The organism is Paenibacillus sp. V4I3 (assembly GCF_030817215.1).
Classification (GTDB): domain Bacteria; phylum Bacillota; class Bacilli; order Paenibacillales; family NBRC-103111; genus Paenibacillus_E.
Genome location: NZ_JAUSZA010000001.1, coordinates 836,886 through 894,556 on the forward strand (window position 1 = coordinate 836,886; position 57,671 = coordinate 894,556).

Here is a 57,671-nt window from a genome sequence, read left to right on the forward strand (position 1 = left end):
CTATCAATTGCTTCGCATCATTCAATTCTTCCTCAAACACGAGGATGTTGAAGGTAAGAAAGCCCTTTACCCCATATAGATGAAGAAACGACATAATATCCGGCAGTTCAGCCATCGTAAAGTTATGCGCACGTGCTCTAGCATTAAATTTCTCCACACCAAAAAACACGGCATCCGCCCCATTGGCAACAGCCGCTCTCATACAATCCCAATCCCCCGCAGGGGCCAACAATTCTATATCTTCTCTGCGTATCGTACGCATGGCAGCAAATCCTTTCAATAATAGATCCTCGGGTAACCTCAAAGTCTTCTCTTTAGTGTAACAGAAAGGATAGGTAGGAATCTAGGGCGGGGGGGTAATTACAAACTTAGCCAATATCCGACAGTCGCAACCATGTTGCCAAACGTTTCCTCCCCAAACAGAAACCCTTTAGAAGTTAACAAAGCTTCCTATGAATGCTATAATGGCAAGGATAGTGACCTTTTTAGTAATTGAGGGATACCTTTGGTTTTGTCGAAAATTCGTGTTCTTAAGTTATTGATCGGACTAGGCGTCATCAGTAGCCTATTACTCATTGTCCTTCTTTTATTTTTGCCAAAAGTAGATGAAACCAAGCTTCTCTATGCGACGAGCGGGGATCTTTATGATGCGGCAGCCTATGGAAATTTCCAGCAAACCTTGCAAGCAGGCGTTCACATTGACAAACAAAACCTGCCTTCCTTATCCACGAACCAGCTTCGTAAGTACGATGCAATCTATCTGGATCCTGCCCTTTCGCAAGATGCCGGGTGGGTGGAACAAGTTCCGAAACTCGTAGCATTCGTGAAGCAGGGCGGACATTTATTAGTGGAAAATGGGTTCTCAACCAGCTTTGCACCGGAATTTCTAGGTGCTACAGAGGTTGTGGATTTAAAAAAAGTGCCGCTTACGAGCTTGGGTGGACCCCAATTGGCAGCATCAACACAGAGTCTGAGCTACCCGCAGGTGCCTGTTAATCTGCAAGGTATACAGCAAACTTTTCAATTGTTTAGCCAGAGCTACCTCAAACATAATTCACTGGAAGACTTGCCCGGCTTTAACTTGGGATATGGCTTCGTTCCTTCTACTGGTCAAACGATAGTTGCCATGAACATGGCTGGAAAGCCTGTTTCGCTTGTTATGCAGAACCGCGTTGGAAAAGGCACCGTGCTGATCAGCAGTAACTTTCTGCCTAACCGGTATTTCCTAACAGGCTACGACATGATGAGCGGCATGGATCCGATGCTAGGCTTCTCTCAGCTGGCTGCAAAGTACCAAGCAGAAATGAAACGAGTTCCGGGAACGACTTATTTCAATAGAAAAACGCTGCCGATTGAGCCTTACTTTAACTTTGCTTTTGCTGCAGCGAACATGCAGTATCGCAGTGAGCTGCTCGCTTATGTATCGAAAGAAACACTTGGTTATAGTGTGAAAAAAATCCTTGGCCCTTACGGAAGGCCTGCGATGGCCTTTCAGAATCATTTTGAGGCGATGCCGGCAATTGGGCAAAAGGACGGCATTGCTTGGGCGGAGAAGCTGAAGGAATATAACGAGATTCCCTCGTTTACACTCGTGCGGAACGCCTTCTACTGGGGGCAATGGCGCGAGAGCGTGACGGTGCAACTTAACACGGGGACGAGCGCGCAGCCGATGTTCGTCGGAGAGCTGCCTGGCTCGGGTTACGCGAGCGGGCTGCACGTGATGGCTGCCGGCAAGCCCCTGCGGCAGGCTTTGTTTCCACAATATCGCGATCTGTCGAGCGCGATTGAGCTGCCTTACCGCGCGTACCCGACGGCCGCGGATATGAACGGCGACGGCCGCACGGACCTCGTCGTCGGCAGCAGTGACGGATTCGTGTATGTGTACACGAATCAAGGCGTGGACGCGGCGGCCTACGCGAGTGAGCCGCTGCCAGAGGGCTTGGCGCTGCCCGACACGTTTGGCGCGCCGGTGAAGCTGTTGCTGGAGTCCGGCGAGCCGCTCCAGCTTGTCCCTTACAGTGCCGTTCACGCCTCAGACGTGAACGGGGATGGCCGCACGGACCTCGTCGTCGCAGACGAGTCCGGGGCGGTACGGCTTCTGCCGCAGCTCGCTAGCGGCAGGTTCGCGAAGCCCGCGGCGCTGCTCGCGGGCGGGAAGCCGCTGCAGCTGCCCGGAGGGCCTGCAGCCCCGAGCGTCGCCGACGTCGATGGCGACGGCAAGCTCGACCTTGTCCTAGGCGGAGCCGATGGACAAGTGTGGCTCTACAAGGGCCGTAGCGCAGCGGCCCTCACACTCGAGCAGGGCAGCGCACTATTCCCGCTGCCGCAGCATGCCACGCACGCCGCACCATCCGTGCGTGACATGGGCGGCGACGGCCGACTCGATATCGTGGTCGGCAGCAGCGACGGGGACCTGCAAGTGTATCTTCAAGGCGCTGATGGCGCTTGGGCGGATGCGGGTCCCCTACAGGGCACATCCCTGAACCAAGTCGGCGATCACGCCTTGGTAGCTGGCCACTACTCCGTCCCGCTTTGGATAGATCTTAATCACGACGGTAAAGACGACCTGGTCGTCGGCGGTATCGAATTCGGGTCCCCCGTTTCGATCGACGACCCGCAGTTTCCTTATCAAGCGGAGCTCCAGGAGTTCATCCAATACGCGCGTGACAATCATTTACAAATCGATCCCCACGTGTTCGTGCATAGTTTCAAAAGTGCTGAACAGGAGCGCACCGAGCTTTCCCTTCACAAGAAAGCATTCGAAAAGCTCGGCATCCCTTGGCTGCACCTTGGAACAAACCAACACACGTGGCGCATCAATAACATAGACCACCATCAAACACTGGAAAATGAACAGCAGCAAGGATTATGGTACAATTTCGGATTCTTATCGCCCGATTCGCCTGTTATTCCGCGTCCGGAAGAGATTTGGTCGCTTCCCTTCCTATTACAGGATAAACAAGGGAATACCGATCAAACGATGTTGATTCATACACCGACGCCGGTGCTGCGAACAGGAGACTATGCGACGACAGATGTTTTCGAATCGATGGTTAAATTGGATATGCCGATTGATTATTTCGAGCACATCGAGTACCATTTTCCCGTACCATCCAAAGTTGCTGATTTAACCGAATTCGCTGACTACTTTGACAAGCTTCGTACAAAGCATAATTATAACTTTATGACCGAAACACAGATGGCCAAGTCATTCTTAACTGCTTTGAAAAGCGAGGTTCGTATCAGTCATTCATGGGCCTCTTATTTATGGGACAAGCTGAAAGATCGTTTATCAGGCGGCAGTCCTCATTTTCATGCCACTTTGACACCGAATACCGACAAGGTGCCAAACCTGGCTGGTGAGTACGCTACGACACTGGGTGTCGTCATCGAAAAAGGCGAAAAACTTGCCCTATACTCCCTACAAGGTGATTCGGATATTTATACGACAATTGACAATCGATTCTATCTAGGTTTGGCTAAGCCATCCTCCATCGGTATTGGAGCGACCAAGGAAAAGTTCCACGTCGTGCGTTCTAATGTCCCTTTTGAGCTGACACAGCAAGGAAACACTCATCAATTAGTCCTGAAATCAGCAGGTCTGCAGCAAGTGAAGGTATTCAGTCCTACGGAGCTACTCTTTGACGGATCCGATGCCAAGATCGAGTATGACGCCCAAACACATATGTACACCATCACCCGATACGGTGATTTGACGACACTTTCTTTTACCGCAAAGTGAACTAACGTTCCTTTATCTTATTACCACTTTTATGTTAACCAGGAGGCTTTCCAACATGTCTAATGAAGAATTATTAGCGCAGCTTGAACAGCATATTCGCGAGCGTTATGAAATTGCTGAGGATGACGATGATTTTGACGTTGATGTTCATCTGTTTGATTATGGGTTCATTGACTCCATTGGCGCCACAGCGCTTATCGCCCATATCGAAAAAACATACAGCATCCAAGTGACGAATCAAGATTTAATGCTGTACTCCATGAACACGGTGAGCGAAATTGCCGATTTTATTTCCAAGAAGACTGCGAGGTAACCCACTCATGATGACATGTAAAATTTCTTTAGAAGGCCTGGCTGAAAGTCAGCATGGACAAGTCAAATACGCGTCCGCCTTTGCCGATGAGCATATTCAGGATATTGCCCTTGTGGATGGTCACATCATCATTACGCATAACTCTCCGAATGGAAACGAAGGTATTACCGAGCGGGTTCAGCGTCTCATTGAACGTTTCTCCCATGGCGATTTCGGCTTCAAGGAAAATATTCTATTCGAGCATAAAGTCGATACCCCTTACGAAGGCGATATTATCGCTGAGCTTGTAGAACGTAAAGCAATTAAAGTGTTGGAGCCCGGCCTTTTTATTTTCCGCGAGCCTTTCTCCAGCTTAATGCGTTTCTTCGATTATTCCTTTGTAACGAAGATAGCTAAGCGCTTCGAAGGCATGCAGGAAGAGTCTTATCCAGCTGTCATTCATAGTCACACTTTGAATAAAACGAATCACTTCACTTCATTTCCTGAGCATATCCACTTCGTGACTCATTTGCGTGAAGATTTGGATGTCATCGAATCCTTCTCTCAATCGATCCGCGAAGCTGGCGGTTGGAGCCAAGAGCAGCCTCTCGCGCTTGATAACAACATGGTGAAGCCGAACTTTATGATGAATCCTTCTACATGTTATCACTGCTATGAAGGCCTAGAGAATGAAACGCTTGAGGGTGACGGCATCGTCGTTACAGCCATTGCGAAATGTCACCGCTTCGAGTCCAAAAACCACACCGATTTCGGTCGTCTGCTCGACTTCTCGATGCGCGAAATTATTTTCGTCGGTAAACCAGACTTCGTCAAAGAAAATCGCCTAAAGTCGATCGAATATCTGAAAGAGCTTGCCGTTGAATGGAACGTGGACAGCATGATGGAGATCGCCAACGACCCGTTCTTCACGAACGATTTCCAAGTGAAAGCATCTTTCCAACGCAATCAAGAGATGAAATATGAGCTGCGCTTAAGCATTCCTCATGTGAAGAAATCAATCGCCTGCTCCTCTGTAAACTTTCATAGCAACACGTTTGGGAATGCTTTTAATATTAAAATGGGCAAGCGCAACGCCGTTACAGGCTGTGTAGGCTTTGGTATCGAACGCTGGGCGTTCGCGTTCTTGGCGCAGTACGGACTCGACGAGCAGCAGTGGCCTGCCACATTCCGTGAGCAGTACCATGCTTGGCAGGAGAAGGCGCTGTAAGATCTTTGTCTCTTCTCTCTAACTATTTTTTGTCTTGCGGGCCTACAGCAGCTCCCGTTGTTGGGTGTCGATGAGTGATTCCTCGATGGTCTAAGTTGTATTTTGTGCAACAATATCTCGTTAAAGTGGTCTTTACCAGCAGCAAAGTTGCATTTCGTAAACAATTCTAGTCCAAAACGACTAATATGATGAAAATCTCTCTAAATTGTTGTATTTTATACAACATATAGCCAATATGCTGAAGGAATTGAAAGTATTGTTGCACAAAATGCAACTTCACCCCCAGTTGGGGGCGTTGAGCTCGCTGGATTCGTCGGATACGCGGAGTCTTATACTCGTTGAACTCATTCGGTACATTGGGCTCGTTCTGGGTGCGTTGGGCTCCCCTCAGAACCCAGCCATATCCGCCATTCACCTGCACGTTTACATCAAAGTAACATCACAATGGCCCATACGCCGACATTAGCTGTACGATTACAGTTCCTTGTCAGCTGTGGGCCAACTAACTTATGCTTCATGCGTTCTCTATGGCAAACCAGACGTTGAAGCGTCCATCCTATACAAAGATAATGAGTGATACCGTTGAAAGTAGCTGCATTTCTCAAAAAAAATAGCTTCGTACTCGGCCTGCTGCTGGCATTCGTCGTCTCCGACCTGCTCATTTCCTGGTGGAACCCGATGGATAGCTCGCGCCGTTTTTACAAAAACGACTTTACCAAAACGCTCTACCACCACGGCTGGTCCCAATCGGGTCCGGTTTTCTTCGGTAATTCGTCCGTTACGGGTGCGTATATCGAAGAGAAATCCGAAGCTCATTTAGTCGAGATGGGACTATCCTATGGAAAGCTAACCGACCTGAAAGCCATCCTATCGAATAACCTTTACCAGGTAAAGGATGAGCTTGTGATTGGCATCGATGTTCACACCATGCTGGACTCACTTGAAACCGATCCAACCTACCAATGGTTCAAACCCTGGTATCAGCCTTATGTTTACACGTACCGCGACTATTTTCGAGACTCCGGTGAAGAGTTTGCTCGTAATTTGCGCAAAGGCAGCCTTGCCTACGAGCCCCGCTGGATTGATAAAGAGCTTTACCCCGGTCGCAAAGACGATGCTTTCCTAAAGACGAAATGGACCGATTATGATAAACGCTTTGGTTCCATGACACTAAAGGATTTTCAGGCTAATTTGGATGCTCTGCAGTGGGTTATCCAGTATGCGAATAAACATCAACTTCCTCTGCGAGTGATTTGGATGCCGTGGAACAAAGACTATGCGGATCCGCCTTACGTCGCCTCCTTGATGCAAGAGGCAAACCGCCAGCTGCAAGCTGCGAATGTGCCTACGCTGGATTTGCTGCACAAATACGATCCACGCTATTTCCATGACCTTGTCCACTTGAACCGCGAAGAGGGCGCGCCGCTATTTACGAAGGAGGTAGACACATGGTTAAAATCCTTAGGAAAACCATCGAAGTCCTGATCTATCTCGTGATGCTGTATTTGGTTTTCATCTATTTTACTGGCAAGGGCTTGTTTATCTACGAGAAATTCTAATATTTCTAAATTTTCTAGAAGTCTAAGATGAGACTGATCAAGCTTTCGAAGCGAGGAGTTCTATAGCTATGTTTTATATGCACATGAACGCAATTATCGCTATGATTGGCATGGTTGCCGTTCTGATGCTCACCCGCAAGTGGGCTAATAACAAACGCATTCTGATGATTATTTTCAGCCTCTGCTTCCTGCTGCTGTTCAGCCAGAAGCTGCTCATTTTCTATGCTGTTTTTACGGTCATTAATTATGCTGGCTTTGTCTATCTATGCCGAACGACGTTATGGCGTAAAGCGACCTTTATTTTCGCGATTGCCGCTAATGTTGTCGGTGTGTTTATCGGTGTCCGGCTTTTCGTCATGGACATTTTTCACAATCCGTTGTTCGATGCTATCATCTATTTAGGCCTCATTTATAACGTGCTTAAAGTAATCGATGCTTACTATTTCGCTTATTTCTTCGGTAAAGAAGGTCAAGTTCCAGCCATAGATTACGCGAATTACCTGCTTTTCATTCCAACTTTTACATCGGGGCCAATTTTAAAATTCCGTGATTTCATGGCCGACAGCAAAAAGCCTTACAACGTAGACGCTGCGCTCTTCGAAGACAGTGTGAAACGGATCATTTTAGGATTGTTTAAGAAAATTGTTGTGGTCACCTGGATGACCAGCGTTTTCGATCAAGTGTTGAAGCAGGATCTGCACACCCATCAGTCGTTATTTCTATTGGTCTGGTTCTATGCACTTATTTACTTCGATTTCTCCGGTTATTCCGATATGGCGATCGGCTTTGGGCGATTGATGGGCTATACGATGCCTGAGAACTTCAAGCGTCCACTCTTCTCGCCTTCCATGACGCAGTTTTGGCGAAATTGGCACGCGACGCTAGGCGATTTTTTCCGTGATCATATCTTCATGTTCTTCTCCCGTACTGCTCCATCCCGCTGGGTAGCCTCCAGCTTGTCCGTTCTGATTATGGTCTTGATTGGTCTGTGGCATGGCTTTACATGGCTTTATTTCTTCTACGGGCTCTACCATGGGATCATTCTGGCCATCGAAAATATATTCAAAATCACTACCGTTAATAAAAAGAAAGTATCCAAAACTTATTTCTACTTCCGTTGTTTCGTGACACAAGCGTTGGTTACGTTCTCGGTTATTATTTACAGCTCCAATTATGAGACGGTACTTCGGATCTATAAAGGCTTGCTTCATTTTACTGGATGATAGTGGTATAATTTGTGTGATTGTTTACCATTTATGGAGGTGTACCTAATGAAGTTAGGCGTTTTTATGGTTCTGTTCGGTGGAAAACCTTTCGAGGAAGCGTTGGATTACATTGCTGCGAAAGGCTTAGATGCTGTTGAAATCGGTACAGGGGGCTATCCCGGTACAGCGCATTGCAACCCAAGCGAACTTCTCGCAGACGCAGGGAAACTAAAAGCATTTAAACATGCGGTTGAATCCCGCGGTTTGACAATCAGCGCACTTAGCGCCCACGGTAACCCGCTGCACCCGCAAAAACACATTGCTAAAGAGTTTCACGATGCTATCATACAAACGATTGATCTTGCTGAGCGCCTAGAGGTACCTGTAATTAATACGTTCTCTGGCTGTCCTGGTGACCAAGAGGATGCGAAGTATCCGAACTGGCCGGTAGCGCCTTGGCCGAATGATTTCCAAGAAATTCTGGACTGGCAGTGGGGGAATAAAATTATTCCTTACTGGACAGAAACAGGTAAGTACGCTTCCGACCGTAATATTAAAATTGGTCTGGAATTACACGGTGGTTTCTCCGTACATACGCCAGCAACTCTCCTTCGTCTGCGTGAAGCAGCAGGCGATGCGATCGGAGCGAATCTTGACCCGAGTCATATGTGGTGGCAAGGAATCGACCCTGTTCAAGCCGTTCAAATTCTTGGCCGTGCCGGAGCGATTCACCATTTCCACGCCAAAGATACATCTCTTGATGTTAACAATGTGAACCGCTATGGTGTAACAGACATGCAATCCTATGCTAACATGCTTGACCGCGCTTGGCAGTTCCGTTCCGTTGGTTATGGTCACGATATGAAAGTTTGGGCTGACATCATTAGCGCTCTGCGCCTTGTTGGTTATGACTATGTCGTGAGCATCGAGCACGAAGACGGTTTGATGTCCGTTGAAGAAGGATTCTCCAAAGCGGTGCAAAATCTCCAACAAGTGCTCATCAAGGAACCTCTTGGTGAAATGTGGTGGGTATAAGCATTTGCTTTAAATAAAACAAAAAAGCCCGCAGGCGCCGTTGATCTTACGATCTTGGTCCTGTGGGCTTTTATCTTGTTTTGCTCGGAATTACCAGCCTCTGATCATAACGACATCCATGAAGCCGAATACGAGCAAGGAAACCCCCGCAAATCCTAGGGCAAACAAATTTCTTCTAGGGTTGATCAGCTCTCTGATGAAAGCAATGGCGATGACCACCGTGAAGATCAAAACATAAATATCAAAGCTTGTATACGTACTTGTTGTTGCTGCTGCTTCCGCTAATAACATGGTGAAACCTCCTTATAGTAACTCGGTGCAAGGCACACGTCCTGCTATTTTAATTCTATGTTAGCTTGATTGGGCACTAGATGCAAGTGATTACACTGATGTGTAACAAGTTTGTCACCTTTTGCAGGGCTTGACCACATCACAACGCCGTGAATGGATGGGTTCATCGGAGCTCATACATCAAACTATTGATTTCTTCTTGATGTTTCGCGATTTCTCAAACCTGCCTCGTAAGTATAAAATGTCCATCTCTTCGAATATTTATAACTCTGTGCATGCTGTGATTCAATGCTTAACTTATACACAAGCTACAAAAAAAATAAACCCGAAATCCCTATCAAGGGACGTTGCGGGTTCTATGTTTCATAGAGTTGCACTTCTTAAACGACTAGTCCGTACCCGGGGTCGAATTCTTTATACTCCTCGATGTATGCGTTTTGTAGTTTTTCTGCTAATTCTTTCTCCTGCCAAGCTAAGAATCGAAAAGGATCAATACCTAAAGCAGAAACAATCTGTTGTAACTCTAACGTCGGTTTCATAACAAGCCTCCATAAAGTAGATAGATTAGAACTGCTTATAAGTAAGAGGGATATTTTCGTATGCAACTTATAACCTAATTATAGGTCTATTCTCCTTCATTGCGATAGAGGGTTAAATTGTCGAAGCTTGTATCATTCAATTAAGTCTTAACAAAATTCAAGGTATGTTAGTCGGAATTATGACAAAAGAACAAAATAAGCTTGGCGATACGATCTCTTGTATCGCGAGCCAAGCTTATTCCGGTAACTTATTAGCCGACTGATTCTTCTAGCACTTCAAGTCGATTTGCGTAGTTCTCAGAGCGCTCCTGATCCCGTTCAAGGATCGGTTTCAAGTACTGGCCGGTGTAGGACCCGGCCACCTTCACGACATCCTCCGGCGTACCGGCAGCCACGATCAGCCCACCGCGGGTACCACCCTCGGGGCCTAGATCGATGACGTGGTCCGCCGTCTTGATCACATCGAGGTTATGCTCGATGACAAGTACGGTTTCACCGTTCTCGACGAGACGGTGAAGCACCTTCAGCAGACGATCGATATCGTGGATGTGGAGCCCCGTAGTGGGCTCATCCAGGATGTAGATCGTCTTGCCTGTGCTGCGGCGGTACAGCTCAGCCGCGAGCTTCACACGCTGGGCTTCGCCGCCGGACAGCGTAGTCGCTGGCTGGCCGAGGGTCATGTAGCCCAGCCCCACATCCAGAAGTGTCGTCAGCTTACGATGAATACGCGGCAAGTTCTTGAAGAACTCGCAGCCGTCCTCAATCGTCATCTCTAACACTTCAGAAATGCTCTTGCCTTTGTACTTCACTTCCATGGTCTCGCGGTTGTATCGTTTGCCTTTACAGACTTCACAAGGCACGTACACGTCCGGTAAGAAGTGCATCTCGATCTTGATGATGCCGTCTCCACGACAAGCCTCACAACGGCCGCCCTTCACGTTAAAGCTGAAGCGGCCTTTCTTGTAACCGCGAACCTTAGCTTCGTTCGTATTCGCATACACATCACGGATATCATCAAAAACACCGGTATACGTCGCTGGATTCGAGCGTGGCGTACGACCAATCGGTGATTGGTCAATATCGATGACTTTATCAATGTGTTCAAGGCCCACAATTTCCTTGTGCTCACCAGGGCGCACCTTAGCTCCGTTTAAGTCACGCGACAAGGTTTTGAACAAAATCTCATTAATCAACGTACTTTTGCCTGAACCGGATACCCCTGTTACACAGGTGAATACACCGAGTGGCACTTTAGCTGATACGTTGCGTAAATTATTTTCTTTGGCACCTTTGATCTCGATCCATTTCCCATTCGGCTTGCGTCGCGCTGCTGGAATAGGAATGAAACGTTTGCCGCTAAGGTATTGTCCTGTAAGAGAATTATCGTCTTTCATTAACTCTTTAGGCGTACCTTGCGCAATGACTTGTCCGCCATGAATACCGGCACCAGGACCGATATCGATAATGTAATCCGCGGCCATCATCGTGTCTTCATCATGTTCCACGACGATTAATGTATTACCGAGATCACGCATATGTTCGAGCGTCTGAATCAGACGCGTATTATCTCTCTGATGCAGTCCAATGCTGGGCTCATCCAAAATATATAGGACACCCATCAAACTTGAACCGATCTGAGTAGCCAAGCGTATCCGCTGTGCTTCTCCACCCGATAACGTACCTGCAGCACGATGCATCGTTAAGTAATCAAGACCTACGTTGACTAGGAACCCTAGGCGAGATCTGATTTCCTTGAGAATCAAATTGGAAATCGTTAGCTCCCGTTCATTCAAGTCCAACCCTTTGAACCATTCCTCAGCGTCACCAATCGAGAGGGAAGTTGCATGAGCAATGTTTTTGCCATTGATCGTCACAGCTAACGTTTCGGGCTTCAAACGCTGTCCTTTACACTTCGGACAAGGCTTCGTGCTCATATACGTCTGAATGTGCTCCCTGATCCCCTCAGAGAACGTATCTTTGAATCTGCGTTCTAAGTTGCGAATGATTCCCTCGAAAGGAACTAACGCTTCCTTGCTCGCTCCCATATCATTCTCGTATCGGAAGCGAATCTTCTCCCCGCCTGTTCCATAAAGGATAACCTTCATCTGATCACTGTTTATCTCAGAAACAGGTATATTGCGCGGAATGGAATAATGTTCACAAACCGCCGCAAGAAACTGCGGATAATAGTTGGAAGTGCTGCCGGCCCAAGCTTCGAACGCTCCCTCTTCAATCGTTAACTTCGCATCAGGAACAAGTAGATCAGGATCAACGATCATCTGACTGCCTAGTCCATCACAATCGGGACAAGCACCGAAGGGACTGTTAAACGAAAACATTCTTGGCGCTAATTCTTCAACGCTGAAGCCGCACTCTGGACAGGCTAAGTTTTGGCTAAAGAGCAGCTCTTCTTTGTCAATGATATCGACGATTACCCTACCATTTGCCAACTTGAGCGCTGTCTCCAGGGAATCCGCAAGACGAGTTTGAACATCCTCTTTGATCACGATACGGTCAACAACGACCTCGATCGTGTGCTTTTTATTTTTGTCGAGTTCAATCTTCTCAGCGAGATCGACCGTTTCACCATTGACACGCACCCTGACGAATCCCTGCTTTTGAATATCAGCAAGCAGCTTTGTATGTTCGCCTTTGCGTCCTGAAATAAGGGGAGCTAGAATCTGGAGCTTCGTTCGTTCCGGATACTCCATAATGCGATCCACCATTTGTTCCACGGTTTGCGATGTAATCTCAATACCATGGGTCGGACAATGCGGACGTCCAATTCGAGCATATAGCAAGCGTAAATAGTCGTAAATCTCCGTTACGGTCCCAACCGTGGAACGCGGATTACGGCTTGTTGTCTTCTGATCAATGGAAATAGCCGGCGATAGACCTTCAATCGAATCTACATCCGGCTTATCCATTTGCCCTAGAAATTGTCTGGCATAGGCAGATAGAGATTCAACGTATCTGCGCTGCCCCTCCGCATAAATCGTATCAAAGGCAAGCGACGATTTCCCTGATCCACTTAAGCCTGTGAGAACAACAAACTTATCACGTGGAATCGTGACATCGATATTTTTCAGATTATGAGCTCTAGCTCCTTTAATGACGATTTGATCTCTAGACACAGTACCCTTCCTCTCCTATGTGAAGCTGAAGCCTCTTCTAGGCGTCAGCTTTCATTTCCATAATAGCATCACGCAGCTGCGCGGCTCGTTCGAACTGTAGGTTCTTCGCAGCCTCTTTCATCTCGCCTTCCAAACGCTCGATCAGCGATGCGCGATCCTTCTTCGACATCTTCGCACCCTTCACATCGGCCAGATAATCCGCTTTCTGTTCAGCCACCTTCGTAGCTTCAATGACATCGCGGATTTTCTTGGCAATCGTTTGCGGTGTGATCCCCAGCTTCTCATTATGCGCTTCTTGAATACTTCGACGGCGACTCGTCTCATAAATCGCTTTCTGCATGGAATCTGTTATTTTATCTCCATACATTATCACACGACCATCTGAATTTCTCGCTGCACGACCGATGGTTTGAATCAGCGATCGTTCTGAGCGTAGGAAGCCTTCTTTGTCCGCATCTAGAATAGCGACCAGCGAAACCTCAGGTAAATCAAGCCCTTCCCTAAGGAGGTTAATCCCTACAAGAACATGGAAAACACCTAACCGCAAATCTCGTAGAATCTGCATACGTTCAAATGTCTTGATATCCGAGTGCAAATAGCGCACTTTAATGCCAATTTCCTTAAAATAATCAGTTAAATCTTCTGACATTTTCTTCGTTAACGTCGTTACGAGCACACGCTCATCTTTACGAATTCGATCATGAATTTCGGCAATTAAATCATCGATTTGTCCTTTAGTAGGTCTTACTTCAATGATTGGATCCAACAGCCCCGTAGGACGTATAATTTGTTGTATCATTTCCGGGCAATGTTCCAACTCGTAGGGTCCAGGTGTAGCTGATATATATAAAACTTGACTGATTTTTTCCTCAAACTCTTCAAAGCGTAGTGGACGGTTATCGAGCGCCGACGGCAAACGGAAACCATGGTCAACTAGTACTTCTTTTCTTGCTTTGTCTCCATTATACATCGCGCGAATCTGCGGCAAAGTCGCATGGGATTCATCGACCATGAAAAGCATATCCTCTGGGAAATAGTCCATAAGCGTATACGGCGTAGCTCCCCGCTCACGGAAAGTCAGCGGTCCTGAGTAATTCTCAATCCCATTGCAGAAACCCATCTCTTGCATCATTTCCATATCATAACGCGTCCGTTGTTCCAGCCTCTGTGCTTCGAGCAGTTTTCCTTGCTCCTTCAGCACGGCAAGACGATCCTCAAGCTCACGCTCAATATTCACGAGCGCACGCTTCATCGTATCTTCGTGCGTCACAAAGTGCGACGCTGGGAAGATAGCGATATGATCGCGCTCGCCGATAATCTCGCCTGTGAGCACATTGATTTCCGTAATCCGTTCGATTTCGTCACCAAACAACTCAACTCTCACCGCTTGTTCGCCATGCGACGCTGGAAAAATCTCAACGACATCTCCGCGCACGCGAAAAGTCCCGCGCACAAAATTCAAATCATTCCGCTGATATTGAATATCCACGAGCTTGTGTAAAATCTCATTGCGCGATTTCTCCATACCTACACGTAAAGAAAGCAGCATATTGCCATATTCAATTGGCGAACCCAAGCCGTAAATACACGACACGCTCGCTACGACAATAACGTCACGGCGTTCAAATAACGAGCTTGTCGCTGAGTGACGAAGCTTATCAATCTCTTCATTGATGCTGGAATCTTTCTCGATGTAAGTGTCAGAGGAGGCAATGTAGGCTTCTGGTTGGTAGTAATCATAGTAACTAACGAAGTAGGAGACGGCATTATGAGGGAAAAATTCTTTAAATTCACTGCACAACTGTGCGGCTAACGTTTTGTTATGCGCAATAATTAGGGTAGGACGGTTCAACTTGGCAATGACTTGCGCCGCTGTGAACGTTTTTCCCGTTCCCGTCGCACCTAAGAGCGTCTGATGCTTATTACCTGCTTGTATACTTTGAACAATTTCCTCAATCGCTTTAGGCTGATCGCCTTGCGGGGAAAAATCGGATACAAGCTCAAACTTCTTAGAGCTAATGACCAGTTCACTCATCAATAATCACCTACACTTATTCGAACTTTTTAAACCCACATTTTATCGAAATAAATCGAACTTTTATCCTATTAACTTTCCTTATGCTATTTCCGATATAGAAGTTTATGGAACTTATTCGCACAAATATGAAGGATTCTCTAAATTCATCCATCATAAGAATGTTTGTTCTGGTTTTTCCATTATACTATTTTTGAATCATGGATGCAAACGGCAATATCTGTTACGGCCTGTATAAATTTTGTGGAGAGCGACTCCAACGAATTTATCTGGTTGCTTTATGGTTCCTATTCTTTTTATGCTAATTAGGAGTGGTACAGTCATGGATTTGACAACAGTTTTAGGATTAGTATTGGGTCTTGTAGGTTTAGTCGGCGGGTACATGTGGGATGGCGGTCATATTAGTTCATTGATCATCCCGAGTGCCATGCTGATCGTTTTCGGCGGAACCTTTGGTGCAGTAGCCATCAGCTTCCCGCTCTCTATTTTAGCCAAAATCCCTAAAGCTCTCGGCATTGCCTTCAAAGAAGTAAAAAGAGATCCGGGAGCAACGATTGATGAACTTGTGGAAATGGCTTCTATCGCTCGTCGAGAAGGAGTATTAGCCCTTGAGCAACGCGCACAGGAGCATACAAATCCGTTCCTTAAAGATGGTTTGCTTATGGTGGTTGATGGAACTGATCCCGAGCTGACCAGACAAATTCTAGAGCTGGAGATGGATGCTATTGAGCACCAAGTTAACAATATGTCAAAGGTGTTCGAAGCCGGAGGCGGATATGCACCAACCATGGGAATTATCGGTACCGTCATGGGACTCATACACGTTCTCGGTAATCTCGACGACCCCTCCAGTCTCGGACCTGCCATTGCCGTCGCTTTCACAGCTACCTTATACGGTGTTATGAGCGCCAACTTGGTCTATCTTCCGATCGCTAATAAAATTAAGGTTCGCGGCAAAGAAATGGTTTCCGAAATGGAACTGATGTTAGAAGGCATTCTTGCCCTTCAAGCCGGTGAGAATCCACAGTTAATTAAGAAAAAACTGAATTCCTTCCTCCACGATAAACCAACGAAGAAAGTCGTAGAGGAGGATGACGATAATGGCGCGGAGAGGTAAGAAGCACGAGGAACATGTCAATCATGAGAGATGGCTCATTACTTACGCTGATTTAATCACCCTGCTGCTCGTTTTCTTCATTATTATGTATGCAATGAGTAAAGTCGATGTTCAAAAGTATTCCGTTCTGGCTCAAGCCTTAAACATGCAATTCCAGAAAGCCGACTCGGTTTTGGATAAAGGCTTTGGCGTCAGCGGTCAAATGACCCCAAAGCAAGGCGATGCCCAGACACCGCAGAACCAGAATCAGAGCCAAGATGATCAGAAGGAAGAGAAAGATAAAACAAAGCCTGAAGAGAATGAAAAAGAGAAGCGCGAAAAGGAACTTCAAGATCTTTTAAAACAAGTCCAAGCTTATATTAAGGATCAAAATCTGGAGGCACAAGTATCCGCTAGCGATACAGAACGCGGTGTGGCTATCACTCTTAATGACTTATTCCTATTCGACCTAGGAAAAGCAGATCTGAAAGCGGCCTCCTTTCCAATTCTTCAGAAGCTTGCTTCTCTCATCCCAACTCTGAACAACAAGGTGAGCATCGAAGGTCATACCGACAACTTGCCGCTAGCTACAGGCTCTCCATTCAAAGATAACTGGGGATTATCATTCGCCCGTTCCCTTTCGGTGCTTCGCTATTTTAGTGATACGGCCAAACTGGATAACAATAAATTTATTGCTACAGCTTATGCTGATACGATGCCAAAAGTGGCCAACACAAGCGATGAGAACCGCAGCAAAAATCGCCGCGTCGAAATCATTGTACTGCGTGATGGGCTCTCTCCAACAACAACGGTTAAATAAGCAAAGACCCTTCCTCTTTCAAACGAGAGGATAGGGTCTTTTTTTAATCACATAGATTTCGTTGAATCATTGGATAACAAGCCGGTCAGTTTACTTCGCAAATAGGAAAACAGATGCAGGGGTCTTGGCTCTAGGAAGTACAATGCATCCTGATCAGGAGCTAAAATAATTCCTAATTGATGATGATCGCCAGAGTAAATCGCTCGCTGCAAGAAACGCACCTCATCCTGCTCATTCAGCACCTCCAGCCTGCAGAAGGCGGAATTCAGCCCCATGGCAACGTGCAGATCGGTTTTGGTCTTGATTTTGTGACCGTTGACCTTATGAATGAGTTCGCCCGTTTGAATACCTAGCTCGTGGGCAGGACTGTTTGGTACTACCGACAACACCATAAGACCACGCTGTGAGTGAACGTAGAACGGCACCAGCTTATCTTCCACCCATTGGTTATACCGAATCAGTCCTTCATGTAAAGCAATGCTTAATACGGCTCCTACAAGCAGAATCGGCGGCCAGAAATGAGCGGCAATCGCTGTAACTAATAGGATGATGCCATATAAGTAGAGCAAGCTTGCACTGAAACGGGCTTGTTTGCGGGGAAGCTTCGATATCGTAAGCTCCGTAAAGCCAATCATTGCCGGAAAGGCAAGAAATGTCCATCCTGATGCGAGGTTCGAACCAAACAGCGTTTCCCATGGAAGACCTTCTATACTTCCCCCTGTCATAGGAACGAGCAAGAATATGGGAACAGGCCAGAAGCCTTGCAGCTGTTGCCCGCCGATAATTTGCCCACGCCTCCCTTCGAGGAACAGCGGTGTTGCCATGCGTGCCCCTTGAAAGCCGACCAGCGTCCCTTCTAGAAGATGAAGTACAGCGACAATGACCAGCAAGGAAGGGATATCTGCGCCAACTACGATGTCCAGAACCGGAACCGCCTCCTGGAGGCTGGCTGCATTCGGTATCCACGAAAGAATCACTTGCGCGATTCCCAAAATACCTACCGCATAAGCCAAACACAAGAATCTAACGCGCATCATCACTAGAATAATCGATAGGACCCATAACAGAATGACCGTGCTCGCTTGAATATTAACACCTACGAAGAGCATAAGTACGGAGGCACTGATACCGCCTAGCCAACCCCAGAGTACGGTTCGCCACGTCTCATTCAATAAAGAATGCAAGCGCGTGTGAAACAGCTTACGCTCCATCTGAATCTGCTTCCGATAATGCAGCACGATAAATAGAATACCTATATAGTAAAAAGGATTCGCAAACAACTGCCCTACAGCCTGCAGCAGTCTGTCCAAAAGTTGAATCAATACATCCATACGAATCTGGGCTCCTTGATGAAAAAGAAATAGGAAGGCAGCCGTAGCAACCTTCCTACACTAATTCGACTATTAGAGCTTAACTCCTGCCCATCTTGACGAATTTCCAATATCTGACCCTTATTATTTCCCGATTTGCTTTTGGATTTGCCCAATTGCTGCCTTCAACTGCAAATCGTTCTTCGGCTCACGAATTTGCGCCAAAATTGATTTTTCGATTTTAGTCGCTGTTTCCGTGTCTACCTCGCCTGTCATCGGTAAACCATTAGTCCGTTGGAATGCTTTAACAGCTGTAACTGTCTTATCATTGAAATAACCGTCCGAACGTTCCGGGTTAAAACCAAGACCTGTCAGCATGAGTTGTAGATTCTTCACATCATCGCTTGTCATGTCCTGTTTAAGCACACTTTTCTTAGACAGTGGAGCTGCTTTGAAATACCCTGGCTGCTCAACTGGAATGTCAGGTTGGATCCCCGTTTTGTGAATCCAGTTTCCGTTCGGCGTTAACCATTTGTACACCGTCATTTTAATATTGCTGCCGTCGCCCATTTCCTTCTCAAAAGTAACCTGAACGGTTCCTTTCCCATAGGAAGTTTCGCCAATAATCTTGCTGCCAACCGCTTCTTGGAAGGCTCCTGCCAATATCTCCGAAGCACTTGCACTGCCCTTATTCACTAGCACCGTTACCGGATAATTCTTGCCAGAACCCGTTGAAGGTGTCGGTTCCCGCTTCCCATCCCGATTCTCGACCTGGACGATCGGTTTGCCGCTCTTGACGAAAGGATTCACGATGTCTACGACTACGTTCAACAGACCGCCCGGGTCATTACGCACGTCGATAACAAGTCCTTTCATCCCTTTGGCTTCAAGGCTTTTCAGCTCTTCAGCGAAACGGACGGCTGTATTCGAGGAGAATTGGCGAATCTCAATCTTCCCGATTTGGTCCTGCAGCATTTCGCCATAAACCGTTTCAACGTCAATATTATCCCTGACCACGATGACTTGCACCGGATCACCGGCACCTTGACGAAGTAAATCCAGCTTCGCCTGCGTGCCTTTAGGCCCGCGGATTTTCATGACTGCTTGGTTAAGCGTAAGCCCGTCCAACTTCTCTCCGTTGACCGAGACAATCACGTCTTTGGATTGAATACCGGCTTTCTCAGCAGGAGAGCCCTTGATTGGAGACACGATAACGAATTTACCTTCCTCAATCGAAACCTCTGCCCCTATGCCTTGAAAAGAGGACGTAATACTCTCATCGAACTGCTTCGCTTCCTTTTGATCCATATAAACGGTAAATGGGTCTTCCAGAGATTCCAGCATGCCATTGATTGCGCCATTAACCAGCTTATCATGATCCGGCTGCTTCAAATACTTGCTCTCGATCAATTGAAACGTTGTAGAGATTTTGCTCAAATCCTTACTCGATAGTCCGGATGAAGTGGCAGTGGATGCGGCGGTACTGCCCGCTGGCTGCTCTTTCCGCCCCCAAGAAAAGGATGAATCCACAATCGTCAATGTAACGATACTGCTTGCAAACATGGCTAACAAAACAAATACTATGACCGTGCGTCCTTTGAATTGCAAAGCGCGTTTCACCACCTTTTTCCTAAAACCCATTTGGGTTCGCCTGTTTGTAGTATATGACAAGCTATTCCAGTTTTATAACCAAGTTCCCTTATCGTAAGAACGGTTTAGGATCGGTTGGAACTTCATTCTTCCTAACTTCAAAATGCAAATGGTTCCCTGTCGATTGACCTGTCGAGCCAACACCGGCAATCTTCTGTCCGCGTTTCACCACATCGCCAACTTTGACGTAGAGCCCATCATTCATAATATGTCCATACAACGTCCATAATCCATTCCCATGATCCACGATGATGCAATTCCCGTATCCGTTCATCCATGAGGCATAGATAACTGAGCCGTTCTCAGCCGCAAGAATGTCCGTTCCTTTAGGTGCTCCCAAATCAATCCCTTTATGGCTCTCTGATCTGCCTGTAACTGGATTGATTCTATTCGTGAAATCGGATGTAAGTGGCGCTTGAACGGCCAATGGGTAACCCAGTTTCCCACCGGAATAAGTGAAAGGCGATTTCGCTTTACTAGCTGCCCTCTTCTTCGCCTGTAGGTCCGCTTCTTGCTTCGCTAATTGTGTAATCTGTTTATCGCTTTCTTCTGAAATATCCTCAAGCACCTTCTCTTGCTTCGTAAGAGAAGCAATCTTAACTTCCTTGGCCTTCTCCTTCGCTTGCAGATCGTCCCTGAGGGCGTCGGCGTCAGCGTACAGCGCTTTAACCTTCTCAAGCTGTTGTTCTGTATCTACCTTTTTCTGGGCAACCGTTTCTTTATCTTTCTTATTTGACACTAGTATCTCTTTATCTTGATTAACAATAGATTTCAAAGCTTCAATACGGTTCAAGAAATCAGAAAAACTGGTCGCGCTAAGCAGCACATCCATGTACGAAACAAAACCGTTCATATACATCAAACGCACTCGGGATTTCAGCATTTGATCACGAGTCTCCACACGCGCTTCCGCTTCATCCAATTGTTTAGCGTTATCTGCTAATGCATCCGATACTTGGTCGATTTCTTCATTCAGTTTCGTGAGCTTCTTACTAGCTTCATTCACCTGATTGACAAGTGTGTTCATATCCTTGGTCGCCTGGTCCTTCTCAGTATGGACCTTCGTTATTTGATTCTGCGCGTCATTCGCCTTCTGCTGCGCGACCGCCTTCATTTTCTTGAGCTGAGTCAACTGCTGATCGATCTTTTCCGTTGTTGAAGCGGCATACCCCGCATAAGGAACCGCCAATGAAGCCGCAATCCCAAGTGTCAACACCAAAGGTAGAATCTTCTTCTTCAAGCACGTAGCCTCCCCATCATCAAAACCTGGCACTTCTTGAATCTTTTATACTTTGAATCTCTTAAATTCTTAATCTATGAATCTTTGAAAATGAAATAATAAAAATAAAAGCTTTTAAATCGGCTTTCAGAACCGAGAAGGTTGAACGAAAATGGGAGTAGGAGGAACGGAGTGTAGCAAGCTACATGAGTACCGGACTACCCCATTTTCGTTCAAGATTCGATGCCGAGTAAGCTTCCAGTAATACATCGTTATCAAAGTCGGCTTTAAAAGCCTCCTTAAACCCTGAGGAATTTGCGTACGGAGATTAGGGACCCCCAGATGCCTATTACCATCCCAATACCTAACAACAAAGCCGTCATCGTAGGAGCAATCTCCCCGAAAGGTGTTAATTCAACCATAAGCAGATTCAAGTTCAGTGAACTCGTGTTAAGCAGCTTCCAGTACCCACCAAGAATAATAGCTGTCGGGATAACAGAGCCGATGAATCCGAGTAGAGCACCTTCTATAAAGAACGGCCAACGAATAAAGGAATTCGTCGCACCCACCAGTTTCATAATTGATATTTCTTTGCGTCTGGCCAAAATCGTAATTTTGATCGTATTCGCGATCAGGAACACGGCGGTAAATGAAAGTAAAATAACGATACCAATACCGACCCAACGAACAATTTGTGTCACCTTAAATAGGGCTTCAACTGTACCTTTGCCATAATTCACCTTGTAGATAGGCTTTGGATCTTTGCCGATATTGAGCGCGCTGATTTGATCAGCAACGACTGCCACATTGTGTGGGTCATCGACTTCGATGGTGAACGCATCGTTTAACGGGTTATTTTCCCCTTCAAATCCATCTAACAAAGCTTTACCGCTCTCACCAAGCTTTTGCCTTAAATAAACAAGCCCCTCTTCTTTCGAAACAAACTTGATGGTTTTTACCTCATGAATAGCTTGAATTTGAGATTCGAGCGCATTAATTTGACCCTGTGAAGTGTTAACCTCCAGATACACATTAATCTCAACCTGTTTCTCAATCTGACCTGCAATATCATTCACATTAAGTGTAATAAGGACGAAAATGCCTAAAATAAATAACGAAATAGCAATCGAACTAATCGACGCGAACGTCATCCAACCATTCCGAACGACATTCTTCGTACCTTCTCGCAAATGACGCGAAACCGTACTAATCTTCATAGCCGTATTCCCCCCGTACCTGGTCACGAGCAATGAGTCCATGCTCAATCGCAATAACTCGTTTACGCATCGTATTTACGATTTCCTTGTTATGCGTAGCCATGACTATGGTGGTTCCCCGGAAGTTAATTTCCTCCATCAATTTCATGATTCCCCAGGAGGTCTCAGGGTCGAGATTTCCTGTCGGTTCATCGGCGATAATGACAGCTGGGTTGTTAATTATTGCCCGGGCAATCGCTACCCGCTGCTGCTCGCCTCCAGAAAGCTGAGAGGGCAGCGAATTCGCTTTATCCTTCAACTTAACAAGCTCGAGCACTTCCATTGTGCGTTTCTTAATCTGCTTCTTAGGTGCCTCGATAACTTCCATAGCGAAAGCCACATTTTCAAAAATATTAAGCTTGGGAAGCAGTCGATAATCCTGGAAAATAACACCAATATTACGACGCACGTAAGGAATCTTACGCTGTTTCAGCTTTTCCAAATTAAAACCGTTCACGAAGATTTGCCCCTTGGTCGGCCTTTCTTCTCTATACATCAACTTCATAAATGTAGATTTACCTGCGCCGGAAGGTCCAACAACATAGACGAACTCGTTGCTGTCCACTTTTACATTAATTCCTCGCAATGCATGAGTGCCGTTGGAGTACGTTTTCCATACGTCCTGCATTTCGATCACAATATCACATCCTAATATATGGATCTTTGCGTAGCAAAGTCTCTCTGCTGTGGGATCTTTGCGTAGCAAAGTCTCTCTGCTGTGGGATCTTTGAGCTTGCTCAAAGTCTTTCTGCTGCGGGATCTTTGAACTGAGCACAAAGTCTCTCTGCTGTTATAGATAGCTTTTATCCATTCGACACAAAAGCTGAAATTCCTTCTAAAATAGCTTTGAAATTCCTGTAGATTACCGTCATTATATCATTATTTGTACACATTTAAGCCGAATAAGGATTTAGTAATAAATTGGTTGAAAGGAAGATACATATAGATAGTACAGGCCCGTAACTCATTCGTATGTAAAGGAGCCGCTGTACATGTCACGCCAAATTAGAAAAGTTATCTTCTATACGTCTATCGTCGTAGGCATGCTAAGTGCGTTTAGCATAGCTCTATATGTCTATGGTTCTCAGCCTACATTCCCTGCAGATTTCACGGTTGCTGGCTGGCGGGTTGGAGGAATGCCTTATGATAAATTTCAACAAGAATACGAACAGCGCCTTCAGCTGCTCTCATCCTATCCCGTTCAATTGCAATCTTCCCGTTCGAATATTCCCAATAAACAACTTGCGCTTGGACAACTAGGTGTTCAGTATCAAAAGGAAACCCTAGCTCGTTCACTTGAGCAGCTATTTGGAGTCTCTCCGATAGAGCGTATAAAAGCTCGCTGGACCCTACGTCACGCGGATATACCGCTCGAGGTCACTGTCAATCAAGCTCAGCTAAACACCGTTATAAAAGAAGCTTGGAAGGACCTTTATAGCCTTCAGCCGGTCGCCGCAAAACGAATCGTTACCAATGAAGATTTACTAGCTTTCGAGCCCGAACGCAAAGTGCTGAGAATTGATACGGCCCATTTGCTTGAACACTTGAAAGAAATTGCCCCATCCATTGGCTATATTCACAATGCCGCTCCTATCACACTGTCCTTGCCTTTATACGAGCAGGGCCCCGCGGTAACGATGGAAACATTGAAGCGTCAGGGCATCGATCGCAAAATCTCGGAATTTACGACCTCATTCCCCCCATCAGGTGAAGGGAGAATTCACAATATTCGCTCCACAGCCGCTTCTATTCAGGATTATTTAATGGCGCCGGGAGAGACGTTTGACTATAGCAAGATTATTGAACAAACCGAAGCCAAATTCGGCTATAAGGAAGCACCAGTCATCCTAAACGGCAAGCTCGTGCCAGGCATTGGGGGCGGCATTTGCCAAGTTTCTACAACGCTTTACAATGCCGTCTTGCGGAGTGGTCTAGACATTGTTGAACGGCGCAATCATTCACTTCCTGTTAGCTATGTTACACTCGGCCAAGATGCAACTTTCGCCAGCGGCTATATTAATTTCAAATTCCGAAATAACACAGATGCCTATCTGTTGATACGAACCATAACAACAGAACAAGCCGTCACTGTGAAGCTTTTCGGTCATATGTCGCCTTCCATTACCTATGACATCAATTCCAACATTGTAGAAACAATTCAACCACCGGTTAAATACTTGCAAAATCCCAGCCTGAAACCTGGCGTTACACGCCCTATCAGCACTGGCAAGGTTGGCTACAAGGTAGAGACGTATCGGATCAAAAGAGAAAATGGTACGATCGTCAGTAAAGAATTAATCTCCAAGGATCAGTATTCTCCAGTGCCTACTATCATCGCCGCCAACCGCGATGACATCAAGTCGGACGAAATGAATCCCTCCACGCCAGAGCAGCCCATCCTTGAAGATGGCGTGAAAGGACCGGTTAACCGGTAATATAGAGGCTTCTGCCTCTTTTGCGAATAGGAAAGGTCATGTGACTGTAGTTACTAGGTCATTATGACTTTTTTCTATTATGATAGGAATATGAAATAGCACACAAGGAGGCTAGGCGATGAGCAAAATCGATTATTTCAAAGAATTAAACTATCGACTGCGTGGACTTCCCGAGAAGGAGCGCCAAAATATATTGTCTGTTTATGAAGAATTGTTTCAGAAAGCAATTGAAAACGGCAAGCAAGAGGATGATGTAGCCCAGTCTCTCGGCTATCCGCGAGTTCCAAACTGGGACGCTCAGAAGGAGACACCTAGTAAGGAGCAGGAGCCTTCGAAAGGCACGTTTGGCGATCGGGTAGAGAAATCTTTTTCCAAAACCGAACCGACAGCGACGACTACACAAACTTCAGAAACTGGAGCCTATACACCCTATCCACCTTACACGCATCCAAAGGGCGCCAATCCTTATATGAATCCCAATCCATACTATCCTGCTAAACAGGAGTCGAGTATTAAGGCTATTATCGTAAGTATTATGCTTGGATTTTTTAACCTTATATTCGTCGTTGGTCCTTGGTTCGGTATTCTCGCAACATTAATTGCGCTATTTGTTTCGGGCTTCGCGCTCATCATCTCGCCAATTGTCGGCATTCTCGGCAGCTATATGGGAACGGTCGGCAGCGATATGCGTTTCATTGGATTCGCTATGCTTGCTTGTTTCGGCTTGGGCATAATATTGACGACGCTAAGCTCATGGTTGTTCAAAGTATTTTTCAAACTCAGCTGGATGTACATCCAATTTAATGCCAAATTGATTAAGGGGGCTTAAGCTATGAAACGTGGAGTCAAATTTTTCTTACTGCTCGGCTTTGCCTGCCTTGGGGTCGGTCTTATTGGAGCAGCTGTTTCTTTCAAAGCGTTGGATTTGAATGCAGGTATCACGAATATTGATATCGAAAAGAAGATTCCAGCAGCCAATATTGATACATTAATCATTCAAAATGACATCTCCGGGGTAACCTTTATCCCTAGTAATTCCGACGAAATTAAAGTGCATCTCGTAGGAACACTTGGAGAGCTTACTGCTAAAAACTGCACCATTGAGGCGGCAACTGAAGGAAGTAATGTATGGCGAGTTGACGTATGTACGCAGAAGAAACCACAAATTAATTTCAGTTTCGATTTGACTGAATTGAAAGCCTTGATCAATAACCAAAGTTTCCGATTACGTACAGAAGTAACACTTCCAGAAAAAATGTACAAAGCTATCACGGTTTCTTCGGATACAGGGGGCATCAACTTCAAGGAAGTAAAAGCCGACAAGCTTACAGTCAGCACCGACACAGGCGGTATTTCCATTGAGCGTTATGAAGGGAAGCAGCTAAACCTTCAAACAGATACGGGTCGTATCAACGTAGAGGACGGGCAAGGCGATGTAAAGATGAAAACAGACACAGGCGGCATCACGGCTAAACTGCATGATATCGGAGATTCCGTATCGCTTGAATCCGACACAGGCACGATTCGTCTTCAGCTCGATCCTGCCCCAAAAAGCGCAAGTTTCGATCTGAGAACCGACACGGGCAGTGTCAATCTGGAAGTACCTGGTTTAAATGTACAACGGACCGATCATCATTCCGCTAAGGGCACCATCGGTGATGGCAGCAAAAGAGTGACGGTACGAGCAGATACAGGGTTTATCTCGGTTACCGGCAGATGAGAAAAAGCCTTCAAGACCATCAGATTTGGTGGTTTTGAAGGCTTTTTGCTATTCGTTTACTTGCTTTTTTCTAAAAATACTTGCAACCACTCGTTCGACTGCGCCAGTACTTGCTCGGCGCGAGCAATCGCCTCTGTCACTTGATTGCTGGCCGTTCCGCCGTAGACATTACGCGCGTTAACCACTTGCTCCGGCTGTAGGACCTGATAAATATCGGACTCGAAAAGCGTAGAGAACGTTTTGAACTCTTCGATGCTCATATCGAGTAGGTATTTGTTGTTTTGGATGCAGTACAGAACTGTTTTGCCAATCACTTCATGCGCCTGACGGAAAGGCAATCCTTTGTTCACAAGGTAATCGGCGATATCCGTTGCGTTCGAGAAATCTTGGTTCACAGCTTGTCTCATGCGGTCCGTGTTTACTTTCATCGTAGCGACCATAGGAGCGAATAATTGAAGCGCGCCCTGAAGTGTACGAACTGTATCGAACATGCCTTCTTTATCTTCCTGCATGTCCTTGTTGTAAGCCAGCGGCAGCGACTTGAGCACGGTCATCAGACCGAACAAGTTGCCATAGACGCGGCCCGTTTTGCCGCGGACAAGCTCAGCCACGTCCGGGTTCTTCTTCTGCGGCATGATCGAGCTGCCGGTGCAGAAAGCATCATCGAGTTCGATGAACGCGAACTCAGTCGAAGACCAGAGCACCATTTCCTCGCTGAAGCGAGAAAGGTGCATCATGATCATGGACGCGTTAGAGAGGAACTCCAGGATGAAATCGCGGTCGCTGACCGCATCCAGGGAGTTCTCGTACACGCGTCCGAACCCGAGCTGCTCCGCCACGAAATGGCGGTCGATCGGGAACGTCGTGCCGGCGAGCGCGCCAGCGCCGAGCGGCAGCATGTCTACGCGCTTGTAGCTGTCCTGCAAGCGCTCAAGGTCACGCTGGAACATGCTGACGTAGGCCATCATGTGATGCGCGAACAGAATCGGCTGCGCACGCTGCAGATGCGTATATCCCGGGATAATCGTATCCAGATTATCCTTCGCTTTCTCAAGCAAAGCCTCTTGCAGCTTGATTAGCAGGCCTACGAACTCAACCACCCGCTTGCGCAGGTAAAGGTGCATGTCCGTTGCTACTTGATCGTTACGGCTGCGGCCAGTATGAAGCTTGCCGCCGACAGGGCCGATCAAGTCGATCAAGGTTTTCTCGATATTCATATGAATATCTTCATTCTGAATCGTGTACTCCAGCTCGCCACGGCGAATCATACCTTGAACAGCCAACAATCCATCCTTGATTTTCTCGACATCATCCGCAGGAAGAATGCCGCACTTGCCAAGCATCGTCACATGCGCTAGGCTGCCTTCGATATCTTCCTCCGCAAGCTCTTTATCAAATGTAATCGATGCGGTATATTCTTCGACCAATTGGTCGGTTTTCTTCGTAAATCGTCCACCCCAAAGCTTAGACACCGTGCATGGCTCCTCTCGTATTAACACCTAATATAGGGATCTTTGAGCGGCGCTCAAAGTCTCTCTGCTGGACAGACTTATGGACAGCCTTATTGACAACCCAAAGGCTTTCCACGAAGGGAAAGCCAGCGGACCGTGCTGCTATATAATTACTTCTTTGCGTTTTGTTCTACGCCAGAAGATACTTTCAGACGAAGTGCGTTCAAGCGGATGAATCCTGTTGCATCGCCTTGGTCGTATGCTTTCGTCGGATCTGCTTCCATTGTAGCAATCTCCGGATTGTATAAGGATACTGGACTTTTCACACCAGCGCCCATGACGTTGCCTTTGTACAATTTCAAGCGCACTGTACCTGTTACGTTCTTTTGGCTTTCTCCCACAAGCGCTTGAATCGCCAAACGCTCAGGTGCGAACCAGAAGCCGTTGTAGACTAATGTCGCATATTTCGTAATGAGGGAATCACGAAGGTGCATGACATCGCGGTCCATCGTGAGGGATTCCATTTTGCGGTGAGCTGTGAAAAGAATCGTACCGCCCGGAGTCTCATACACGCCGCGGCTCTTCATGCCGACGAAACGGTTCTCGACCATATCGACACGGCCAATACCGTGCTTGCCGCCAATTTCATTCAAGGTTTCCATGACTTGCAGAGGGGACAACTTCTTGCCATTGATGGCTACGCAGTCACCTTTGTCGAACTCAAGCTCGATGTACTCTGCTTGATCCGGTGCATCTTCTGGAGCTACGCTCAGGACGTACATGCCTTTGTTCTCGTCAGATGCAGCATCGAACCAAGGATCTTCCAGCATGCCGCTCTCGAAAGAGATGTGCAGCAAGTTACGATCCGTCGAATACGGCTTCGCCGCCGATGCAGTAACCGGAATGCCGTGTTTCTCGGCATATGCGATCATCTCTGCGCGACCAGGGAACTCCTCGCGGAACTGCTCAAGACGCCAAGGCGCGATCACGGACAGCTCAGGCGCCAACGCCGCTGCTGTCAGCTCAAAGCGCACTTGGTCATTCCCTTTGCCGGTTGCTCCGTGAGCAATCGCCGTTGCGCCTTCAGCGCGAGCGATTTCGACCATGCGCTTCGCGATCAACGGACGAGCGATCGAAGTGCCGAGCAGGTATTGCCCTTCATACAGAGCACCCGCTTGGAACATCGGGTTGATGAAATCCTTCGCGAACTCTTCGCGCAGGTCGTCGATGTAGATCTTGGATGCGCCGGTTTGGAGCGCTTTTTCCTCCAGACCGTCCAGCTCATCCTTTTGCCCGATATCCGCTGTGAAAGCAATAATTTCCGCGTCGTAAGTCTCCTTAAGCCATTTGAGGATAACCGATGTATCCAATCCGCCGGAATAGGCGAGAACGATTTTTTCCTTAGCCATGTCTACTAATCTCTCCGTTTCTATGTCTGCTACGAATTATTATATCATTGTCGCGGCCATAATAGCCTTTTGCGCATGAAGACGATTCTCTGCTTGGTCAAAAATAATGGAATTCGGGCCGTCAATAACGCCCTCGCTCACTTCTTCCCCGCGGTGTGCAGGCAAGCAGTGCATGAACAAGTAATCTGATTTGGCATGCTTCACAAGCGCCTCGTTGATTTGGAAGTTCTTAAAAGCAATCTCCCGCTCCTGCTGCTCCGCCTCAAAGCCCATGCTGGCCCAAACATCTGTATAGACGACGTCCGCATTTTCAATCGCTTCGCGTGGATCGCGAGTAAGGAGAACACTGCCTCCGGTCTGCGCTGCGTTCTCTTTAGAAATCTGAATGACTTCTTTGTCGGGATCGTAGCCTTCCGGCGATGCAATCGCGAAATTCATCCCTAATTTACTTGCACCCATCATGAGGGAATGCACCATATTGTTGCCATCTCCGATGTAGGCGACTTTGAGACCTTTCAAACGGCCTTTTTTCTCCAAAACCGTCTGATAATCAGCCATAACCTGACAAGGGTGGGCATAATCCGTCAATCCATTAATGACCGGTACCGTTGATCCACGTGCAAGGTCAATCACTTTGCGGTGTTCGTACGTGCGAATCATGATGCCATCCAGGTAACGGGACAGTGTTTGCGCAGTATCCCAAACGGTTTCACCGCGTCCAAGCTGCAAATCATTTTTGCTGAGGAAAAGAGCCTGACCCCCTAGTTGGTACATTCCTACTTCAAAGGAAACACGCGTACGCGTCGAGGATTTCTCAAAAATCATTCCAAGCGTCTTACCAGCCAACACAGCATGCGGCTCTCTAGCTTTTTGTTTACGTTTAAGCTCAATCGCATAGTGAATCAAATATTCAATTTCTTCTGATGTATAATCAACTAAAGCAAGAAAATCCTTGCCCTTCAACTGGGCAGCCAGTTCTTCCTTTACAGCCATATTCATGTTATCCAACCTCTCTAAACGGAACTTTTACTAGACGCTGCTGATGGTTGATGCCTTCTGGGAGAGGACACTGCACACCACATCTAGGGCTTGATCTAAATCTTCTTGCGGTATGGTCAAAGCAGGTACAAGACGAATAACGTTCGGCCCTGCCGGAATTACGAGTACACCTTGCTTATGAATTTCACTAATGATTTCACCTGCTGGTTGTGTACATTCGATCCCGATGAGGAGACCAATGCCGCGAATATTGCTGATAAGCGGATTGCCTGCAAGCTTGCTCTCCAGCTTCTTCACTGTGTATTCGCCTAATTGCGCAGCGCGCTCTGGCAGTTTATTCGTGACAATCGTGTCCACAGCCGCATATCCTGCAGCCGTAGCTATCGGCGTTCCACCAAAGGTTGACCCGTGGCTTCCAGCGCTGAATGCTTCAGCCAAGAACGCCTTGCCTAACATAGCACCGATCGGAAACCCTCCACCAAGGCCTTTGGCCAACGTGAAGATATCCGGCTCCACCCCATAATGCTCATAGGCAAAAAGCTTACCTGTACGTCCCACGCCCGTCTGGATTTCATCCACGATCAAAAGCAGATTCTCTTGCTTGCACAGCTCTGCAATTTGTTTCACGAACTCCGGATCAGCCGGCAGTACGCCGCCTTCTCCTTGCACCATCTCCAGCATGATGGCACATGTATGCTCATTGACAAGACTGCGAACAGCCTCGAAATCGTTATAAGGCGCATAGACGAAGCCGCCAGGAAGCGGATGGAAGCCTTCCTTCACTTTATCCTGCCCTGTAGCGGTCAATGTCGCCAGCGTGCGTCCGTGGAACGACATGTTGAACGTGATAATCTCGTACCGACCATTGTTCAAAACCTTTTGGTTATAGCGACGTGCCAGCTTAATCGCAGCCTCATTCGCTTCCGCACCAGTGGAACAGAAGAATACCGCGTCTGCACAGCTATTATCTGTGAGTAGAGTAGCCAGCTTCTCCTGATTCGGAATATGGAAAAGATTGCTCACATGCCATAATTGATCGAGCTGTTCAATCAACTTCTCCTTCACCGCTTGAGGCGCGTGCCCGAGGTTCGTTACCGCGATCCCGCTCATCAAATCGATGTATTCCTTACCTGTATCATCCCATAGACGGCTGCCTTCCCCCTTCACTAGCGTGATTGGATATCTTGCGTAGGTTGGAAATAGCGAGCTTTTACCTGTTTCAGTCATGTACATTCCCTCCTTAAAGTTTGTGGTTCAACCCATGAGTTCGAACTTATGCCAAGCTAGATAAAGACATATTGCGGTAGCTGCAAATAAAATGATAGCCGTTGTTCGATTCCTTCTCATTTTCATCCCGTATGCGACGAAAAAAATGGCTGCCGCTAATTTGGAGAAGCCTTGGTAAGCCGGATCATTCGAGAAGTAAGAATTGCTAAAAATGAGTGCAATTAGCAAGGTTATCGAAATAAGTATTTTAAACCATAGAGGCTCTCTTAGGAATTGTTTAAACATAAACGTAATCCGCTGCATGACCGATACCTCCGTTCAAGAACCTGTAACCTACATTAGAGCCCTATTTAAAGATGAAAAACACCGTTAAACTCGCCCCGGAGTCCTGTAGTTGCACCATTAGGATGAAAAACATCGTTATGGCGGTATTTTCAAGCTCGTATCGGTCTAAAAAACATTGGTATCTGTAACTCAAATTGGTGGATGTATTCCTAAAAGATCATTCCATTCGGTTACTCAGTGTGCTTGTTAGCGCACAATCCTCGTGCCAATACCCGTGCCTTTCAGCACTTTGCTCAGTACATTCGGCTCAGAACCGTTCACGATGACAACTTCTTGGACCCTGCCTTGTATGCAAGCAATCGCTGCGCGAACCTTCGGAATCATACCCCCGTAGATGTCACCGCTCGCGATCATCTCTTCAATCTCTGCTACGCTGACAACAGGAAGCACCCGCTTCTCGCCATCCACTGTTTTCATAATGCCGGGAACGTCCGTCACTACAACCATCTGCTCCACACCAAGGTGAGAAGCAACAGCTCCTGCCGCCGTATCCGCATTAATGTTGTAACGTTGGCCGCCATCAGCGCCAAGTCCAACGGGTGCGATCACCGGGATGTAACCCATGCTTACGATACCTTGAATCAGTTCAGAATTCACTTTCGTGACATCACCAACAAGACCAACCTCATGGCTATTCGCCACCGGCTTCGCTTCAATCAAATGTCCATCCACACCGGACAATCCAAGTGCCATTGCGCCTGTTAACTGAATTCGGCGTACGATCTCTTTGTTGATCTGGCCGGAAAGCACCATCTCCACAACGTCGAGCACATCTTCATTCGTTACCCGCAGACCATTCACGAAACCAGACTCTATCCCCAGCTTCCCGAGCGTCTCCGAAATGGCAGGACCGCCGCCATGAACGATGACAGTTACAATACCCTCATCCTGAAGCTGACGCATATCTTCAAAGAAACTAATCGGCAAAGCCGCCAGCGTGCTGCCGCCGCATTTCATCACAAAGCAATTGTTCTTCACAAGCTTTTGGTCCCCTTTGCTTCCTTATGTGCGATCCTAGTGTAAAAACTTAACCAACCCTAAGTCCGATAAGCCGCATTGATCCGCACATAATCATATGTTAAATCGCAGCCCCAGCCCGTTGCCTTGCCAGCGCCCATATGTAAATTCACATGAATTTGAATCGTATCTGTTTTCAAATAAGCAAGCGCCGCTTCCTCGTCGAACTTCACCGGCCGCGACTGCTCTAACACTGCGATATCGCCTAGGCGAATATCGACAGTGTTCACGTTCACCGGCTGTCCCGAGTAACCGACAGCCGCAATGATCCGACCCCAGTTCGCGTCCGCTCCATAAACAGCGGATTTGACCAAGCTAGAGCCAATGATCGACTTCACGATCTTGCGTGCCGCATCGTCGCTCTCTGCGCCGACCACTGTCGTCTCGATCAGCTTCGTTGCGCCCTCGCCGTCGCGCGCAATCGCCTTGGCGAGGTACTCGCCAACGTACTGGAACCCTGCCGCGAACGCTTCCCAATCCGGATGCTCCGGATTCAAAGCTTCGCCGCCGGCCAACCCACTTGCCATCGCCACGACCATGTCATTGGTGCTAGTATCCCCGTCAACAGTGATCATGTTGAATGTAGTATCCGTGATCCTGCTCAGCAGCAGCTGCAGGTATTCGCTCTCAATCGGCGCGTCGGTTGTCATGAAACCGAGCATCGTCGCCATGTTCGGGTGAATCATCCCCGAACCCTTCGCTGCCCCGGCAATATGAACCTCCTTGCCGCCAACGACAACACGGACACACGTCATCTTCTGCGTGAGGTCCGTGGTCAGGATCGCTTGGCAGAAGTCGTTTCCACCTTCTGCCTTCACGTTAAGCGGCAGCTGCTCGATGCCGTTCAGTACTTTCCCCATCGGCAGTAACTCGCCGATGACGCCCGTGCTCGTCACGCCGACGTGGTGCTCTGCCACGCCTAGCGCCTTCGCGCTAGCAGCGCGCATCGCGTATGCGTCGTCCTCGCCTTGCTGGCCGGTACACGCATTCGCGTTGCCGCTGTTGACGATCATCGCCTGCAGCTTGCCGCCTTGGGCGATGCTCTCCTGCGTCACGCGCAGCGGTGCCGCTTGGAACGCGTTCAGCGTGTACACGCCCGCCGCTGCCGCCGGAACATCACAGACGATTGCGCCTAGATCATAGCGCTCCGTCTTCTTCAATCCACAGTGCAGACCACCTGCACGAAAGCCTTTCGGCGTCGTTACTGTGCCCTCTGGCACGACAGTAAAGCTCACTAGATCTAGCATGTTCGTCCTTCACCTGTCCTCATCTTCTCGTTATGGATACACCGGTGCGAACAACAGCCCTGTCGTTTCGTCCCAGCCTTGCATCATATTCAAATTCTGAATGGCCTGACCTGCAGCGCCTTTAACCACGTTGTCGATGACTGAAACGATGGTTACACGCCCCGTGCGCTCATCCACCGCAAAGCCGATGTCGCAGTAGTTCGAGCCGAACACTTCCTTCGTAGAAGGGAGCTTACCATTTTGACGAATCCGTACAAATCTCCGACCTTCATAATACTGGCGGTACAATTCGATGAATTCCTCGGCAGTATGTTCACCTTGTATAGTTGCATACATGGTAGACATAATTCCGCGAGTCATAGGCACAAGATGTGTCGTGAACGTCGTAACAACTGGTTTACCTGCAACACGACTGAGCGCCTGCTCGATTTCCGGAATATGCTGATGCTTATTCACTTTATAGGCTGTTAAATTCTCATTCACTTCCGCGTAGTGCACGCCCAGATTAACGCCTCGCCCCGCGCCGGACACGCCGGATTTGGCATCAATAATAATCGTAGATGGATCGATCCAACCCGCTTTGACTGCAGGAATCAGACCAAGCAGCGTCGCTGTCGGATAGCAGCCTGGGTTAGCGATTAAATCACTGCCCTTCACTTCATCCCCGAACACCTCAGACAAACCATAAATCGATTGAGCCAATGTTTCCTCGGAAGCTGCCGGCTTTTTATACCATTTTTCATAGTCAGCACCAGATTTCAATCTTAAATCCCCAGAAATATCAATGACCTTCAGGCCAGCTGCCAGAAGCTTTGGTGAAAGTTCTGCACTCACACCAGCAGGTGTCGCCAAGAACACAACGTCTGCTTTGCCTGCAATCAAGTCAACATCAAGCACATCTAGAATATCCACAACCACTTCCTGCAAGTGTGGAAAATGCTCCGCAAGCGGCGCTCCTGCATTAGAGGTCGAGATGACCGAAGTGATCTGTACCAAAGGATGCGCCTGCAATAGACGAATCAACTCCGCACCACCATAACCCGTGGCTCCAATAATAGCCGCCCTAACTCCATGACTCATTCGAAATTCCCTCCCGATGTTCCGAAAATATATGTATTATTATACAGTCGTATACATAATAATTCAATGAATTTTTTTATGCGGATTTTGACAATTGAATTGTGCCTGCGTAAGGTATTTCAAGGCTTTTTTACATTAAAATCGACAAACCTTTTAATCTTTGGCCTCCTGCCTTCCGACAAGAAGTATACATAATATGCATCAATTAAACGTAACATGTGTATAAAAACAATTCTTTCTCCTCGATACCCATCTGAGTGTCAAATCAATTATCCCAAATTATACGCCAAACAGGCAAATCCTGTATGTGATTATTTCTTATTATTTAAGAAGTGTGGGTAAGTAGTATAGTTATCCACAGATTATGCACACTTTATCCACAGTCGACTGTTTCCATAACAAAGTTATGCACAAAAAGACGCACCTAAGTGCGCCAATCTATCTCAAAGCCATTCGCTATGCATGTCGTTTGAAACCTTCCCCTAGTACCTCATTCGTTTCACTCAAAATGACAAAAGCTTGCGGGTCCACAGACTGGACTAGCGTTTTCAATCGACTTACTTCATTTTGTTTTACAACGACCATCAAGACCGTTCGCGATTCACCTGTAAATCCTCCAGATCCATTAAGCTCCGTAAGTCCACGGTCCAAATCATATAAAATCGCCTTGCGTATCGCTTCTGTATGATCGGAAATAATGAAGGCCACTTTGGCATAGTTGAAGCCGAGTTGAACGATATCGATCGTTTTCGTGGTGACAAATAACCCAATTAAACCGTACAGCGCATTCTCTGGCGTGAAAACAAGTGCGGAGCTTAGAATGACCAGACCATCAAAAATCGCTACCGAGAAGCCTAAACTTAAGCCTGTGTATTTATGCAGCATTTGTGCGGCCAGCCCAAGTCCCCCTGTGGAACCACGTCCTCGGAAGACGATACCGAGTCCAAGTCCAACACCAATGCCTCCATAGACTGACGCGAGCAAGGGATTTTGCGTTGGTACCCCTAAATGGCTTGTTACGAGTACGCAAAGTGGAAATATAACCGACCCGACTGCCGCCTTAACCCCGAATTGTCCGCCTAGCAGCCATAGGGCTAACAAGAAAATCGGGATATTCAGGGCCCACTGCGTAATCGCCGGGTTCAGACCCGTCAAATGTTGAACAATCGTAGAAATACCTGAAACCCCACCCGTTGCAATTTGATTCGGGTTCAAAAAACAGTTAAAACTAGCCGCCATAATCAGCGAGCCGATCAGCATCAATATATACTCAAATACGGTATGCGCTGGACTTCCTATCCGTATTCGCGGTTCTTTTCTGGGCACGAACGGCCCTCCTCTCGGTACCATTCCTACAACAGAGGTGCACTCATATTTTTACCGTAAAATATTTCGTCCATTTCCCACTTTACACTTTCTGTAATGTCCTTCTGCTCCGCTTCGCTCAGCTTGTCTTTCGTATAACCGAACAAATAATTGTTTAAATCAAATTTCTTCAGCTTACATTTTGTATGAAAAATATTTTCCTGATAAACGTTCACATCGATCATGTCATACAAGCTTTTGATTTCCTCAGGAATGTAGTTCTGAATCGAACTAATATCATGATCAATAAACAGCTTATGCCCGTTTATATCCCGTGTGAAGCCTCGAACCCGATAGTCCATCGTCATAATATCCGTATCAAAGGAATGGATTAAGTAATTCAGTGCCTTTAGCGGCGAAATTTCCCCGCATGTGGATACATCAATGTCCGCCCTAAACGTGCTGATCCCTTCATCAGGGTGATATTCCGGATAGGTATGAACCGTGATATGGCTGGTGTTCAGGTGCATAAGCACCGTCTCCGGCAGGGGCCCCGGGGATTCCTCAAATGAAGCTTCAGGAGCGCCCTCCACAGGACCTTCAGAAACCAACATCGTTACACTTGCCCCTTGCGGATCATAATCCTGCTTGGCCACATTGAGTACATGAGCACCGATGATATCCGCTACCGCTTTGAGAATTTTGGTTAGCCGGGCTGCATTGTACTGTTCGTCAATATATTCTATGTAGGCTTCGCGCTCTTCTTTGGTTCTGGTGTAGCAGATATCATACATATTGAAGCTCAATGATTTCGTAAGGTTGTTAAAGCCGTGCAGCGTAATGCGCTGCTCCGTTGTAAGTGTCATGTTTCTTCTTCCTCCTTGTTGTTCATCCCTACTATTTCCTTACCCAAACCCTGAATGACATTAAACTTGAAAAAATCCTACACCTTTCAGATGTAGGATAAACGTCTATTGCTCCATATATGCGTTTGGTATTGGTTCGGTTCATCTATATCTTCCCGCACACAACTTCCTGTGCACAAGTTCTATTCCGGTTTCCGAATCTGATAACGCAAATACGCATCAATGAACGGATCGAGATCTCCGTCCATGACCGCGCCTACATTACCTGTCTCCGTCGAAGTCCTATGATCTTTGACCATGCTATAAGGATGAAAGACATAAGAGCGAATCTGACTGCCCCAGGCAATGTCAGACTGCTCGCCGCGAATCTCTGCGAGATGCTTCAGCTGCTCTTCGATCTTCCGCTCGTAGAGCTTGGAGCGCAGCATTTTCATCGCTTTCTCGCGGTTCTTAATCTGCGAGCGTTCTTGCTGACAGCTCACCACGACACCCGTTGGTATGTGCGTAATCCGCACAGCCGAATCCGTGGTGTTGATGTGTTGACCGCCGGCGCCGCTCGCGCGGTACGTATCGATTTTGAGATCCTCGGAGCGGATCTCTCCCACGTCCGTGTCGTCCTCGATCTCCGGCATGACGTCACACGACGCAAACGAGGTGTGACGACGACCGGAGGCGTCGAACGGCGAGATCCGGACGAGCCGATGCACGCCCTTCTCTGCCTTCAAATAGCCGTAGGCGTTGAAGCCTGTGATCTGCAGCGTGACACTCTTCACGCCGGCTTCGTCGCCGGGCAAATAGTCGAGCACCTCGACTTTGTAGCCCCGCTTCTCCGCCCAGCGGCGATACATGCGCAGCAGCATCTCCGCCCAGTCCTGCGACTCGGTGCCGCCCGCACCGGGATGCAGCTCAAGGATCGCATTCAGCCGGTCATACGGCTGATTGAGAAGCAAGCCAAGCTCGAAGGATTCGAGCTTCTTCATTAACGCTGCGATGCCTGTTTCAATGTCCTTCGCTAGACCGGCATCGCTCTCCTCTTCCTCGAGCTCGACCATGACCTGTAGGTCGTCGAACTCGTTCGAGAAGCCTTGGAACTGATCGACGACACTTTTGATGGCGTTGAGATCCGCGATGGTCTTCTGGGCACGATCATTATCGTCCCAGAAGTCCGGCGCCCCCATTTTTTCCTCAAAATCCCCGATCGCTTCAAGCTTATGATCTAAGTCAAAGAGACCCCCGTAATTCGGTTAGTCGCTTTGCTGTCTCTCTTAAATCCTGTTTTACTTCTGGTTCCAGCATGTTGTACACCTCTTTTATTCTCTTGTGCCTAGTTTTATACGGATATAAGTAGCAAACTAAATAGCTTTAGCTGCCTTGTCCGTGGCACTGTTTGAACTTCTTCCCGCTGCCGCATGGGCATGGGTCGTTTCGTCCAATACGCTGCTCATCGCCGCGCACGAGCGGTTTCTTCCCGCCAGCTTCATTCTTCGTATCCACCGCTTGACCTTCGGCTACCGCTTGACGCTCCAGGTTGCTTTGTACGTGAGCCTTCATGATGTACATCGCGACTTCTTCGCGGATATTGTCAATCATCTCTTGGAACATTTCAAAGCCTTCGAATTGATACTCACGCAGCGGATCCGTTCCGCCGTAAGCACGAAGATGAATACCTTGGCGCAGCTGATCCATCGCATCGATGTGATCCATCCATTTGCTATCTACAGCACGAAGAGCAACGACCTTTTCGAATTCACGCATGAATTCTTCACCGATCTCCGCTTCACGCTCATCATAACGTTTGCTTACGAGATCTTTGATGTAGTCAATAATCTCTTCTTGTTCTTTGCCCCAAATATTTTGATCCGTAATCTGGCCTTCTTCAGTTAAGAAGTTGTTGTTCACGAAGTTAGCCACTTCCTGAAGCTCCCACTCCTCCGGAATTTGTTCCTCCGGACAGTGTGCTTTCACGATACGTTCGATAACAGCGTTGATCATACCCTCGACAACTTCACGAATATTTTCGGATTCCAGCAGCTCACGGCGCTGTTTATATATAATTTCCCGTTGTTGATTCATTACATCGTCATACTGAAGAACGACTTTACGAACGTCGAAGTTGTTACCCTCAACGCGTTTTTGGGCCGATTCCACTGCACGCGAGATCAATTTGCTTTCGATTGGTTGATCTTCTTCCATTCCGAGGCGGTCCATCATCGCCATGATATTGTCAGCGCCGAAACGTTTCATCAATTCGTCCTCAAGGGAGAGGTAGAACTGTGAAGAACCAGGGTCACCTTGACGGCCTGCGCGTCCACGCAGCTGATTATCGATCCGTCTGCTTTCATGACGTTCTGTACCTATGATATGCAGTCCGCCTGCATCATGTACGCCCTCACCGAGCACAATGTCCGTACCGCGGCCTGCCATGTTCGTTGCAATCGTTACAGAGCCTGGTTGACCTGCGCGTGCTACGATTTCAGCTTCTTCTGCATGATACTTCGCATTGAGTACTTTGTGCTGAACGCCTTTTTTCTTAAGCATTTCCGAAAGTTTCTCGGAGTTCTCAATAGATACCGTTCCTACAAGTACCGGTTGGTTCAGCTTATGACGCTCTACGATTTGCTCAACAACCGCTCTGAATTTACCCATCTCTGACTTGTAAACAACATCCGGCATATCCTTACGGATCATCGGACGGTTTGTCGGAACAATGATAACTTCAAGACCATAAATTTTCTTGAGCTCTTCCTCTTCCGTCTTCGCAGTACCTGTCATACCTGCTAGTTTGCGGTACATCCGGAAATAGTTCTGGAATGTAATGGTCGCCAGCGTCATGCTCTCATTCTGAACTTGCAGCTGCTCTTTGGCCTCAATGGCTTGGTGCAGCCCATCACTATAACGACGGCCTGTCATAATACGGCCCGTGAATTCATCGACAATCATGACTTCGTCTTCTTGTACCACATAATCCACATCGCGTTTCATAATAAAACGAGCCTTGAGCCCTTGAGTCACGTGATGGTTGATATTCACATTCTGATGATCGAATAAGTTCTCAATGCCGAATGCCCGCTCCGCTTTAGCTACCCCTTCTTCAGTAAGAGCCACGGAACGCACCTTAATATCAATCGTGTAATCCTCTTCTTCTTTCAACTTAGCCACAAAACGGTCAGCCGCATAGTACAAGTCTGTCGATTTAGCAGCTTGTCCCGAAATAATTAACGGCGTTCTCGCCTCATCGACCAAAATGGAGTCAACTTCATCGATAACCGCAAAATAAAGCGGGCGCTGAACCATCTGCTCTTTGTAAAGAACCATGTTATCACGCAAGTAGTCAAAACCGTATTCGTTATTCGTACCATACGTAATATCACAAGCGTAAGCCGCTTGCTTTTCCTCATGTGACAGGTCATGGAGATTAACCCCAACCGTCAAACCGAGGAATTCATAGATCTGACCCATTTCGGCGCTGTCACGTTGAGCCAAATAGTCATTGACCGTAACCACGTGTACGCCTCTGCCAAGCAAAGCATTCAAATAGACAGGGAGTGTTCCAACGAGCGTTTTCCCTTCCCCTGTTCTCATCTCCGCGATACGGCCTTCGTGAAGCACCATACCTCCGATAAGCTGAACGTCGTAATGACGTTTACCTAGTACACGTAAACCTGCTTCTCTAACAACAGCAAAAGCTTCCGGTAAAAGATCATCAAGTTCTTCGCCTTTTGCCAGGCGGTTTCTGAACTCGATTGTCTTGCCTTTCAATTCCTCATCGGACAGCGGCTTAATGCCAGCTTCAAGGTCGTTGATATAATCAACGGCCTTGAGCATCCGTTTAATTTCCCGTTCATTGGAATCACCAAAAATTTTCTTCACTAGTCCTAGCATCGGTGAACCCCTTTCCCTTGCATTCGTATCCTTAAATTGTACCACTTTTGACGGTCTTGCCGCAACAAATGACCATTCTTATATCTGTATAAACCATCCACAACATGTGAAAAGAGCACGTTTTTACTTATTTCTATAGTATTGAATCGATGTCTCGATAGCATGCATGAGAAAAAGCTTAATTCGACAGAATCGAATCAAGCTCATTTTTTTGTTATAGGGATGTCTCGAGTTGCTCCGCTTTCTTAATTAAACAGCCGGCTCGATCAGACCATACTTGCCGTCATCACGTTTGTAAACTACATTGACTTGATCCGTATCCATGTTCGAAAAAACGAAGAAATTATGGCCTACCATGTTCATTTGTAGAATCGCTTCTTCCACATCCATCGGCTTCAAATCGAAGCGTTTGTTGCGTACCAGTTCAAAGTCATCTTCCTCGTCCAAATAAGTGACAGGCGATGTTTCAACCTTAAATAAATCTCGTTTGCCGCCCTCTTGGCGAATTTTTCGGTTTGTTCTCGTCTTATGCTTGCGGATCTGGCGTTCCAATTTGTCTACGACCAAATCGATCGAAGCGTACATATCATTGTTGCGTTCTTCAGCTCTCAGCAGCACGCCTGTTAGGGGAATACCTACCTCAATCGCTTGTAAACCTTTAACCACACTTAGTTTTACTTGTACATCAGATGTAAGGGGAGCTTCAAAATACCTCTCTAGTCTGTTCAATTTCTTGTCGACATAGTCCCTGAGGGCTTCAGTTACTTCAAGGTGTTCTCCGCGAATGCTAATCATCATAGTTAAACATCTCCCTTCCTTCTTACATTATACTACATTCAACCCCCATCTTCATAATTCCTTTAAATTCCGATCATACTATTTACGCAAAAAAACACCCCAGAGTCATGCCCCAGGGTGCTAGTTAGTTCATAGATGTATTCAAGCGGCACAAATGTGCCGGAAGCTTATATTCTGCTTACATTAGCGGCTTGCGGTCCACGTGCACCTTCTACGATGTCAAACTCTACAGCCTGACCTTCATCTAACGTTTTGAAGCCTTCTGATTGAATCGCTGAGAAATGCACGAATACATCCCCACCATCTTCACGCTCAATGAAGCCATAACCTTTTTCTGCATTAAACCATTTTACTTTACCTTGCATAACGTACACATTCCTTTCGTTATAAAAAATATTAAAATGTAAGCCCTTACTTTTCGACTATATCACCAGCCCGCTTGACCTGTCAATTTCTAACTTACCATTTGATGAAATATTTTGAAAATTCGGGTATATACAAGCCGTGGATAAGTGCAGAATTTGTAAAAACTTGTCGTATCGGGCTTCTTTACATTTTATCAACAAAGTTATGCACAGAGTTGTGCACATTATCCACAGCTTAATTAACATCTTTAAGAGTAACATTATAAAAACGTTGGGTCCAAGTAACACCGTTTTTTAATTTCTTCTGTATCTTTCCATCTGAATCAACAAATATAACATGATCCTGCTCGATATCAGCTTGATAAACCGTTGCATTTATACCCAAGACAGATCGACTGCCTACTTTGCAATCGCCAATCACAGACGAATACGGCAGCAACCCTACCCCTTTGCCAATCAAAGGATAGCAATCGTTTTGTGCACCTACCGTACATCCCTGCGAAGCAACAAAGAAGTCACCATAAGTTGCTCTCCCTAAGACCGTACCTACGGTGTGAAGCAACAGAAAAATGTCAGGAAGTGCTGTATTATACATTGCGCTAATTCCGTGAAGCGCTTTATTTAAATAAAACAATTTATTTGCTACAATGTCATTTTGGGTCTCCTTCCAAACTGTATTCGAAAGAAACCATAAAAAAACCGCGTATTGATCAGAATGTAAATGATTCAAAAAGGGGCTCCCATTCTTACAATATGCAGGCAAAGTAACATGCTTGAAACAAAAGGCTGTCCTATCTAAAGCCTTATCCATAACTGTGCTCCATTCCCCTTGATTCATAGCGATCTGATCGGGGAAAAAATGCTCTAACTGTTTTTGCACATACAACTTGAAATCACTATATGGTAACGAAAGTTCCATTATGGAATTATCCTTTCGGCTTGATATTTCGACGTCAATTGTTTGATTCTTTGGATTATATCTAATGGTTTAAAATCAAACTCTTCTTGAATTTTCTTAGTGGATATGCGAGGGAAAATAATTTCCGCTGCATTTTGCTTAACAAATACATCACATGAGGTTAATCGTTGTATTTCATTAGTGACTTCTTCATTTGTGGTGTTAGTTCCACTCGCAATATTATATATTATCGAAGTTCCACCATGTGAAACTTTAATAAGCAACTCCACCACATCTTCAATACAAATATAATCTTTTGCTGAGCTTAGAGCTGTTTGCAAATTGATTACTTTATTATTTACAGCATCTTTAATGATGGAGTACAAAAAATTATCAGATTGAAAATCCTGTCCACATACATTGGATACCCTTGCTATTTTTACTTTTCTAGTCGAGTTGAGACATAAAGATTCCCCTAATAATTTGGACAATTGGAATAAATCGTCGGATCGATTTGGATTTACGATTAAATCCGAATTTTCAAATCCTTCTTTGGCACCGTAATAAATTCGTGTTGAAGATACATACAAAAACGAATCATATCGCGCTTTCTGTAGTAATTCTGATAAAAAGGTCACATGAGCCGTCACCGTATCATATGGGCGCTTCCTAAAATCGGAGGTTACTCCGGCACAATATATCACATGACCCAAAGAAGTCTCATAAACGTCCGAACTTCCACGCTCTGGTTCAAAGACCTCGTACTGAAGCTCAAGCAGTCTTTGTACCAATTGTTTTCCAATAAAGCCCTTCGAGCCAAAAATAGTTGTCTTCATGAACGTTCCCCAACTTTCTTCGCTGGGCTTCCCACATAAATGGAATACTCCTCCAACTCACCATTGACTAGGGAGTTAGCGCCTACAATACAACCTCTTTTCAAGATGGAACCATCTAGGATAACACAATTAGCGCCTATCCACACATCATCTTCAATAATAATTCCACCCTTACTAGGAAGGAATCTCTGTTCTCTTATCGTTAGATGCCTCAGCTTATATTGATGATTTACAGGGGCTAACGTGCAATTTGCTGCGATCATTACATCATTGCCCAACTTCACTCCATTGCCGGAGTAAATGACAACTCCTGAATTTATATAACAATTCGAGCCAATAATAACGTCACCGGTCCCACCAGTTGGCTTGATTTTAACGAATGAATCGATCTTCGTTCCATCACCAACGACTATTTGAGTTCCACGGACCGAATCTTCTATATCTGCTAGTTTGGACACATATGCTGATTCAGAAATAATAATCAACCCCTCAACCCCTTTACCAAAAATTATAAGTCTTATCCTTTTCACTTATAATAGGCTCTTCTATTTTCCACTTTATGTTGAATGAGGGGTCATTCCAGCGAATACCTCTAGCTGACTCCGAGTGAAAATACTCACCCATCTGATAGAACACCTCTGTATCATCCTCCAGTGTTTGGAACCCATGTGCAAATCCTTCAGGAATATATAGCATGTTGCGCTTCTGGGCTGTCAATTCAACACTAGTCCATTCCAAATAAGTTGGAGAATCTACTCTTAAGTCAATGATAACGTCATAGATTGCTCCATGAATAACTCGTACAAACTTAGCCTCTTCGTATGGGGCAACTTGATAATGCATCCCTCGTAATGTACCTTTCTTTTTGTTATAAGACACATTACATTGTTTTATATCTATATCGATTCCGTATTTTTTAAAATCGGATTTGCACCATGCTCTTGCAAAAAATCCCCTTTCATCCGTAATCGGCTCAAGTTCAATGATGTATGCATCTTTTAAATCTGTCTGCTTAAGAATCATTTAGTGAAGCACCTCAACTTCAGGGATCCAAACGACAAATTGACCTCCCCAATCACGAATAAAAGATATTTGACCAATGATCTCTTCCTTCAGGTTCCATGGCATAATAACGATATAATCAGGTTTCGTTTCATAAATGTGCCCGATATCAAAAACAGGAATATGTGTTCCAGGTAAGTATAAACCTTGTTTTGCTGGATTACGGTCTACAACATAGTCCATCATATCCTTACCTATTCCGCAGTAGTTAAGCAGTGTATTCCCTTTGGCCGGTGCCCCGTATCCAACAATTGATTTACCTTGATTTTTAGCGTCTACAACAAAATGTAAAATGTTCCTTTTAATCTGCTTCACTCTATCTGCAAATGTCGTATAAGTTTGAATACATTGTATTCCTTTTTGAATTTCTATTGATTCAATGCGATTCACATTTTCAGTGATGGACTTTGTATGATCATCTTCATGTTTAGCGTAAATACGAAGTGAGCCTCCATGGGTAGTTAGTTCTTCAACATCAAATAGTGTTAGTCCATATTCAGCAAACATGGATTTGACCGTCAGAAATGACAAATAGGAGAAATGTTCGTGATAAATAGTATCAAATTGATTCTGTTCAATTAACCGAAGAAGATGAGGAAACTCCATAGTTATAACGCCGCGGTCACTGAGTATCTGTTTCATACCTTTAATAAAGTCGTTAATATTGGGTACGTGAGCAAGGACGTTATTGCCAATCAACAAATCAGCTTTCGTACCTTGTTTAACAAGATTTGAAGCTAAGTCAAACCCAAAAAACTCAGTTAGAACTGTTACACCTTTCTTGCGAGCCTCTTCAGCCACATTCCTTGCCGGTTCGATTCCAAGTGAAGGAATCTGCTTCTCAACCATAAACTGCAGTAAATATCCATCGTTACATGCTATTTCAACCACTTGTGAATTACTATCCAAGCCAAACATTTCAACCATTGCCTCTACATAAGTACGTGCATGTTCAACCCAACTCTCTGAATACGAGCTAAAATATACATAGTCAGTGAAAATTTCGTCAGGTGACTCAAACTCTTCAAGTTGAACAAGAAAACAATGCCCACACACATAGGTATGGAGCGGATAAAAATTATTTCTTTTATTAAGATTATTCTCATGGACAAAAGAGTTGGATAAAGGAGACAATCCTAAATCGACAAATGATTCCTTTACAGTCATATTACAAAATCGACATAATCTTTCCATACTTTATCCCTGTTTCCTCTCGTATGCTTCTATCTGCTGCATCGTAAAATCTTTCATAAGCTTTTGTTCTTCCCACTGTTTGTACCAATCAACTGTCCACTTTAAGGTATCATAAACGTTGAGTCTAGGTTTCCAGTTTAATTTGCTCCGAGCTTTGGAACTATCCAACTTCAAGATTTGTGCTTCATGAGGATGCTCTGATTTATCATAATGCCATGGCAGATCAGATCCCCAATGTCTTAACATCATGTCAGCTACTTCCCCGACTGTTAGAATGCTTTCTTCTCCAGGTCCGAAATTCCAGGCAGCCGCATATGAACTGCCTTTGTTATATAATTTTTCACCAAGTATCAAATAACCGTGGAGGGGCTCTAATACATGCTGCCATGGCCTTACTGCATAAGGATTACGAATCATAGGTAATCTTCCCGCTCGAATAGAGTCAATGACATCTGGTATTAGGCGATCTGCAGCCCAATCCCCTCCGCCAATAACATTCCCTGCTCGCACTGATGCAATATGGATATTCTGCTCAGCAAGAAATGATTTACGAAAAGAATCCGTAACCAATTCACTGCACGCTTTACTTGCGCTGTATGGATCATGGCCACCCAATCTATCCGTTTCCCGATAAGACCAATCCCACTCCATATTTTCATAACATTTATCCGTCGTTATATTCACAACGACTTTTACAGTATCTGACAACCTCACAGCATTTAAAATGTTTACCGTTCCCATTACATTTACTGCATAGGTATCTATTGGATCTACGTAGGAAGCCCTTACTAATGGTTGAGCAGCCAAATGGAACACAATTTCAGGCTTATGATCTTTTACTATTTCTACTATAGATCCTACATCTTTGATATCCCCAAAAATAGAAATCATATCTTGAGCTACATAAGCGGCTTCAAACAAATTATTTGAAGAGTCCGGTTTTAATGAATATCCAATAACCTGGGCACCTAGTTTTTGAAGCCAGAGCGAGAGCCACCCTCCCTTAAATCCAGTATGACCTGTTATAAGCACTCGCTTACCCTGCCAAAACGTCATGACTCCCACACTTTCCAAGGAGCTTGATTAGAACTCCATAATTCATCAAGCCGCATTCGATCTCGCAGTGTATCCATAGGTAACCAAAAACCATCATGCCTAAAACCAGCCAGCTCACCTGATGCGGCTAATTGCTCAAGCGGTCCCCGCTCCCAAATTGTCGAATCTCCTTCAATAAGGTCAAAAACTTTCGGACTCAAGACGAAATAGCCTCCGTTAATCCAACTATCTGCTCCTTGAGGTTTCTCACGGAAACGACGTATCGTGTCATCGTTCATTTCAAGAGCACCGTAACGACCAGGAGGATCAACAGCAGTAAGTGTCGCTAGCTTATGTTGTTTGTAGTGAAATTCAATTAGTTCTGCAATATTTACATCGCTTACTCCATCACCATAGGTGAAACAAAAGGGTTCATTGCCCACATACTTCTGAACTCTCTTTAAACGACCGCCTGTTTGAGTGTCAATGCCTGTGTCAACGAGGGTAACCTTCCATGGTTCACTATAATTATCGTGAATTTCTAGACTATTTTCTCTCAAATCAAAGGTTACATTAGATTGATGCAAATAATAATTGGCAAAATACTCTTTAATAACATAACCCTTATAGCCCAGGCAAATAATAAAATCATTAATTCCATAATGTGAGTAAGACTTCATTATGTGCCATAAGATCGGATTTCCTCCAACTTCAACCATAGGCTTTGGCCTCGTGCTTGTCTCTTCGCTTAACCTAGTTCCCAAACCGCCCGCAAGTATTACCGCTTTCATGTGAACTCCCCTTTTATGACAATGTCGCAGTAATAATATAATCCAACGTCGATAGCAAACTTTCGGTAGCCTCTTTTTGATTTGCCGCGACTCCAGCTAAATATTTGATAATTTCTTTGTCACCACTAGGCACTTCCTGTGTAACTGCAGTCACACTTTTAATGACCAGCCCTTGCTTAACTAGCATAGAAAGGAATTTTTCTTTGTTCAAGTAAGTGACTTGCGGCTCATTTTCGTTGGACAAAACATTTCCAAGGATTAAGTTTGCAACATTTACATAATTAGATCCATTCCTAATTTTAAAAACTAGCTGACCGTGCTTTTTCATCATTGTTACTAGATCTGCAACAGTCTGTTCAATACTGTTACACCGTTCAATACCTTCACCATAAATAATATAATCGTATTTTCCGTCCGCAAATAGATGCTTTATATCAGTAACCTTTCCGCAAGCAATGCGTTCAGAAACAGTCCTTAGATCAAGTAAATACTTATTATTATCTGTAAAATTATCAATATTTACATTACGTACGCCATACTCATTTAGCTTATTTTTCAATTGTAACGGTGTCCCACCGCATCTTGAATTAATTCCAAGTATATTTGCACTTTCTTGTTTATTGGTGATGTCCACAACTGAGATAAGGTTTAAATCAAAACTCGCATCATCCCATGCATCAATCCCATACTTCTCAAAAAAGATCTTTCTACTAACTCCAAGTGAATTATTCTTTCTATGATCTACTTCCGTCGTTATTGAGCCAAAATGATAAGTGAATGTATCCTTTGCAAAAATTAACTTATAACCTGCTCTTCGTATTCTAAAACTCAAATCATCATCCGCAAATTCTCCAAAGTAAAACTCTGGATCAAAATAGCCAATTTCCTTAAGAAGTTTTGTTCGAACCATTAGCACACAGGGAAGCAGTCTTACTCGCTCTTCCCATTTGCTTGGGTCCGAATGATTATATTGTTCAGCGAACTGCTGCATTTCTTCCAAATTGCTATAATTCCCTTGTATCATCTGATGGTTGCTTATGTTGCTTCCTCCAGGAGACACAAAACCAATTTTGTCGTCAGACTCTATACAAGTTAATAAGTTATCCATCCAACGTGTTGTAAAAATGAAATCGTTACATACACTTGCCGTATACTTACCTTCAGCTGCTTTCATGCCTATATTGAAGCCATTAACTGGCCCTACATTCTCGTCCAAGTGAATTTTCTTCTTGTTTGGCAGGCTATCAAAATATTCTCTTGTTCCATCGGAAGATCCATTATTCACTGTAATTAATTCAAAATTGATATGCGAAGTATATTTATAGATGCTTTCGACTGCTAACTTCGTGTAGTCCAAATGATTATAAGCAAGTAATACAATACTTACGAGTGGTCTACTGTTTTCAGATAAATGCACAGGTGCAGCGGAGGTTGCATCCTCTTTTAATAATGCAATTGTTTCTTCGATATGGCCTCTTAGAGATTCTTCATTTAATACGCCTAATGCTTTAGAATAGTAACCTAATGCTAGATGCCGAAAATCTTGAATTTGGTATAAGTACGCTAAATTGTAAAGTAAATCGAAATGATAGGAATTAATCTGGAGACCACTTAAAAGAATATGCTCAGCATCCTCTAAACAATTTTCAGTTATGGCAATAACTGATTTCATAGATATCAGCTCAACGTCATGCTTTTCTGAACGTTCCAACTCTTGAATTAACTGCTTAGCATCATTCATATTTCCGGATTCAATATAATGTTTGATTACTTCCTTTGTATGCACCGGGGATTCTCCGTTTCTCAAAAAAATTTGAACGACATATATGAAAATTACAACTATACTATTAAGTTACCATTTATATCGACATTTTTCGATAAATCATAAAGCTTATTTACCTAAATAAAAACTGGTAAATTGAAAAGAAGCAAAGCCATCGTCAATTTTCAAACTCCCTTCCATCTACCATTACCAAAGAGGAATTTCTTTTTGTTTGTTTTAAATAAAAGGGACTGGTCCTAAGGTCTATTTCTAGACCTTTTTGGACAGCCCCTTTTCTATTTCTTTTATTTATACTCGTATTGAACTACAGAACTTTGTTGGCCATCTGGATTTACTATCTTTACTGCTACAAAACCTAGGGTTCCCGCTGGAACTCTTATTTTAAGTCTTAGGTCGGAGTAGTAAGTCAATAATGGAACTTCCGTAGATCCAAAATATAGTTTTAGATTTGGTGAAAATCCGGTTCCATCAATGTATAAAATTTCTCCGCCTGCTACAGTTCCGCTAGTTGCACTCAACTTGGTAATTACTGGGGCAGGAGTTGGGGGCGGTGCATCATACGTAAATGCAGAAGTCGCGGTTGCTCCTCCTGGGTTTGTGAATACAAGTGGTAATGATCCAGATACAGTACTGCTAGGCGTAATAATTTTGATTCTAGTGGTTCCATAATAGGAAGAGATAGGCACGGATTGGCCATTTAGTTTAACAGTCATATTGGGATCAAAGTTAGTTCCATCTATATAAACTATAGTTCCTCCCGCTAATGGTCCATGATTTGGCGTCAAGTTAGTTATAGTAGGAACAGGTAGTTCATAAGTGTAGCCTTGTACAAAAGTAAAGCTTTGTCCATCTGGATTGGTAATTTTGACATCCACAGTCCCTAAATTAGCAGATGATGGTGCAGTCACGCTCACTTTTGTTGCACTTGTAAAAGTTATTAGGTTTACAGTCGTATTTCCAAATGTTACTGTGGCACCCTGCTGAAAACCTGTTCCATTAATAACAATGAGCTCTCCACCAGGCATAAGCCCTTTATTGGGAGTCAAAGTATTAATCTGCGGAGCCGGCAATGGAGCAGGCGCAAGATATGTGTAGCCTTTTGCTAATGTTCCCTCTTGACTATCCGGATTCACCGCTTTTACATCTACTTGTCCAGCAATTGTGGATGAAGGAGCAGACACTTTCAACCGTGACGCAGAATAATAGGTAAGTACGTTGGCCTGATTACTTCCAAAATAAATCTTCACTCCATTTACGAAGTTTTGTCCGTCAATATAGATAATCTCTCCTCCAATTTTTTCACCGCTATTCGGAGTTAGCGTTGTAACAACCGGAGCAGCTGGCGGAGGTGGTGCAATAAACGTATATCCTGAAGCCAATGTGGTTTCTTGTCCGTCTGGATTCACCACTTTTACATCTACAGGTCCAGCTAATGTCGATGCAGGCGACACGACTTTAATTCTTGAACTTGAATAAAACGTACTAACAGGAACTTGTGTTGATCCGAAGAACAAATTCATCCCTTGAACAAAGTTTGCGCCATTAATATATAGGATATCTCCTCCGGCTATAGGACCAGAATTAGGAGAAATATCTGTAATACTCGGTGCTTGTTGAACAGGCAATGGATTGTAAGTAAATCCACCTGCCAATGTTGCAGATGTATTATCAGGATTAACTACTTTTACATCAACAGTTCCTGCATTTGCTACTTTGGGTGAAGTTACTTTTATTTTCTGACCAGAATAATAAGTAGCGACAGGTGCCTCATCGTTACCGAAGTAAACTTTCAGGCCGCTTTCGAATTTAGTTCCGACAATATAAACAATGTCTCCGCCGCTTACTAAACCAGCATTTGGAGTAACTGATTGTATTTCTAATTTTTCTACCGGAGGTGCAATAAATGTATATCCTCCGGTCAATGTAACTTGTTGTCCATCTGGGTTCACTACTCTTACATCTACAGTTCCAGCTGGTGCTGAAGGAGTAGTTAATGTAATTTTTGTTGATTGAACTGTATCTACAGTTACTACATTTGAACCGAAGTATACTTTTACTCCGTCTACAAAATCACTTCCGTTGATAGTTACCGCTTCTCCTCCTAGAGTTGAGCCGCTATTAGGCGTTATTTGGCTAACAGCCGGCGTTGCTGGAGGTGCAATAAATGTATATCCTCCGGTCAATGTAGCTTGTTGTCCATCCGGGTTCACTACTCTTACATCTACTGCTCCAGCTGGTGCTGAAGGCGTTTTTAATGTAATTTGTGTGGATGAAACTGTACCTACAGGTACTACATTTGAACCGAAGTATACTTTTACTCCGGCTACAAAATCACTTCCGTTGATTGTTACCGCTTCTCCTCCTAGAGTTGAGCCGCTATTTGGCGTTATTTGGCTAAAAGCCGGCGCCGCTGGAGGTGCAATGAATGTATATCCTCCGGTCAATGTAACTTGTTGACCATCTGGGTTCACTACTCTTACATCCACAGCTCCAGCTGGTGCTGAAGGAGTAGTTAATGAAATTTTTGTTGATTGAACTGTATCTACAGTTACTACATTTGAACCGAAGTATACTTTTACTCCGTCTACAAAATCACTTCCGTTGATTGTTACCGCTTCTCCTCCTAGAGTTGAGCCGCTATTTGGCGTTATTTGGCTAAAAGCCGGCGCCGCTGGAGGTGCAATGAATGTATATCCTCCGGTCAATGTAACTTGTTGACCATCTGGGTTCACTACTCTTACATCCACAGCTCCAGCTGGTGCTGAAGGAGTAGTTAATGAAATTTTTGTTGATTGAACTGTATCTACAGTTACTACATTTGAACCGAAGTATACTTTTACTCCGTCTACAAAATCACTTCCGTTGATAGTTACCGCTTCTCCTCCTAGAGTTGAGCCGCTATTAGGCGTTATTTGGCTAACAGCCGGCGCTGCTGGAGGTGCAATAAATGTATATCCTCCGGTCAATGTAGCTTGTTGTCCATCCGGGTTCACTACTCTTACATCTACAGCTCCAGCTGGTGCTGAAGGCGTTTTTAATGTAATTTGTGTGGATGAAACTGTATCTACAGGTACTACATTTGAACCGAAGTATACTTTTACTCCGTCCACAAAATTACTTCCGTTGATAGTTACCGCTTCTCCTCCTAGAGTTGAGCCGCTATTAGGCGTTATTTGGCTAACAGCCGGCGCTGCTGGAGGTGCAATAAATGTATATCCTCCGGTCAATGTAGCTTGTTGTCCATCCGGGTTCACTACTCTTACATCTACAGCTCCAGCTGGTGCTGAAGGCGTTTTTAATGTAATTTGTGTGGATGAAACTGTATCTACAGGTACTACATTTGAACCGAAGTATACTTTTACTCCGTCCACAAAATTACTTCCGCTGATTGTTACCGCTTCTCCTCCTAGAGTTGAGCCGCTATTTGGCGTTATTTGGCTAAAAGCCGGCGCCGCTGGAGGTGCAATGAATGTATATCCTCCGGTCAATGTAACTTGTTGACCATCTGGGTTCACTACTCTTACATCCACAGCTCCAGCTGGTGCTGAAGGAGTAGTTAATGAAATTTTTGTTGATTGAACTGTATCTACAGTTACTACATTTGAACCGAAGTATACTTTTACTCCGTCTACAAAATCACTTCCGTTGATTGTTACCGCTTCTCCTCCTAGAGTTGAGCCGCTATTTGGCGTTATTTGGCTAATAGCCGGCGCCGCTGGAGGTGCAATGAATGTATATCCTCCGGTCAATGTAACTTGTTGACCATCTGGGTTCACTACTCTTACATCCACAGCTCCAGCTGGTGCTGAAGGAGTAGTTAATGAAATTTTTGTTGATTGAACTGTATCTACAGTTACTACATTTGAACCGAAGTATACTTTTACTCCGTCTACAAAATCACTTCCGTTGATTGTTACCGCTTCTCCTCCTAGAGTTGAGCCGCTATTTGGCGTTATTTGGCTAACAGCCGGCGCCGCTGGAGGTGCAATGAATGTATATCCTCCGGTCAATGTAACTTGTTGACCATCTGGGTTCACTACTCTTACATCCACAGCTCCAGCTGGTGCTGAAGGAGTAGTTAATGAAATTTTTGTTGATTGAACTGTATCTACAGTTACTACATTTGAACCGAAGTATACTTTTACTCCGTCTACAAAATCACTTCCGTTGATTGTTACCGCTTCTCCTCCTAGAGTTGAGCCGCTATTTGGCGTTATTTGGCTAACAGCCGGCGCCGCTGGTGGAGCTGGAGGTGCAATAAATGTATATCCTCCGGTCAATGTAACTTGTTGACCATCTGAATTCACTACTTTTACATCAACAGCTCCAGCTGGCGCCGAAGGAGTTGTTAATGTAATTTGTGTGGATGAAACTGTACCTACAGGTACTAAGTTTGAACCGAAGTATACTTTTACTCCGTCTACAAAATTACTTCCGCTGATAGTTACCGCTTCTCCTCCTTTTATCGATCCGGAATTAGGAGTTATAGCAGTAATCTGAGGTGCAGATAAAATATAGCTGTAATTCGTTGTTGCCTTCTGGTTATCTGGATTTGTAACTGTAACAGTGACTGAGCCTGGGTTCCCTGAAGGTACCGTCGCCGTAATTCTTGTACTGCTTATAACCTGAACATTGGTCGCGCTAACAGCACCGAATGAAACTGTGGCTCCTGTTCTAAACTTACTTCCGTTGATTGTGACTGTTTCCCCTCCAATAGGACTTCCACTATTATTAACTATAGATGTTATTACTGGAGCTGAGAATATCACATTCAGATTAGCATTTGGTATTAATTTTAAACGGGAAGCACCTGCATAATCTAAGTAAGATATATTCGAAGTTGCAGTTGCTACTGGCAAACTTCCTGTTTTATTAGGATCTCTTGGTTTAATTCTGTATTTAAACACAAGATCATTATTATTTAATTCTTGGATTTTCCATGTAAGTGTGTTTCCTGAAACGGTTGGTTTCAAACTATTATTATCATAGGATCCCGATACGATGTCGAAATCCGGCGATACGGTATCCGTGACAACAACATTAAAAGCGCTTTCTATGCCGGTTTCTTTAACTATATTGGCATAAATCTCCGGCAGCCCTGAAGTTCCAAGGACGAAATGGTGAAACTGTGGCGTTGAGGCCAATTCTTCTAATCGAATATTAGGTTTACTAGTTTCTGGGTTATCGTTGGGCGATAACAAGGCAATTGTATAGAAAACTATACCTGCATTCTTGGCTGCTTGAGCCTTCTGTAATGCGTTATCATAAGGATTTTGAGTAGCATCTGTCATAATAATAATAACAGGTTGCGCTTCAGGGCGATGGTTAGCTAAAGCAATAGTTGCCAGATCAATAGCATTTCCAGTATCGCTCGCACCGTTAGCAGTTAATCGGTCTATGTAATTTTTTGTAGCTGTCTTATCAGTAGATAAAGGGAGTGTATTTGTCTTTTGTTTATTACTGAAATCTACGATTCCAATCCGATCCTTACTAAAATCAATCAGATCAATAAAACCTTTTGCTGAACTTTTAGCTGCTGTAATTTTAGTGACACCACTACCATAGCCTGAATTCATGCTTCCTGATTTATCTATAACTAAAATAATGTCTTTTGGTCTATTACCTAGGGGTACACCTTTTAGATTTATATTTACTTCCGCATCTTGCTCTGTAGTTATCGTAGTTGGGTTCACAGTTTTTGAAACAGAAACATAATCATTCACTGCTGCGTTCGCTTGAGTTGCAAATGAAGTAGGGATTCCATTAACAGCTAATAAAAAAGCTAACGCGAGAAAAACAATCTTATGAATTCTTCTCATTATTCTTCCTCCTTTTTATATTTAAAAAAAATAAAAACAATAGCAGATTGCTATTGTTTAAAAAAACTTAAACTCTGCAACCTGGCGATCTTAATAGTTTCTTAGTCCTATTGAAGACCCATGGCTTTGCGTCCCTATATTTCTATAGGTTTGCCAAATATTTTATTGTAATAGTTCTAACGTACTATGAACTTAATTATATGTCGAATTTCTATTATTTTCAATTAATTTCTTATATTTCCCCTAATATTTTCATATATTATTACTTATGATTGTTTATAAAATATCCCGTATGTTGGAATCAAGTCACTTTTTGAAATATTTGCATTAACACATTATTCTCCATATCATATATCCCCAAATTTTCTAAGAGGAATTTCTTTGATTTGTTTTTAAATAAAAGGGACTGATCCTAAGGTCAATTTCAGACCTTTTTGGACAGCCCCTTTTTTATTTCTTTTATTTATACTGGTATTGAACTACAGAACTTTGTTGGCCATCTGGATTTACTATCTTTACTGCTACAAAACCTAGGGTTCCCGCTGGAACTCTTATTTTAAGTCTAAGGTCGGAGTAGTAAGTCAATAATGGAACTTCCGTAGATCCAAAATATAGTTTTAGATTTGGTGAAAATCCTGTTCCATCAATGTATAAAATTTCTCCGCCTGCTACAGTTCCGCTAGTTGCACTCAGCTTGGTAATGACTGGGGCAGGAGTTGGGGGCGGTGCATCATACGTAAATGCTGAAGTCGCGGTTGTTCCTGTTGGATTTGTGAACACAAGTGGTAATGATCCAGAAACAGCACTGCTAGGTGTAATAATTTTAATTCTAGTGCTTCCATAATAGGAAGAGATAGGGACGGATTGGCCATTTAGTTTAACAGTCATATTGGGATCAAAGTTAGTTCCATCTATATAAACTACAGTTCCTCCCGCTAATGGCCCATGATTTGGCGTCAAGTTAGTTATAGTAGGAACAGGTAGTTCATAAGTGTAGCCTTGTACAAAAGTAAAGCTTTGTCCATCTGGATTGGTAATTTTGACATCCACAGTCCCTACACTAGCAGATGATGGTGCAGTCACACTCACTTTTATTGCACTTGTAAAAGTTGTTAAGTTTACAGTCTTACTTCCAAATGTTACTGTGGCACCCTGCTGAAAACCTGTTCCATTAATAACAATGAGCTCTCCACCAGGCAAAAGTCCTTTATTGGGAGTCAAAGAATTGATCAGCGGAGCCGGCAATGGAGGAGGTGTAAGATATGTGTAGCCTTTTGCTAGTGTTCCCTCTTGACTATCCGGATTCACCGCTTTTACATCTACTTGTCCAGCAAGTGTGGATGAAGGAGCAGACACTTTCAACCGTGACGCAGAATAATAGGTAAGTACGTTTGCCTGATTGCTTCCAAAATAAATCTTCACTCCATTTACGAAGTTTTGTCCGTCAATATAGATAATCTCTCCTCCAATTTTTTCACCGCTATTCGGCGTTAGCGTTGTAACAACCGGAGCAGCTGGCGGAGGCGGTGCAATAAACGTATATCCTGAAGCCAATATGTTTTCTTGTCCGTCTGGATTCACCACTTTTACGTCTACAGGTCCAGCTAATGTCGACGCAGGTGACACAACTTTAATTCTAGAACTTGAATAAAACGTACTAACAGGAACCTGTGTTGATCCGAAGAACAAATTCATC

The 57,671-nt window shown here is 45.0% G+C and carries 45 protein-coding genes and 1 riboswitch (2 of these 46 cut by a window edge); of the genes, 11 read left to right on the forward strand and 34 right to left on the reverse strand.

Annotation, left to right across the window (positions count from 1 at the left end; translation table 11 throughout):
• Positions 1-262, reverse strand: partial view of a U32 family peptidase gene (locus QFZ77_RS04025; RefSeq protein ID WP_307436426.1) — the 5' end (the start) only. Its footprint begins 2,291 nt before the window's first position; only the first 262 of its 2,553 coding nucleotides appear in the window; its start codon is at positions 260-262; the stop codon falls past the left edge of the window.
• 249 nt (positions 263-511) lie between these two features.
• Here QFZ77_RS04025 and QFZ77_RS04030 point away from each other — a divergent pair, with 249 nt between their 5' ends.
• From QFZ77_RS04030 to QFZ77_RS04055, 6 genes are all read left to right on the forward strand, one after another.
• Positions 512-3,742, forward strand: a complete 3,231-nt coding sequence (locus QFZ77_RS04030; protein WP_307436429.1) for an FG-GAP repeat domain-containing protein — start codon at positions 512-514, stop codon at positions 3,740-3,742.
• 55 nt (positions 3,743-3,797) lie between these two features.
• Positions 3,798-4,055 (forward strand): acyl carrier protein, encoded by a 258-nt coding sequence (locus tag QFZ77_RS04035; RefSeq protein WP_029194863.1) that lies wholly within the window; start codon positions 3,798-3,800, stop codon positions 4,053-4,055.
• A 7-nt stretch (positions 4,056-4,062) separates the two neighbouring features.
• Positions 4,063-5,262 carry a hypothetical protein gene (locus QFZ77_RS04040; protein ID WP_307436434.1) on the forward strand — a complete coding sequence of 400 codons (1,200 nt, stop codon included), beginning with the start codon at positions 4,063-4,065 and terminating at the stop codon, positions 5,260-5,262.
• Positions 5,263-5,835: 573 nt separating this feature from the next.
• The gene (locus QFZ77_RS04045) at positions 5,836-6,747 is read left to right on the forward strand and encodes a hypothetical protein (RefSeq protein WP_307436437.1); all 912 of its coding nucleotides are present in this window, start codon (positions 5,836-5,838) and stop codon (positions 6,745-6,747) included.
• Positions 6,748-6,889: 142 nt separating this feature from the next.
• On the forward strand, positions 6,890-8,044 hold the full coding sequence (locus QFZ77_RS04050; protein ID WP_307436439.1) for an MBOAT family O-acyltransferase: 1,155 nt from the start codon (positions 6,890-6,892) through the stop codon (positions 8,042-8,044).
• 48 nt (positions 8,045-8,092) lie between these two features.
• Positions 8,093-9,061, forward strand: a complete 969-nt coding sequence (locus QFZ77_RS04055; protein ID WP_307436442.1) for a sugar phosphate isomerase/epimerase family protein — start codon at positions 8,093-8,095, stop codon at positions 9,059-9,061.
• 90 nt (positions 9,062-9,151) lie between these two features.
• On the opposite strand, the gene QFZ77_RS04060 is transcribed toward QFZ77_RS04055, so the two are convergent.
• From QFZ77_RS04060 to uvrB, 4 genes are all read right to left on the reverse strand, one after another.
• Positions 9,152-9,352 carry a DUF2759 family protein gene (locus QFZ77_RS04060; protein WP_307436445.1) on the reverse strand — a complete coding sequence of 67 codons (201 nt, stop codon included), beginning with the start codon at positions 9,350-9,352 and terminating at the stop codon, positions 9,152-9,154.
• A 380-nt stretch (positions 9,353-9,732) separates the two neighbouring features.
• On the reverse strand, positions 9,733-9,891 hold the full coding sequence (locus tag QFZ77_RS04065) for a hypothetical protein (protein WP_307436449.1): 159 nt from the start codon (positions 9,889-9,891) through the stop codon (positions 9,733-9,735).
• A 251-nt stretch (positions 9,892-10,142) separates the two neighbouring features.
• Positions 10,143-13,025: an excinuclease ABC subunit UvrA gene (uvrA, locus tag QFZ77_RS04070; protein ID WP_307436452.1), complete on the reverse strand. Its 2,883-nt coding sequence runs from the start codon at positions 13,023-13,025 to the stop codon at positions 10,143-10,145.
• 37 nt (positions 13,026-13,062) lie between these two features.
• Positions 13,063-15,060, reverse strand: a complete 1,998-nt coding sequence (uvrB, locus tag QFZ77_RS04075; protein WP_307436455.1) for an excinuclease ABC subunit UvrB — start codon at positions 15,058-15,060, stop codon at positions 13,063-13,065.
• 322 nt (positions 15,061-15,382) lie between these two features.
• Between uvrB and QFZ77_RS04080 the strand changes: the two genes are divergently transcribed.
• Both QFZ77_RS04080 and QFZ77_RS04085 read left to right on the forward strand, forming a co-directional pair.
• On the forward strand, positions 15,383-16,177 hold the full coding sequence (locus QFZ77_RS04080) for a flagellar motor protein (protein ID WP_307436458.1): 795 nt from the start codon (positions 15,383-15,385) through the stop codon (positions 16,175-16,177).
• Positions 16,161-16,976 (forward strand): flagellar motor protein MotB, encoded by an 816-nt coding sequence (locus tag QFZ77_RS04085; protein ID WP_307436461.1) that lies wholly within the window; start codon positions 16,161-16,163, stop codon positions 16,974-16,976. The genes QFZ77_RS04080 and QFZ77_RS04085 overlap by 17 nt, the downstream gene beginning before the upstream one ends.
• A gap of 47 nt (positions 16,977-17,023) precedes the next feature.
• Here the strand turns inward: QFZ77_RS04085 and QFZ77_RS04090 are convergent, their stop codons facing one another.
• The 5 genes from QFZ77_RS04090 to ftsE all read right to left on the reverse strand — a co-directional run bounded on the left by QFZ77_RS04090 (position 17,024) and on the right by ftsE (position 23,048).
• Positions 17,024-18,307 (reverse strand): PDZ domain-containing protein, encoded by a 1,284-nt coding sequence (locus tag QFZ77_RS04090; protein ID WP_307436464.1) that lies wholly within the window; start codon positions 18,305-18,307, stop codon positions 17,024-17,026.
• Between the two features lie 123 nt (positions 18,308-18,430).
• A complete protein-coding gene (locus tag QFZ77_RS04095; protein WP_307449233.1) occupies positions 18,431-19,894 on the reverse strand; it encodes a S41 family peptidase in 1,464 nt (487 codons plus the stop codon).
• A 91-nt stretch (positions 19,895-19,985) separates the two neighbouring features.
• The gene (locus QFZ77_RS04100) at positions 19,986-21,176 is read right to left on the reverse strand and encodes a murein hydrolase activator EnvC family protein (protein WP_307436467.1); all 1,191 of its coding nucleotides are present in this window, start codon (positions 21,174-21,176) and stop codon (positions 19,986-19,988) included.
• 278 nt (positions 21,177-21,454) lie between these two features.
• Positions 21,455-22,372 (reverse strand): permease-like cell division protein FtsX, encoded by a 918-nt coding sequence (gene ftsX, locus QFZ77_RS04105; protein WP_307436470.1) that lies wholly within the window; start codon positions 22,370-22,372, stop codon positions 21,455-21,457.
• Positions 22,362-23,048 (reverse strand): cell division ATP-binding protein FtsE, encoded by a 687-nt coding sequence (ftsE, locus tag QFZ77_RS04110; RefSeq protein WP_047682153.1) that lies wholly within the window; start codon positions 23,046-23,048, stop codon positions 22,362-22,364. The genes ftsX and ftsE overlap by 11 nt, the downstream gene beginning before the upstream one ends.
• A 355-nt stretch (positions 23,049-23,403) precedes the next feature.
• On the opposite strand from ftsE, the gene QFZ77_RS04115 reads away from it, so the two are divergent.
• From QFZ77_RS04115 to QFZ77_RS04125, 3 genes are all read left to right on the forward strand, one after another.
• Positions 23,404-24,846 (forward strand): VanW family protein, encoded by a 1,443-nt coding sequence (locus QFZ77_RS04115; protein WP_307436475.1) that lies wholly within the window; start codon positions 23,404-23,406, stop codon positions 24,844-24,846.
• Between the two features lie 118 nt (positions 24,847-24,964).
• A complete protein-coding gene (locus QFZ77_RS04120) occupies positions 24,965-25,675 on the forward strand; it encodes an HAAS signaling domain-containing protein (RefSeq protein WP_307436482.1) in 711 nt (236 codons plus the stop codon).
• A gap of 3 nt (positions 25,676-25,678) precedes the next feature.
• Positions 25,679-26,566 carry a DUF4097 family beta strand repeat-containing protein gene (locus tag QFZ77_RS04125; protein WP_307436486.1) on the forward strand — a complete coding sequence of 296 codons (888 nt, stop codon included), beginning with the start codon at positions 25,679-25,681 and terminating at the stop codon, positions 26,564-26,566.
• Positions 26,567-26,622: 56 nt separating this feature from the next.
• Here QFZ77_RS04125 and argH read toward each other — a convergent pair whose 3' ends face one another.
• From argH to QFZ77_RS04245, 24 genes are all read right to left on the reverse strand, one after another.
• A complete protein-coding gene (argH, locus tag QFZ77_RS04130; protein ID WP_307436488.1) occupies positions 26,623-28,038 on the reverse strand; it encodes an argininosuccinate lyase in 1,416 nt (471 codons plus the stop codon).
• A 149-nt stretch (positions 28,039-28,187) separates the two neighbouring features.
• The gene (locus QFZ77_RS04135) at positions 28,188-29,426 is read right to left on the reverse strand and encodes an argininosuccinate synthase (protein ID WP_307436491.1); all 1,239 of its coding nucleotides are present in this window, start codon (positions 29,424-29,426) and stop codon (positions 28,188-28,190) included.
• A gap of 39 nt (positions 29,427-29,465) precedes the next feature.
• Positions 29,466-30,425 carry an ornithine carbamoyltransferase gene (gene argF, locus QFZ77_RS04140; RefSeq protein WP_307436493.1) on the reverse strand — a complete coding sequence of 320 codons (960 nt, stop codon included), beginning with the start codon at positions 30,423-30,425 and terminating at the stop codon, positions 29,466-29,468.
• A 30-nt stretch (positions 30,426-30,455) separates the two neighbouring features.
• Entirely contained in the window at positions 30,456-31,652 is a 1,197-nt protein-coding gene (locus QFZ77_RS04145; RefSeq protein ID WP_307436496.1) for an acetylornithine transaminase, read from the reverse strand.
• A gap of 27 nt (positions 31,653-31,679) precedes the next feature.
• Positions 31,680-31,955 (reverse strand): hypothetical protein, encoded by a 276-nt coding sequence (locus tag QFZ77_RS04150; RefSeq protein ID WP_307436498.1) that lies wholly within the window; start codon positions 31,953-31,955, stop codon positions 31,680-31,682.
• A gap of 228 nt (positions 31,956-32,183) precedes the next feature.
• The gene (gene argB / locus QFZ77_RS04155) at positions 32,184-32,954 is read right to left on the reverse strand and encodes an acetylglutamate kinase (protein ID WP_307449236.1); all 771 of its coding nucleotides are present in this window, start codon (positions 32,952-32,954) and stop codon (positions 32,184-32,186) included.
• 80 nt (positions 32,955-33,034) lie between these two features.
• Positions 33,035-34,261, reverse strand: a complete 1,227-nt coding sequence (gene argJ, locus QFZ77_RS04160; protein WP_307436500.1) for a bifunctional glutamate N-acetyltransferase/amino-acid acetyltransferase ArgJ — start codon at positions 34,259-34,261, stop codon at positions 33,035-33,037.
• Between the two features lie 30 nt (positions 34,262-34,291).
• A complete protein-coding gene (gene argC / locus QFZ77_RS04165; protein ID WP_307436503.1) occupies positions 34,292-35,341 on the reverse strand; it encodes an N-acetyl-gamma-glutamyl-phosphate reductase in 1,050 nt (349 codons plus the stop codon).
• Between the two features lie 456 nt (positions 35,342-35,797).
• The gene (locus QFZ77_RS04170; RefSeq protein WP_047682130.1) at positions 35,798-36,691 is read right to left on the reverse strand and encodes a YitT family protein; all 894 of its coding nucleotides are present in this window, start codon (positions 36,689-36,691) and stop codon (positions 35,798-35,800) included.
• A gap of 2 nt (positions 36,692-36,693) precedes the next feature.
• The gene (gene speD, locus QFZ77_RS04175) at positions 36,694-37,512 is read right to left on the reverse strand and encodes an adenosylmethionine decarboxylase (protein ID WP_307436509.1); all 819 of its coding nucleotides are present in this window, start codon (positions 37,510-37,512) and stop codon (positions 36,694-36,696) included.
• Between the two features lie 182 nt (positions 37,513-37,694).
• A protein-coding gene (prfB, locus tag QFZ77_RS04180; protein ID WP_307436512.1) for a peptide chain release factor 2 occupies positions 37,695-38,808 on the reverse strand; the annotation gives its coding sequence in 2 pieces (ribosomal slippage) (positions 37,695-38,735 and positions 38,737-38,808; 1,113 coding nt in all).
• Positions 38,809-38,874: 66 nt separating this feature from the next.
• Complete coding sequence (gene secA, locus QFZ77_RS04185) at positions 38,875-41,394, reverse strand: preprotein translocase subunit SecA (protein ID WP_307436514.1); 2,520 nt, start codon at positions 41,392-41,394, stop codon at positions 38,875-38,877.
• Between the two features lie 249 nt (positions 41,395-41,643).
• On the reverse strand, positions 41,644-42,192 hold the full coding sequence (hpf, locus tag QFZ77_RS04190; RefSeq protein WP_307436517.1) for a ribosome hibernation-promoting factor, HPF/YfiA family: 549 nt from the start codon (positions 42,190-42,192) through the stop codon (positions 41,644-41,646).
• 167 nt (positions 42,193-42,359) lie between these two features.
• A complete protein-coding gene (locus QFZ77_RS04195) occupies positions 42,360-42,557 on the reverse strand; it encodes a cold shock domain-containing protein (RefSeq protein WP_047682118.1) in 198 nt (65 codons plus the stop codon).
• Positions 42,558-42,792: 235 nt separating this feature from the next.
• Complete coding sequence (locus tag QFZ77_RS04200) at positions 42,793-43,287, reverse strand: LbetaH domain-containing protein (RefSeq protein WP_307436522.1); 495 nt, start codon at positions 43,285-43,287, stop codon at positions 42,793-42,795.
• Between the two features lie 188 nt (positions 43,288-43,475).
• A complete protein-coding gene (locus QFZ77_RS04205) occupies positions 43,476-44,291 on the reverse strand; it encodes an NAD-dependent epimerase/dehydratase family protein (protein ID WP_307436525.1) in 816 nt (271 codons plus the stop codon).
• Positions 44,288-44,776, reverse strand: coding sequence for an acyltransferase (locus QFZ77_RS04210; RefSeq protein ID WP_307436528.1), 489 nt, complete (start codon positions 44,774-44,776; stop codon positions 44,288-44,290). The genes QFZ77_RS04205 and QFZ77_RS04210 overlap by 4 nt, the downstream gene beginning before the upstream one ends.
• A gap of 13 nt (positions 44,777-44,789) precedes the next feature.
• Positions 44,790-45,314, reverse strand: a complete 525-nt coding sequence (gene rfbC / locus QFZ77_RS04215) for a dTDP-4-dehydrorhamnose 3,5-epimerase (RefSeq protein ID WP_307436530.1) — start codon at positions 45,312-45,314, stop codon at positions 44,790-44,792.
• Positions 45,315-46,547 carry a class I SAM-dependent methyltransferase gene (locus QFZ77_RS04220; RefSeq protein WP_307436533.1) on the reverse strand — a complete coding sequence of 411 codons (1,233 nt, stop codon included), beginning with the start codon at positions 46,545-46,547 and terminating at the stop codon, positions 45,315-45,317. It lies immediately after the preceding gene.
• A gap of 3 nt (positions 46,548-46,550) precedes the next feature.
• Positions 46,551-47,603 (reverse strand): CDP-glucose 4,6-dehydratase, encoded by a 1,053-nt coding sequence (gene rfbG / locus QFZ77_RS04225; RefSeq protein WP_373462561.1) that lies wholly within the window; start codon positions 47,601-47,603, stop codon positions 46,551-46,553.
• Positions 47,600-48,373, reverse strand: coding sequence for a glucose-1-phosphate cytidylyltransferase (rfbF, locus tag QFZ77_RS04230; RefSeq protein WP_307436537.1), 774 nt, complete (start codon positions 48,371-48,373; stop codon positions 47,600-47,602). The genes rfbG and rfbF overlap by 4 nt, the downstream gene beginning before the upstream one ends.
• A 13-nt stretch (positions 48,374-48,386) precedes the next feature.
• A complete protein-coding gene (locus QFZ77_RS04235; protein ID WP_307436540.1) occupies positions 48,387-50,159 on the reverse strand; it encodes a glycosyltransferase in 1,773 nt (590 codons plus the stop codon).
• Between the two features lie 281 nt (positions 50,160-50,440).
• Complete coding sequence (locus QFZ77_RS04240) at positions 50,441-55,975, reverse strand: IPT/TIG domain-containing protein (protein ID WP_307436542.1); 5,535 nt, start codon at positions 55,973-55,975, stop codon at positions 50,441-50,443.
• 72 nt (positions 55,976-56,047) lie between these two features.
• Positions 56,048-56,140: riboswitch (cyclic di-GMP riboswitch) on the reverse strand.
• A 294-nt stretch (positions 56,141-56,434) separates the two neighbouring features.
• Positions 56,435-57,671, reverse strand: the 3' portion of a protein-coding gene (locus QFZ77_RS04245; protein WP_307436545.1) for an IPT/TIG domain-containing protein. 1,964 nt of this gene lie beyond the right edge of the window; only the last 1,237 of its 3,201 coding nucleotides appear in the window; the start codon falls outside the window, past its right edge; it ends in the stop codon at positions 56,435-56,437.

Coding starts and splice junctions, on each gene's coding strand:
- QFZ77_RS04035 (WP_029194863.1), top strand. CDS start 3,798: ATGTCTAATGAAGAATTATTAGCGCAGCTTGAACAGCATATTCGCGAG.
- QFZ77_RS04040 (WP_307436434.1), top strand. CDS start 4,063: ATGATGACATGTAAAATTTCTTTAGAAGGCCTGGCTGAAAGTCAGCAT.
- QFZ77_RS04050 (WP_307436439.1), top strand. CDS start 6,890: ATGTTTTATATGCACATGAACGCAATTATCGCTATGATTGGCATGGTT.
- QFZ77_RS04055 (WP_307436442.1), top strand. CDS start 8,093: ATGAAGTTAGGCGTTTTTATGGTTCTGTTCGGTGGAAAACCTTTCGAG.
- QFZ77_RS04060 (WP_307436445.1), bottom strand. CDS start 9,352: ATGTTATTAGCGGAAGCAGCAGCAACAACAAGTACGTATACAAGCTTT.
- QFZ77_RS04065 (WP_307436449.1), bottom strand. CDS start 9,891: ATGAAACCGACGTTAGAGTTACAACAGATTGTTTCTGCTTTAGGTATT.
- uvrB (WP_307436455.1), bottom strand. CDS start 15,060: ATGAGTGAACTGGTCATTAGCTCTAAGAAGTTTGAGCTTGTATCCGAT.
- QFZ77_RS04080 (WP_307436458.1), top strand. CDS start 15,383: ATGGATTTGACAACAGTTTTAGGATTAGTATTGGGTCTTGTAGGTTTA.
- QFZ77_RS04085 (WP_307436461.1), top strand. CDS start 16,161: ATGGCGCGGAGAGGTAAGAAGCACGAGGAACATGTCAATCATGAGAGA.
- QFZ77_RS04090 (WP_307436464.1), bottom strand. CDS start 18,307: ATGGATGTATTGATTCAACTTTTGGACAGACTGCTGCAGGCTGTAGGG.
- ftsX (WP_307436470.1), bottom strand. CDS start 22,372: ATGAAGATTAGTACGGTTTCGCGTCATTTGCGAGAAGGTACGAAGAAT.
- QFZ77_RS04115 (WP_307436475.1), top strand. CDS start 23,404: ATGTCACGCCAAATTAGAAAAGTTATCTTCTATACGTCTATCGTCGTA.
- QFZ77_RS04120 (WP_307436482.1), top strand. CDS start 24,965: ATGAGCAAAATCGATTATTTCAAAGAATTAAACTATCGACTGCGTGGA.
- QFZ77_RS04125 (WP_307436486.1), top strand. CDS start 25,679: ATGAAACGTGGAGTCAAATTTTTCTTACTGCTCGGCTTTGCCTGCCTT.
- QFZ77_RS04135 (WP_307436491.1), bottom strand. CDS start 29,426: ATGGCTAAGGAAAAAATCGTTCTCGCCTATTCCGGCGGATTGGATACA.
- argF (WP_307436493.1), bottom strand. CDS start 30,425: ATGAATATGGCTGTAAAGGAAGAACTGGCTGCCCAGTTGAAGGGCAAG.
- QFZ77_RS04145 (WP_307436496.1), bottom strand. CDS start 31,652: ATGACTGAAACAGGTAAAAGCTCGCTATTTCCAACCTACGCAAGATAT.
- QFZ77_RS04150 (WP_307436498.1), bottom strand. CDS start 31,955: ATGCAGCGGATTACGTTTATGTTTAAACAATTCCTAAGAGAGCCTCTA.
- argB (WP_307449236.1), bottom strand. CDS start 32,954: ATGAAATGCGGCGGCAGCACGCTGGCGGCTTTGCCGATTAGTTTCTTT.
- argJ (WP_307436500.1), bottom strand. CDS start 34,261: ATGCTAGATCTAGTGAGCTTTACTGTCGTGCCAGAGGGCACAGTAACG.
- argC (WP_307436503.1), bottom strand. CDS start 35,341: ATGAGTCATGGAGTTAGGGCGGCTATTATTGGAGCCACGGGTTATGGT.
- QFZ77_RS04170 (WP_047682130.1), bottom strand. CDS start 36,691: ATGGTACCGAGAGGAGGGCCGTTCGTGCCCAGAAAAGAACCGCGAATA.
- speD (WP_307436509.1), bottom strand. CDS start 37,512: ATGACACTTACAACGGAGCAGCGCATTACGCTGCACGGCTTTAACAAC.
- secA (WP_307436514.1), bottom strand. CDS start 41,394: ATGCTAGGACTAGTGAAGAAAATTTTTGGTGATTCCAATGAACGGGAA.
- hpf (WP_307436517.1), bottom strand. CDS start 42,192: ATGATGATTAGCATTCGCGGAGAACACCTTGAAGTAACTGAAGCCCTC.
- QFZ77_RS04195 (WP_047682118.1), bottom strand. CDS start 42,557: ATGCAAGGTAAAGTAAAATGGTTTAATGCAGAAAAAGGTTATGGCTTC.
- QFZ77_RS04205 (WP_307436525.1), bottom strand. CDS start 44,291: ATGAAGACAACTATTTTTGGCTCGAAGGGCTTTATTGGAAAACAATTG.
- rfbC (WP_307436530.1), bottom strand. CDS start 45,314: ATGATTCTTAAGCAGACAGATTTAAAAGATGCATACATCATTGAACTT.
- QFZ77_RS04220 (WP_307436533.1), bottom strand. CDS start 46,547: ATGGAAAGATTATGTCGATTTTGTAATATGACTGTAAAGGAATCATTT.
- rfbG (WP_373462561.1), bottom strand. CDS start 47,603: ATGACGTTTTGGCAGGGTAAGCGAGTGCTTATAACAGGTCATACTGGA.
- rfbF (WP_307436537.1), bottom strand. CDS start 48,373: ATGAAAGCGGTAATACTTGCGGGCGGTTTGGGAACTAGGTTAAGCGAA.
- QFZ77_RS04240 (WP_307436542.1), bottom strand. CDS start 55,975: ATGAGAAGAATTCATAAGATTGTTTTTCTCGCGTTAGCTTTTTTATTA.